48 protein-coding genes, 16 tRNA genes, 3 rRNA genes and 1 pseudogene (1 of these 68 only partly in view) are annotated in these 57671 nt (G+C 44.9%); 11 read left to right on the top strand and 57 right to left on the bottom strand.

Translation table 11 applies throughout. The annotated features are described in order from the left end of the window. Positions 1-375 precede the first annotated feature (375 nt). Together AC0VXY_RS06745 and AC0VXY_RS06740 are read right to left on the bottom strand one after the other, a co-directional pair. Positions 376-1917, bottom strand: coding sequence for a GNAT family N-acetyltransferase (locus AC0VXY_RS06745; RefSeq protein WP_475527361.1), 1542 nt, complete (start codon positions 1915-1917; stop codon positions 376-378). A gap of 347 nt (positions 1918-2264) precedes the next feature. Then, positions 2265-3938 (bottom strand): glycoside hydrolase family 13 protein, encoded by a 1674-nt coding sequence (locus AC0VXY_RS06740; RefSeq protein WP_475527360.1) that lies wholly within the window; start codon positions 3936-3938, stop codon positions 2265-2267. 167 nt (positions 3939-4105) lie between these two features. On the opposite strand from AC0VXY_RS06740, the gene AC0VXY_RS06735 reads away from it, so the two are divergent. Together AC0VXY_RS06735 and AC0VXY_RS06730 are read left to right on the top strand one after the other, a co-directional pair. Beyond that, a complete protein-coding gene (locus tag AC0VXY_RS06735; RefSeq protein ID WP_475527359.1) occupies positions 4106-4531 on the top strand; it encodes a disulfide oxidoreductase in 426 nt (141 codons plus the stop codon). A 1-nt stretch (position 4532) separates the two neighbouring features. Continuing rightward, positions 4533-5006: a thioredoxin family protein gene (locus AC0VXY_RS06730; RefSeq protein ID WP_435992195.1), complete on the top strand. Its 474-nt coding sequence runs from the start codon at positions 4533-4535 to the stop codon at positions 5004-5006. Between the two features lie 180 nt (positions 5007-5186). Here the strand turns inward: AC0VXY_RS06730 and AC0VXY_RS06725 are convergent, their stop codons facing one another. Beyond that, a complete protein-coding gene (locus AC0VXY_RS06725) occupies positions 5187-5588 on the bottom strand; it encodes a DUF5365 family protein (RefSeq protein WP_475527358.1) in 402 nt (133 codons plus the stop codon). A gap of 171 nt (positions 5589-5759) precedes the next feature. On the opposite strand from AC0VXY_RS06725, the gene AC0VXY_RS06720 reads away from it, so the two are divergent. Next, complete coding sequence (locus tag AC0VXY_RS06720) at positions 5760-6644, top strand: RluA family pseudouridine synthase (protein ID WP_475527357.1); 885 nt, start codon at positions 5760-5762, stop codon at positions 6642-6644. An 81-nt stretch (positions 6645-6725) separates the two neighbouring features. Here the strand turns inward: AC0VXY_RS06720 and wrbA are convergent, their stop codons facing one another. The 8 genes and pseudogenes from wrbA to AC0VXY_RS06680 form a co-directional block, all read right to left on the bottom strand. Further along, positions 6726-7340 carry an NAD(P)H:quinone oxidoreductase gene (gene wrbA / locus AC0VXY_RS06715; protein ID WP_435992201.1) on the bottom strand — a complete coding sequence of 205 codons (615 nt, stop codon included), beginning with the start codon at positions 7338-7340 and terminating at the stop codon, positions 6726-6728. Between the two features lie 73 nt (positions 7341-7413). Beyond that, entirely contained in the window at positions 7414-7824 is a 411-nt protein-coding gene (locus tag AC0VXY_RS06710; RefSeq protein ID WP_435992203.1) for a DoxX family protein, read from the bottom strand. A 270-nt stretch (positions 7825-8094) separates the two neighbouring features. Next, the gene (locus AC0VXY_RS06705) at positions 8095-8925 is read right to left on the bottom strand and encodes an aldo/keto reductase (protein ID WP_475527356.1); all 831 of its coding nucleotides are present in this window, start codon (positions 8923-8925) and stop codon (positions 8095-8097) included. A gap of 133 nt (positions 8926-9058) precedes the next feature. Further along, positions 9059-11326: an RNA polymerase recycling motor HelD gene (gene helD / locus AC0VXY_RS06700; protein ID WP_475527355.1), complete on the bottom strand. Its 2268-nt coding sequence runs from the start codon at positions 11324-11326 to the stop codon at positions 9059-9061. Positions 11327-11647: 321 nt separating this feature from the next. Further along, a complete protein-coding gene (locus AC0VXY_RS06695; protein WP_475527354.1) occupies positions 11648-12829 on the bottom strand; it encodes an ATP-binding protein in 1182 nt (393 codons plus the stop codon). A 221-nt stretch (positions 12830-13050) separates the two neighbouring features. Further along, the gene (locus AC0VXY_RS06690; protein ID WP_435992211.1) at positions 13051-13983 is read right to left on the bottom strand and encodes an ATP-grasp domain-containing protein; all 933 of its coding nucleotides are present in this window, start codon (positions 13981-13983) and stop codon (positions 13051-13053) included. Positions 13984-14079: 96 nt separating this feature from the next. After that, positions 14080-14358 (bottom strand): annotated as a pseudogene (locus tag AC0VXY_RS06685) (MscL family protein); the annotation flags it as partial. Between the two features lie 200 nt (positions 14359-14558). Continuing rightward, positions 14559-15518, bottom strand: a complete 960-nt coding sequence (locus tag AC0VXY_RS06680) for a LacI family DNA-binding transcriptional regulator (protein ID WP_475527353.1) — start codon at positions 15516-15518, stop codon at positions 14559-14561. Between the two features lie 146 nt (positions 15519-15664). Here AC0VXY_RS06680 and AC0VXY_RS06675 point away from each other — a divergent pair, with 146 nt between their 5' ends. Both AC0VXY_RS06675 and AC0VXY_RS06670 read left to right on the top strand, forming a co-directional pair. Further along, positions 15665-15805: a hypothetical protein gene (locus AC0VXY_RS06675; RefSeq protein WP_435992215.1), complete on the top strand. Its 141-nt coding sequence runs from the start codon at positions 15665-15667 to the stop codon at positions 15803-15805. A gap of 811 nt (positions 15806-16616) precedes the next feature. After that, on the top strand, positions 16617-17234 hold the full coding sequence (locus AC0VXY_RS06670; protein WP_435994592.1) for a nitroreductase family protein: 618 nt from the start codon (positions 16617-16619) through the stop codon (positions 17232-17234). A gap of 47 nt (positions 17235-17281) precedes the next feature. Here the strand turns inward: AC0VXY_RS06670 and cydC are convergent, their stop codons facing one another. From cydC to AC0VXY_RS06655, 3 genes are all read right to left on the bottom strand, one after another. Then, complete coding sequence (gene cydC, locus AC0VXY_RS06665) at positions 17282-19000, bottom strand: thiol reductant ABC exporter subunit CydC (RefSeq protein ID WP_475527352.1); 1719 nt, start codon at positions 18998-19000, stop codon at positions 17282-17284. After that, a complete protein-coding gene (gene cydD / locus AC0VXY_RS06660) occupies positions 19001-20731 on the bottom strand; it encodes a thiol reductant ABC exporter subunit CydD (protein ID WP_475527351.1) in 1731 nt (576 codons plus the stop codon). Between the two features lie 163 nt (positions 20732-20894). Next, positions 20895-22538 carry a M20/M25/M40 family metallo-hydrolase gene (locus tag AC0VXY_RS06655; protein ID WP_475527350.1) on the bottom strand — a complete coding sequence of 548 codons (1644 nt, stop codon included), beginning with the start codon at positions 22536-22538 and terminating at the stop codon, positions 20895-20897. A gap of 241 nt (positions 22539-22779) precedes the next feature. Here AC0VXY_RS06655 and AC0VXY_RS06650 point away from each other — a divergent pair, with 241 nt between their 5' ends. After that, positions 22780-24081 carry an NCS2 family permease gene (locus AC0VXY_RS06650; protein ID WP_435992223.1) on the top strand — a complete coding sequence of 434 codons (1302 nt, stop codon included), beginning with the start codon at positions 22780-22782 and terminating at the stop codon, positions 24079-24081. 58 nt (positions 24082-24139) lie between these two features. Here AC0VXY_RS06650 and AC0VXY_RS06645 read toward each other — a convergent pair whose 3' ends face one another. Further along, positions 24140-24685 carry a histidine phosphatase family protein gene (locus tag AC0VXY_RS06645; protein WP_475527830.1) on the bottom strand — a complete coding sequence of 182 codons (546 nt, stop codon included), beginning with the start codon at positions 24683-24685 and terminating at the stop codon, positions 24140-24142. 95 nt (positions 24686-24780) lie between these two features. Then, the gene (locus AC0VXY_RS06640) at positions 24781-25317 is read right to left on the bottom strand and encodes a GNAT family N-acetyltransferase (protein ID WP_475527349.1); all 537 of its coding nucleotides are present in this window, start codon (positions 25315-25317) and stop codon (positions 24781-24783) included. Between the two features lie 335 nt (positions 25318-25652). On the opposite strand from AC0VXY_RS06640, the gene AC0VXY_RS06635 reads away from it, so the two are divergent. From AC0VXY_RS06635 to AC0VXY_RS06625, 3 genes are all read left to right on the top strand, one after another. Next, on the top strand, positions 25653-26603 hold the full coding sequence (locus AC0VXY_RS06635) for an L-lactate dehydrogenase (RefSeq protein ID WP_475527348.1): 951 nt from the start codon (positions 25653-25655) through the stop codon (positions 26601-26603). 88 nt (positions 26604-26691) lie between these two features. Next, the gene (locus AC0VXY_RS06630) at positions 26692-27198 is read left to right on the top strand and encodes a hypothetical protein (RefSeq protein WP_435992229.1); all 507 of its coding nucleotides are present in this window, start codon (positions 26692-26694) and stop codon (positions 27196-27198) included. Between the two features lie 8 nt (positions 27199-27206). Further along, positions 27207-27860, top strand: a complete 654-nt coding sequence (locus AC0VXY_RS06625; protein ID WP_435992231.1) for an SIMPL domain-containing protein — start codon at positions 27207-27209, stop codon at positions 27858-27860. A gap of 127 nt (positions 27861-27987) precedes the next feature. Here AC0VXY_RS06625 and proC read toward each other — a convergent pair whose 3' ends face one another. The 4 genes from proC to AC0VXY_RS06605 all read right to left on the bottom strand — a co-directional run bounded on the left by proC (position 27988) and on the right by AC0VXY_RS06605 (position 31310). Beyond that, on the bottom strand, positions 27988-28794 hold the full coding sequence (gene proC / locus AC0VXY_RS06620; protein WP_475527347.1) for a pyrroline-5-carboxylate reductase: 807 nt from the start codon (positions 28792-28794) through the stop codon (positions 27988-27990). A gap of 126 nt (positions 28795-28920) precedes the next feature. Then, positions 28921-29124 carry a hypothetical protein gene (locus AC0VXY_RS06615; protein WP_435992235.1) on the bottom strand — a complete coding sequence of 68 codons (204 nt, stop codon included), beginning with the start codon at positions 29122-29124 and terminating at the stop codon, positions 28921-28923. Beyond that, entirely contained in the window at positions 29121-30143 is a 1023-nt protein-coding gene (locus tag AC0VXY_RS06610; RefSeq protein ID WP_475527346.1) for a phosphotransferase enzyme family protein, read from the bottom strand. Before AC0VXY_RS06610 ends, AC0VXY_RS06615 begins: the two co-directional genes overlap by 4 nt. A gap of 180 nt (positions 30144-30323) precedes the next feature. After that, positions 30324-31310, bottom strand: a complete 987-nt coding sequence (locus tag AC0VXY_RS06605) for a Gfo/Idh/MocA family protein (RefSeq protein ID WP_475527345.1) — start codon at positions 31308-31310, stop codon at positions 30324-30326. Between the two features lie 56 nt (positions 31311-31366). Here AC0VXY_RS06605 and rpiA point away from each other — a divergent pair, with 56 nt between their 5' ends. After that, a complete protein-coding gene (gene rpiA / locus AC0VXY_RS06600) occupies positions 31367-32080 on the top strand; it encodes a ribose-5-phosphate isomerase RpiA (RefSeq protein WP_475527344.1) in 714 nt (237 codons plus the stop codon). Positions 32081-32104: 24 nt separating this feature from the next. On the opposite strand, the gene AC0VXY_RS06595 is transcribed toward rpiA, so the two are convergent. From AC0VXY_RS06595 to queG, 9 genes are all read right to left on the bottom strand, one after another. Next, entirely contained in the window at positions 32105-32596 is a 492-nt protein-coding gene (locus AC0VXY_RS06595; RefSeq protein WP_435992243.1) for an STAS domain-containing protein, read from the bottom strand. A gap of 141 nt (positions 32597-32737) precedes the next feature. After that, entirely contained in the window at positions 32738-33898 is a 1161-nt protein-coding gene (gene yhbH, locus AC0VXY_RS06590) for a sporulation protein YhbH (RefSeq protein WP_435994596.1), read from the bottom strand. A gap of 263 nt (positions 33899-34161) precedes the next feature. Continuing rightward, the gene (locus AC0VXY_RS06585) at positions 34162-34335 is read right to left on the bottom strand and encodes a multidrug ABC transporter ATPase (RefSeq protein ID WP_435992245.1); all 174 of its coding nucleotides are present in this window, start codon (positions 34333-34335) and stop codon (positions 34162-34164) included. 76 nt (positions 34336-34411) lie between these two features. After that, entirely contained in the window at positions 34412-34594 is a 183-nt protein-coding gene (locus AC0VXY_RS06580; RefSeq protein WP_435992247.1) for a hypothetical protein, read from the bottom strand. A 102-nt stretch (positions 34595-34696) separates the two neighbouring features. Beyond that, entirely contained in the window at positions 34697-36592 is a 1896-nt protein-coding gene (locus AC0VXY_RS06575; RefSeq protein WP_435992249.1) for a PrkA family serine protein kinase, read from the bottom strand. Positions 36593-37017: 425 nt separating this feature from the next. Further along, on the bottom strand, positions 37018-37767 hold the full coding sequence (gene nfsA / locus AC0VXY_RS06570; protein WP_475527343.1) for an oxygen-insensitive NADPH nitroreductase: 750 nt from the start codon (positions 37765-37767) through the stop codon (positions 37018-37020). An 86-nt stretch (positions 37768-37853) separates the two neighbouring features. Next, positions 37854-38327 carry a tRNA (uridine(34)/cytosine(34)/5-carboxymethylaminomethyluridine(34)-2'-O)-methyltransferase TrmL gene (trmL, locus tag AC0VXY_RS06565; protein ID WP_098441230.1) on the bottom strand — a complete coding sequence of 158 codons (474 nt, stop codon included), beginning with the start codon at positions 38325-38327 and terminating at the stop codon, positions 37854-37856. A 66-nt stretch (positions 38328-38393) separates the two neighbouring features. Next, a complete protein-coding gene (locus tag AC0VXY_RS06560) occupies positions 38394-39266 on the bottom strand; it encodes an amidase domain-containing protein (RefSeq protein WP_475527829.1) in 873 nt (290 codons plus the stop codon). 85 nt (positions 39267-39351) lie between these two features. Then, on the bottom strand, positions 39352-40491 hold the full coding sequence (gene queG, locus AC0VXY_RS06555) for a tRNA epoxyqueuosine(34) reductase QueG (protein WP_475527342.1): 1140 nt from the start codon (positions 40489-40491) through the stop codon (positions 39352-39354). A gap of 100 nt (positions 40492-40591) precedes the next feature. On the opposite strand from queG, the gene AC0VXY_RS06550 reads away from it, so the two are divergent. Beyond that, entirely contained in the window at positions 40592-41263 is a 672-nt protein-coding gene (locus AC0VXY_RS06550) for a B3/B4 domain-containing protein (RefSeq protein ID WP_475527341.1), read from the top strand. 254 nt (positions 41264-41517) lie between these two features. On the opposite strand, the gene AC0VXY_RS06545 is transcribed toward AC0VXY_RS06550, so the two are convergent. The 28 genes from AC0VXY_RS06545 to AC0VXY_RS06410 all read right to left on the bottom strand — a co-directional run. Further along, on the bottom strand, positions 41518-42486 hold the full coding sequence (locus tag AC0VXY_RS06545) for a sugar phosphate isomerase/epimerase family protein (protein WP_475527340.1): 969 nt from the start codon (positions 42484-42486) through the stop codon (positions 41518-41520). Between the two features lie 12 nt (positions 42487-42498). Beyond that, positions 42499-43539: a Gfo/Idh/MocA family protein gene (locus AC0VXY_RS06540; protein ID WP_435992261.1), complete on the bottom strand. Its 1041-nt coding sequence runs from the start codon at positions 43537-43539 to the stop codon at positions 42499-42501. Between the two features lie 15 nt (positions 43540-43554). Continuing rightward, complete coding sequence (locus tag AC0VXY_RS06535; protein ID WP_475527339.1) at positions 43555-44580, bottom strand: Gfo/Idh/MocA family protein; 1026 nt, start codon at positions 44578-44580, stop codon at positions 43555-43557. Between the two features lie 19 nt (positions 44581-44599). Continuing rightward, positions 44600-45325: a ThuA domain-containing protein gene (locus tag AC0VXY_RS06530; RefSeq protein ID WP_475527338.1), complete on the bottom strand. Its 726-nt coding sequence runs from the start codon at positions 45323-45325 to the stop codon at positions 44600-44602. A 15-nt stretch (positions 45326-45340) separates the two neighbouring features. Beyond that, a complete protein-coding gene (locus AC0VXY_RS06525; RefSeq protein ID WP_435992267.1) occupies positions 45341-46909 on the bottom strand; it encodes a response regulator transcription factor in 1569 nt (522 codons plus the stop codon). Between the two features lie 16 nt (positions 46910-46925). Next, positions 46926-48701, bottom strand: a complete 1776-nt coding sequence (locus AC0VXY_RS06520) for a cache domain-containing sensor histidine kinase (protein WP_475527337.1) — start codon at positions 48699-48701, stop codon at positions 46926-46928. 142 nt (positions 48702-48843) lie between these two features. Beyond that, positions 48844-50121 (bottom strand): ABC transporter substrate-binding protein, encoded by a 1278-nt coding sequence (locus tag AC0VXY_RS06515; RefSeq protein ID WP_475527336.1) that lies wholly within the window; start codon positions 50119-50121, stop codon positions 48844-48846. An 82-nt stretch (positions 50122-50203) separates the two neighbouring features. Then, the gene (locus AC0VXY_RS06510; RefSeq protein ID WP_435992273.1) at positions 50204-51031 is read right to left on the bottom strand and encodes a carbohydrate ABC transporter permease; all 828 of its coding nucleotides are present in this window, start codon (positions 51029-51031) and stop codon (positions 50204-50206) included. Further along, positions 51031-51927, bottom strand: coding sequence for a carbohydrate ABC transporter permease (locus AC0VXY_RS06505; RefSeq protein WP_435994599.1), 897 nt, complete (start codon positions 51925-51927; stop codon positions 51031-51033). The genes AC0VXY_RS06510 and AC0VXY_RS06505 overlap by 1 nt, the downstream gene beginning before the upstream one ends. Before the next feature lie 476 nt (positions 51928-52403). Beyond that, a tRNA-Gly gene (locus tag AC0VXY_RS06500) sits at positions 52404-52477 on the bottom strand. Positions 52478-52481: 4 nt separating this feature from the next. Further along, positions 52482-52565, bottom strand: a tRNA-Leu gene (locus AC0VXY_RS06495). 8 nt (positions 52566-52573) lie between these two features. Further along, positions 52574-52647 (bottom strand) — tRNA-Cys (locus tag AC0VXY_RS06490). 7 nt (positions 52648-52654) lie between these two features. Then, positions 52655-52729 (bottom strand) — tRNA-Gly (locus AC0VXY_RS06485). A 4-nt stretch (positions 52730-52733) separates the two neighbouring features. Next, positions 52734-52805: transfer RNA gene (locus AC0VXY_RS06480), tRNA-Gln, on the bottom strand. A gap of 39 nt (positions 52806-52844) precedes the next feature. Then, positions 52845-52920, bottom strand: a tRNA-His gene (locus tag AC0VXY_RS06475). 11 nt (positions 52921-52931) lie between these two features. Further along, a tRNA-Trp gene (locus tag AC0VXY_RS06470) sits at positions 52932-53005 on the bottom strand. An 8-nt stretch (positions 53006-53013) separates the two neighbouring features. Next, positions 53014-53097 (bottom strand) — tRNA-Tyr (locus tag AC0VXY_RS06465). A 13-nt stretch (positions 53098-53110) separates the two neighbouring features. Continuing rightward, positions 53111-53186: transfer RNA gene (locus AC0VXY_RS06460), tRNA-Thr, on the bottom strand. A gap of 14 nt (positions 53187-53200) precedes the next feature. Then, positions 53201-53276 (bottom strand) — tRNA-Phe (locus tag AC0VXY_RS06455). A 159-nt stretch (positions 53277-53435) separates the two neighbouring features. After that, positions 53436-53512: transfer RNA gene (locus AC0VXY_RS06450), tRNA-Asp, on the bottom strand. A gap of 10 nt (positions 53513-53522) precedes the next feature. Further along, positions 53523-53596, bottom strand: a tRNA-Met gene (locus AC0VXY_RS06445). A gap of 75 nt (positions 53597-53671) precedes the next feature. After that, positions 53672-53747: transfer RNA gene (locus AC0VXY_RS06440), tRNA-Val, on the bottom strand. Positions 53748-53785: 38 nt separating this feature from the next. After that, positions 53786-53860 (bottom strand) — tRNA-Glu (locus tag AC0VXY_RS06435). 15 nt (positions 53861-53875) lie between these two features. Continuing rightward, positions 53876-53967 (bottom strand) — tRNA-Ser (locus AC0VXY_RS06430). Between the two features lie 6 nt (positions 53968-53973). Further along, a tRNA-Asn gene (locus AC0VXY_RS06425) sits at positions 53974-54048 on the bottom strand. A 7-nt stretch (positions 54049-54055) separates the two neighbouring features. Next, a 5S ribosomal RNA gene (rrf, locus tag AC0VXY_RS06420) occupies positions 54056-54172 on the bottom strand. A 298-nt stretch (positions 54173-54470) separates the two neighbouring features. Then, positions 54471-57407: ribosomal RNA gene (locus AC0VXY_RS06415) — 23S ribosomal RNA — on the bottom strand. Between the two features lie 236 nt (positions 57408-57643). Beyond that, a 16S ribosomal RNA gene (locus AC0VXY_RS06410) occupies positions 57644-57671 on the bottom strand; it runs 1524 nt beyond the window's last position. Together the 16S, 23S and 5S rRNA genes with 16 tRNA genes alongside form the textbook arrangement of a ribosomal RNA operon.

Genomic DNA, 57671 nt, shown 5'->3' with positions numbered 1-57671 from the left:
TCGTCGCTGTCGCTGAGGCCACTGAAAAAGTCCAGCATTTTAGAGATGAAAAATGATGTTTAAAAAACGAGGCTCCAGATTCGCTTCTAAGCGACGATAGACTGGTAGGGAGACATATTTGACCCCCTAAAAAACAGCATTTTTATAAAGTGACTACTTTTTCAGTGGCTTCGCTGTCGCTCCTGCGGGGTCTCACCTATTCCGCTTTTCCCGTAGGAGTCTTCGTCTTGCACTCCAATCAACAGCTGGAACCTGCTAAATAAAATAATCATATTGTCACAAAAACTATGAAAAATCCGAACGAATTCGAATTTCATTAACGAAATTCAAGAACCGTTCGGATTTTCTATGCTAACAATATTCATTCGTTTTGGATTACTTCTTATAGTTCACTCCATAGACATCATGGCGTCGGTCTTTGAGCTGGCGGACGGTGCCTGATTGGCGCTGGCGGCGGAGGACTTCTAGGTCGACGTCTCCGATCATGACCATTTCGATGTTCGGGTTGGTTTCTCCGACGATTCCGTCGCGTGCGAATTCGAAGTCGGACGGAGCAAAGATGCCGGACTGGGCATATTGGATGTCCATATTTTCCGTTTGTGGAAGATTACCGACCGTACCGGAAATGACTGTATAGATCTGATTCTCGACAGCACGGGCCTGGGCACAGTATCTGACGCGAAGGTAGCCTTGACGATCCTCTGTACAGAATGGGGTGAAGATGATCTTCGCCCCTTTGTCTGTAGCGATACGGGCAAGCTCGGGGAATTCAATATCATAGCATATTTGAATCGCGATCTTCCCGCAATCCGTATCGAAGACCCTAACAGAATCCCCGGGGCTGATTCCCCACCATTTTCGTTCATTCGGTGTGATATGAACTTTGTATTGCTTTTCGATCGTCCCATCACGGCGGAAAAGATAGGCAATATTGTAGATCTCATCGTTTTCTTCCTTGACGAAATGTGATCCCCCGATGATGTTGACGTTGTACCTGACAGCAAGGTCCGTGAATAATTCAATGTAGTCCTCTGTGAAATCGGTCAACCTTCTCACTGCAAGGCTCGGTGACTGAATGTTAAGGAATGACATGAGCTGGGTGGTGAAAATCTCAGGGAACACCACGAAATCTGATTTCGCATCGGAAGCCACATCGGTGAAATACTCCACCTGGTTCGCAAACTCTTCAAAGGAGTTGATTTTCCGCATCATATATTGAACGACACAGATCCGGACTGGATAGCTCGTTTTGAAGTGACGTTTGCTGGATGGATGATAGTCGACATTGTTCCATTCCATCAGTGTTGCATATTTATGGGACCGCTTATCATCTGGCAGGTAGTTCGGATTGATCCTCATCAGGGTGAATCCGTTCAGAAGCTGGAACGAAAGCACGGGATCGTAAATCTTATGACGTCCCACTGAATCCACATACTCCCTTGGAGACATTTCATCAGAATGTTTATGATAATTCGGGATTCGTCCCCCGATGATGATACTCTTTAAATTCCACTGTCTCGCAAGGTCCTTTCTTGCTTCATACAAACGGTGACCTACCTTCATGCGACGGTAATCCGGATGCACCATCACTTCGATCCCGTACAGGTTATAGCCATCGGGATTGTGATTCGTTATGTAACCATTATCCGTTACATCATCCCATGTATGGCGGTCGTCATATTCATCAAAGTTAATGATCAGACTCGAGCATGATGCGATGATTTCCCCATCTAATTCTGCTACGAGCTGACCTTCCGGAAACACTTCCAAGTGACTTTCCAGATGCTCCACTTTCCATGGGTCCATCCCTGGAAAGCAGACAGACTGCATATTGATAATATCCTTAATGTCCTTATGTTCCATTGGACGAATGATCATTTTCTTTTCGAACTGTGATAAGTCCAGTTTTTCTGCCATCTATGATCTACTCCTTCATGAAATACCTGAATTATATACCCTTATAGTGCACTGTTGAAACGAAGTTCATGACAGTCCATTCTTTTATTTTAGCAAAGGGGTGAGGATTTTTTGAAGAAATATGAATTTTCCTTTATATGTTTTTGAAAAGCCAGTAGTGGTGGATTTCCGCTCCAGGTGCTCGCTTTCCGCGGGGCGTGAGTTGAGCCTCCTCGGGCTGAAGCCCTGCGGGGTCTCAACTTTCCCGCTTTTCCCGCAGGAGTCGAGCACCTTCCGCTTCAATCAACTTGGTTATCATTTTTCCACAGATTTAAGAACACCCAATCATAAAGATGCTGCCCTTCATACTATCCTTTAAAATAATACACGGTCGCTTCCCAAGGGTTTAATGTAAATGCATCTTTTTCATGCTTATCTTCGTTTGTTATGAGGATTTCAGCTTGATTGATATCAAATGAAGCGACGTTTTCGATGACTTGCTCTTCTCCTGACACATTGCAAAGGACGAGGATCTTTTGATTCCCATGTGTTCTTGTATAGGCATATACGGATGGGTGATCTGCATAATGAAGCTCGAATAATCCGTATGGAATGATGTCATGCTTTTTGCGGATGGCTATTAATTTTTGGTAGTAGTAGAAAATGGATTCCGGATCGTTTAAGGCTTTTTCGGCATTGATTTCTTTGTAGTTCGGGTTACTTGCGATCCAAGGTTCTCCTTCTGTGAATCCACCGTGTTCCGTTCCGTCCCACTGCATAGGAGTCCTTGCGTTGTCTCTTCCTTTTACGTAAATGGATTTCATGATTTCTTCCGGATCCATACCCTGGGCTTTTTTTTCCCGGTACATGTTCAACGTTTCGATATCCTTGTATTCATCAATAGAAGAGAAACGGACATTCGTCATACCAAGCTCTTCCCCTTGATAAATATAAGGCGTCCCCTGCATCATATGGAGGAGGGTCGCAAGCATCTTCGCAGACTTCACTCGATACTCCCCGTCTTGCCCAAGTCTTGAGACGATTCTTGGCTGATCGTGGTTATTCCAATACAAACTGTTCCAACCCTTACCGTGTAGTTCGGTTTGCCATTTAGTAAGGATTGATTTCAGTTTCACTAGATCGAATGGAACGACATCCCATTTCCCTCCTGGACCCGAATCGACATCCATATGCTCAAACTGGAATACCATATTCACTTCATTGCGGTCTTCCCCTGTATAAAGTACGGCTTCCTCCGGTGTCACACCCGGCATCTCACCAACCGTCATCGCCTCATAGTGAGAGAGAACCTCTTGATTCATTTCCTGAAGAAATTCATGAATGCGGGGACCGTTCATAAAGTACTCATGACCGGAAGCATACGGTTTGCCTTCAGGGTTCGGCGCATCTGGCAATGTTGGCACTTTCGAGATAAAGTTGATGACGTCCATACGGAAACCGTCGATCCCTTTATCCAGCCAGAATGTCATCATGTCGTAGATTTCCCGGCGCAATTTCGGATTTTCCCAATTGAGATCCGGCTGCTTTTTCGAAAAGAGATGTAAGAAATATTCTTCTGTCGCCTCATCATATTCCCACGCAGAACCGCTAAAGACAGATTCCCAGTTATTCGGCTCTTTACCGTCTTTTCCTTCACGCCAAATATAATAATCACGATATGGGTTATCCTTTGATTTCCTGGATTCCACAAACCAGCCGTGCTCATCGGAAGAATGATTCACCACTAGATCCATCACAAGCTTCATACCACGGTTGTGCATTTCTCCAAGCATATCTTCCCAATCAGTCATCGTGCCGAATTCATCCATGATTTTTTTATAGTCGCTAATATCATATCCATTATCGTCATTCGGGGATTCGTAGACAGGAGATAACCATATCACATCAATGCCCAGTTTTTTTAAATAATCCAATTTAGAAATGATTCCTTTGATATCCCCGACTCCATCACCATTGCTATCCATGAAACTCCGAGGGTAAATTTGATAGACGACCGATTCTTTCCACCATTGTTTTGTCATATGTGTTCCTCCTGTAAGATCTGTCAGTATCAAGCGAACGCTTTTTTTGCAACCGTTTGCACAAATCGTTAAAAAAATATCACATTTCTTCATAAAGTTTTCTCATTTTACTTTTATAATAATATCATACTATAATTTGATAGAATATACGTAGAAAGGAATTCTATATGAATAAAAAAGCAGATTCTCTGTTATTCCTAGCTTGGGCTTCTTCTCTGATCGCCACGATGGGGAGTTTATATTTCTCTGAAATCATGAAATATGAGCCATGCGAATTATGCTGGTATCAGCGTATTTTGATGTACCCGATGGTGATTTTATTAGGAGTGGCTTATGTACGCAAAGATTTTAAAGCGACATTATATTCTACGATTTTTTCCGGCATCGGCCTTCTCATTTCCATTTATCACTACTCTATTCAGAAAGTTTCGATCTTAACTGAAAATGCCCCTGCCTGCGGACGTGTTCCTTGTACAGGTGAATACATCAACCTGTTCGGTTTTATCACGATTCCGTTCCTTGCACTCATGGGGTTCATCATCATCTTCATTTCAAGTGTTATCGTATTAAAAACCATAAAGGAGGAAAACTAGATTGAAGAAAATCATCATATTCCTGGTGGCGATCGTGGGACTATTCGCAGCTATCGCCATTGTCACTAGCGTCCAGAACAATCAAAAAGCCGAGGGGAATAAATTCAATAAGGCAAAACTGGATCCTGCGACCGTTGAACTGCTGGATGATCCGAACTATCAAAATGTCATCCTTCCCGAAGAGCTGGAAGAGAAATTAAAAAACAAAAAGAATGCGACCGTATACTTTTACAGCTCAACTTGTATTCATTGTAAAAGAACGACACCTACCCTCGCACCTCTTGCCGAAGATATGGGAGTCGACATGGTTCAGTACAATCTGCTTGAATTCGAACAGGGCTGGGATCAATACGGAATCGAAGCCACCCCTACACTCGTTCATTACGAGAATGGAAAAGAAGTGGCGAGAATCGTAGGAGAACATCCTAAAGAAGATTTCAAATCATTTTTTGAAGAGAACGTAAAATCAGAATAAAAAAAGAGGGGCTGACTTTTCCACGAGTCAGCCCCTTTCAAGTGAGGAGGAATTTCAAGATGAAGATACGTTGTATCTTCAGGATTAACTTATTACTTGCTATTTTCCCCTCACGTGAACCTTTCAAACATGTAAATGCGAATTTTCTAAAGTATCTAACTATTAAGAACGTGATACAGCTTATACAAGCAGCTGGTTATCCGCTCTCGAGTAAATGCTAAGATTATCTTTGCAGTCCGATTCAGCCGTAAATTGATCATACGATAAAGGGAAGAACATGCCAAAGCTTTGAAGGATCCCGGCATTGTGGTAGAACATATCTTCATATACGTCTTCTTTTAAGCCGCTTTCAACGATCGAAATCAGCGTTTGCAGGCTTGAGATGACCTGAAATGCTTCCTTAAGTGTCCCGAAATATTCAAAGTTTCTCGTCGTCGTATGTAATACTTGCATATCATCGAATTGTTCGATTTCATCATCTGTGAAATAATCAGGGAAAATAGTACAATACATGTACTGTATAAGCTCTTGGATTTTGTCTTCCTGTTCATGTGTTGATGCTAGTAAAACTTTCACCATCATAACCCACCTTCGTAATGGTTGTAATCTCTCTGTAATAGATATATTAAGGATAACATAGAAGTAGAACCAACAGCGTGGTAATTATACCCATGAATTGGGTTGAATAGGGGCTATGGTAGGATGAAATACCCATAAGAGTATAAGATTTTTGTCATTTAAAGGAGTTTTTTGATGAAAACAAGGAAAATAGGCGAACGATTCGACCTAGTCATTCCAGGTAATTGGAAAAATGTAACGATTGAAACAATTCTTAGAAACCACTGGCAGGCCCCTAAGAAACTGGTTCATTCCATGAGGATGGAAGGTGATGTCAAAGTGAACGGAGAGTCGACTTCATGGACTGCCCCCCTCTCACAAGGGGATATTCTACAGATCCGATTATTCAAGGAGGTCGAATATGATGTTCCCCCCACCTACGGGGAGCTGGACGTATTATTTGAAGATGAACATCTGATTGTCGTCAACAAACCGGCCGGTATCGATACTCATCCGAATACTCCTGATGAAACGGATACCCTCGCCAACCTTGTCGCGTTCCATCATCTGGCCCAAGGGGAAAGCTGTCGCATCTTGCATATCCATCGGTTGGATCGGGATACGTCCGGCGCGATCATCTTCGCCAAGCATCCGTTAAGTAAAGCGATCCTTGACCGGCTTCTTGCCGAAAGACAAATCAAGCGTACCTATCATGCCCTCGTTCACGGTCGATTAAAGCAGAAAAAAGGCACCATTTCAGAACCGATCGGGAGAGACCGTCATCACAATACGAGAAGAAGGGTTTCGCCTTCCGGTCAGGATGCAGTCACCCATTATAAAGTAATGGAAGTCAGGAATCCCTATACACTCATTGAAGTACAGCTTGATACCGGCCGTACACACCAAATTCGTGTACATATGAGTCACATCGGTCACCCTCTGGCTGGCGACACATTATACGGGGGAAAACCGGTATTCACCAGGCAGGCACTGCATGCAGCCCGGATTTCGTTCCCTCATCCGCTGACGGGGGAACGGATTGAATGTAAAGCTGAATGCCGTGATGATATTGGGTTGTAATGGAGTAAATTCAAGGGAAAATCTGTACACACAAAAAAGACCAGGTCACTCAAAACTACGAGTGACCTGGTCTTTTTATCATTATTTCAATCCATTTTTCACCGCTTCAGCGATTTGGATCGTACGGCGGGTTTGGTGCTTCACGGCAGGTTCAACGGATTCGACCATATTGCCTTCCTGATCGACCGTTACACTCGTACCGTATGGATTCCCTCCAGTTGCAAAGCTTGATTGGTCTGTGTATCCAGGTGCTGCGATGATGGCACCCCAGTGCATCATGGTTGTGTACAAAGCCAGAACCGTTTGCTCCTGTCCACCGTGTGAGTTGCTTGCAGATGATGTGGCACTCACAACTTTGTTGGCCAGTTTTCCATTGAACCAAAGGCCTCCAGTCGTATCAAGAAACGCTTTGACCTGAGAAGGTACATTTCCGAATCTGGTTGGGACATTGAATAGATAAGCGTCTGCCCATTCCAGATCATCAAGGGTTGCTACAGGGACCGTATCTTTTGTTTCTTTATAGTGCTTTTCCCATGCCGGGTTGGAAGCAATCGCTCCTTCTGGTGCAGTCTCTTCAAAACGAAGTAATTTCACTTCTGCCCCTGCTTCTTTCGCAGCTTCTTCAGCCCATTTCGCCATCTGATAGTTTGTTCCAGTTGAACTGTAATACATGATTGCCAATTTTACATTAGACATAAAACCTCTCCTTTAAATATGTTTTTTATATAGTAAATGGGTGAAACACAGATTCAGGTTGCATGTAAATCCATTAACCAAATAATAGTGCATCTATTGAAAAGCTCCCTGCTCCGACCAAGGCTACCCCAAGTGCCACAACAATGAGCATCACATTATATTCTGTACCATTTTGTGTCGCCCAATAACCGTTGGCACCGTGAACCTTCACGATTGCGACAATCATTGTGCCAATGATGAGTAGTGCTCCTAATGGCGTAAGGAAGCCTGCGGCAAACAATAATCCACCCGCTACTTCGGATATCCCTGCAAGTAACGCCATCGTTCTTCCCGGCTTGATTCCAATGGACTCAAAGAAGCCTCCAGTGCCCTGTACACCCTGACCTCCGAACCAGCCAAATAATTTCTGTGTTCCGTGAGCAGCGAATGTCAATCCCACTACTAAACGAATAACCAATAAACCGAACGCAGCTAAAGCTGTCATCTTTTTTCCTCCTTCATATTTTCCCTTCGAGAGTTACCTTCAAACATTTCAAATTCAATTATTCTTACGTCAATTATCTCGAATATGAGATATATAATTAAAAAAATAAGACAAGTTATCTCGAATATGATTATTTTGATTTCGAGATAATTGTATAATATTCTTCTCCACTCTGTCAATATCTATTTTCAACATTTATTGAAATGGGTTGGAGTAAGAAAAAGAGGTCCGTCCCTTTTCTTGAGGGACGGACCTCTTTCGAAATATCGATTAAAAATCGAAGTTGTCTGGATCTGGACCAAAACGTTCGTCCAAATTCAGTTGGTTGATTTGATTCATTTCTTCCAGTGAAAGCTCGAAGTTGAACAGATCTGCATTTTCTTTGATGCGGTTTTCATGAACTGACTTTGGAATGATGATGACATCATTCTGAAGGTGCCAGCGCAGAATCACCTGTGCAGCAGACTTTTCATGCTTATCTGCAATGTGGTTTAATGTAGGTTCATCCAATACACGCCCTTGAGCGATCGGTGACCACGCTTCGACTGCGATATTGTGTGAAGCACAGAATTCTCGTATTTTCTCCTGGTTCAGACGGGGATGTAACTCGATTTGATTTAATACAGGCTTTTCATTGCCATTTTTCATTAAATCTTCAAGATGATGCTGATGGAAGTTACTTACACCGATTGATTTGATCAATCCTTCGCCATGGAGTCTCTCCATTGCTTTCCATGTATCATTGTACTTTCCTTCTACCGGCCAGTGAATGAGATACATGTCCAGGTAATCCATCTCCAGCTTCTTCAGGCTCGTTTCAAATGCCTTTAAAGTCGTATCGTAGCCTTGATCACTATTCCACACTTTCGAAGTGATGAACAGGTCTTCTCTCGCTACTCCACCTTCTTTCACCCCTTGTCCTACGCTTTCTTCATTGTCGTAGATCGCGGCGGTATCGATGGAACGGTATCCGGACTGAATCGCTGCTCGAACAGCCTGGACCGTTTCAGACGGATCTTTCATTTGGTAAACTCCTAAACCGACATACGGAATTTCGATCCCGTTATGTAGCGTTTTCGTACTCTGTAAGTTTTTCAACATATTGCATCCCTCCTGATTCACTATTTTACAAACTTAATCTGCATTTTGCTAATTTTATGATTCCGGGATATTCCTTGATCAGAAAAAGGACCGTCCCTCGGTTTAAGGGGACGGTCCTTTTCTTCTACTTTGCCTACCGGCCGATAAATTGTTCTCTATTCTTTCCTATAAACGCAAGCTTATGAAGGGGTCGTGTCATGGCGACGTACTGGAGTTTGATGTCGAGTTCGTTATCCGGGTTGAAGGATTCTTCCACCGCAGCGATGATCACCACGTCAAACTCGAGTCCTTTCGAGAGATAGGAAGGAACGACCACAATCTGATCTTTCGGGATCGATTCCTGTTCTTCCAACAGCTTTACCTTCCCGGGCTGCCTATCTTGAAGGATTTCGCTTATTTTCACACAGTCCTTCATGCTTTTTCCGATGACGGCGAAGGTTTGGAATCCTTCTTTCCGTCCTGAATCCACTTTCTTCTCGATGAAGGAAGCGAGTTCATCCACTTCCACATACTCATCAAAGCTCGGAGAATCTCCGTGGCGCACCACCGGATTCACTTTCGGAAAATCATAGGGCAGGAGACTAAGCAGTTTATTCGCTTCCTCCATGATTTCAATCGTTGTACGGTAGCTTTTTTGAAGCTCGGTGTACGTCGCCCTCGGAAAGATGTCCCGGTAAACCGGTTCCCAGGACTGAAGGCCTCGGTATGAGTGGATCCCTTGAGCGAGATCCCCGACCAGTGTGAACATGTCGGTCTCAAGTGCCCGCTTCAATGAATAGAGCTGCATATAACTATAATCCTGTGCTTCATCTATGACGATGTTTTTTGCTTTATGAAACTTATCGATTCCGAACAAATGGGATTGCAAGTATAGGAGAATGGCCAAGTCTTCTACTTCATACTGCTTCTTCTTTGCATATTTCAACGTGTACTGACAGAGCTGTTCCGCCTGTCTCCCGCTGAGTTCCCCCTTCGAGTAGGAAGCAAGGCGAACGGGATCCGAGAACAACTCGATGAAATATTGATGCAGATTCTTCTTTTCAAACTGCTTCATATATCCATTGACACTTGTTCGTATCGCTTTCTTGATCTCGTCCACACGCTCTGTTTTCTTATCCAGTGCTTTCGAGACATATTCCTTTCGGTTCCCTGCCTTTGAACGTTCAAAGAGTGCGGTTTCGATCCGCTCATCAAAGAATTTTTCCACTTTTTCTACCATTTGCTTCTTGTTCGAGCGGACATAGCTTTGAAGGAGTGACTTCAGCTTTTCCATCCGGCGATAGATTGGCATATACGTATATTCCTCTTTGAAAAGATGAGTGAACCTTTTGGCGGTGTAGAGCTTGTATTTATCCACATAGAAGTCCTTTGATGTATAAAAGCGCTGTTCGACTTCTTCTATATAAAGCTCGAGAATTCTCCTGAATGCTTTAGACCCTTTGAATCCTGATATCCATGATGCGGTCTCCACCTTTTCATCATGGGTCTCGATCAGCTGAATGAGCTTGTTATCTTCTACAATCGTAAGCTTCTTTTCTAAGCAGGTCATGACATAATCCGTGAATGTCGTTTGCCTTACCCGCTCCACCCCAAGCTCCGGCAGCGCTTCTGAAATATAGTCTATGAACAAATTACTCGGGGCAAGGATCATCAGTTGTCTCGGATCAAAGTGCTGTTTGTAGTTATAAATAAAATAAGAAATCCGGTGAAGGGCAATGGTTGTTTTCCCACTTCCCGCCGCCCCCTGTACAATGATCGGCTTGTTCAGGTCGGCCCGGATGATCCGGTTCTGTTCCTCTTGGATGGTGGAGATGATTTCAGTCAGCCGGTTGCTGGAGCTTTTGGCTAATGAATCCTGAAGCAGTTCATCGGTGGTCGTTAAGTCAATATCGCGAATTTCTTCCAAGCATCCATCCTCGATCATGTATTGCCGCTTCAGGGACAAATCACCTTCGTATGTTTCACCTTCCACCTCGTATGAGACATCGCCGATCCTTCCTTCGTAGTACAGGTTGGCGATAGGGGATCTCCAGTCGACGATGATTTGCTCCTGATTTTCACGCTGATACAAGGAGGTCTTCCCGATATAATGCTTCTCAACCTTGCCGGAGCCCTCATGTTGAAAATCAATCCGGGCAAAGTACGGTTTCGTCTTTGCTTTGGTCAGGGACTCCAATTCTTCTTTGGACATCTCAAAAAAGCTTGAGTTCGTCAAGATATCGATGTAGGCGGCACTCGACTCTCCCCAATCAATATCTCCAAAAGCTTTTTCCATGTTTTCCTTATACTTTTCCTTACTCGTCTGGGATGTACTGATGACCACATCAATATAGCGCTTCGTAAACTCTAAGCGTTCTGATTCACTTGAAAAATCGGGATGAATAGTTGATTCCTTCGTCATACATTTCTCCTTCCAAATGTTTTAGCCGCAATGGAGAAAAAACGTCCTGCCACTTCCACCAAGGTAACGACTCTCAGTGGGGAAAACGTTTATAACGAAAAGCGGAGGCGGCTCGATCTGGCCCGACAAGCATAAGATGAGGCTGGCGAGAAGACACTTTTTGCCTTCTTGAGAGACTCCGCTTATGACCTCGAGGGCCTAGCCGCCGGAGCTAGACACTATAAAGACATATCGAAATCTGTAAAAATTATGTAGGCGTTTGGGAGCAGAAATATATATTATCAGATAATTCAGGAATAAACAAGTAAAAAAACCCTCCACCTAATCAGATGAAGGGTTCTTCAGTTTATCCAGAGGGAACACAATCCGGAAACTAGTGCCCTTACCCACTCGACTCTCCACGGTAATGACACCCCTCATGGCTTCGATGATCCGGTAAGAAACCATCAGTCCGAGGCCCGTTCCCTTTTCCTTCGTAGAGAAATAAGGTTCGCCGAGTCTCTCTTGTTGATCCGGTGTCATTCCGACTCCGGTGTCAGTGATGGAAATGCATACGGTCCCTTTTTGAATCTTCGAAAGGATTGTGAGCGTACCTCCATTGGGCATGGATTCGATGGCGTTTTTGATGATGTTGAGAAAGGCCTGTTGGAAACTGCGGGTGTTCCCAACGATGGAGGCATCCTCGATCTGTTTATGTACTAGCACCGATTGTTGATTGCTCAAGGGTTCAACCATGTCGGTGAGCTTATGAAGCTGCTCTGAAATGGAGATGTTCTCTACTTGATCCGGATCCGGTTTGGCAAATGTGAGATAATCGTTGATGATTTCTTCTGCCCGGTTCAGTTCGGATGAAGCGATCGTTAGATATTGTTCCCTTTTTCCTACAGGAAGATTTTCCTGATGGAGCAGCCTCAGGAAACCTTTGATCACCGTCAAAGGATTTTTCACCTCATGGGAAATGCCGGCGGCCAGCTGAGCGAGCACTTCCATCTTTTCTATTTTCACGAGTGCTTGTTTGACTTGAATCTGTTTCAGCAACGTCTCACATATGTACGTCAGGATCAGCATGCCCAAGGAAGGGAGAAAAATAAAATTTATCAGATAGCTTTCGTCGATCACAAACACAGTCATTGCCTTCGCAATAAGAGCTGCTGCGATGGAATGAATCGTAAAAAGCACCACTGAGAATATGATCTTCTTCCTGCTTGATAACCGGTTGAAATTGAACCATTTCACCCCGATGATCGTCAAGAGGTAGATCACGGCATAAATCACGAGTGCTACCATACTCCAACTGTAGATCATCGTCCTGGATACCAATAAGACAGCGAGCAATGCGAGACCTGTAAATGGACCGCCATACAGAATGCCGAGAACAAACGGGATCATCCTCAGATCGTGGACACAGTATGGGTTATTGTATATGGGGGAGAGCATGCACAGAATAATGGCGATGCTTAAAGAAACAAGGGTTGCTAACCTTGTATACCAACCGTGTATCATCTTTTTTTCAACAAGGAAAAAAATTAAAAAAATACTCAAAATGATATAAAAGAAATTATTAATGACTTCCTGATTAAAAATAATCATCCTTATCCTTTGACCTTTCACGGAAATTGTCTTCTTTATAAAAATTCTACCATACTAATCCCTATATCGTTACAATTATATATGTAGCCTTACATAAGAGAACTCTCCTGTACACCTACAGGAGAGTCATCACCTTACACCGTTTTCAATTGTTCACCAAGATATTTTGCCAGCTTAAGCATTCCGTATTGTCCGGACTTCGCCTCGGCATCTTTATTGTAATTCGTATTCGTGTTCACGTCATACGTGTAGATGTTGCCTTCTTTGTCCTGGATAAATTCAATCCCGGCAATATCGATTTGATTCGCATGCAAAAATGCTTCATATGATGTCAGGATGTCATGTGAAAAGTTCTCCCTGATCTGAAATTTAGGCTTGTCTTCCTGTTCCCCTACAGGACAGAATAGATCATCTACTTGACATACATCAGCAGGACATAACTCGAATCCTTCCGATGTATCCACCTTCACTGCATACATGAACTTACCACCTATGAATTCGCAGCGTGTAATCGATGCATCGGGTGCTTCAATGTACTCCTGTATGAGTGTCGTGCCGTCTAACGGTTCTTCAAAGTTGTCACTGTACACATAATTCTTCAATGCTTCCACAGATTGGAACAACTGAACTCCCAAACCTTTTCCTGCACGATTATGCTTCGTGATAAAGGATGGTTTATCAAGCTTTTCAGCAGCTTCGATTATCTGTTCTTTCCCAACTGCTGCAATGGTTTCCGGTGTCTTGATGCCTGCAGCATTCAAGGCCATATACTGATTCACTTTACTTACTTCCAAGCGAAGGGCACGGCTTCCATTCAGGACTTTCCGTTCGTTCCGCTCTAACCAGGATAGAACGCTTTCCGTCAATTCCGGTGCAAAACGATGGTTTCGCGTATGCGACGAGGCACTGATTCGATTATAGAAAATACCTTCCGGAGGCTTTGATGATAACTCGACGAGTCCACGATCAAGGAACCATTCCTCATAAGGCAATTGGAGCTCATCAAGCCTGGACGTTAAATGATTGGTCCATTCACTGTTTTCATGAATGATATGAATTTTTTTCATGGTCATTACCCCATTTGTTCGTAAGATTTTAAAATAAAGTCTTGCAACACAAAGTAATCCTACTATAAAAGTAGGATTTAGGCAATGATCATGGATTCACTTTGACTTACGATTCGTCCTCATTTGAATTTTCATGCCGCTTTTCGTCAGGAGGTCACGGACTTTGACAGGTGCCTCTAGCCGCACACTCCTAAAATCGTCCTTCAGGATGTCTCGGATTTCCTGCAGGACTTCAAAATTGTTCGTCCGATTCACCTTAGAAGCCTGATCACTGACAGTTAAGCGATTCACCAGTTTAATCATGAGAAAAATACTCGTGGCAATAAGAATAAGGTCAACCAATGAGCCAAGGAACTTCCCCAATCCAATCACCCCTGTCTTATCTGAGGATGCTTCACTAGTTTAAGATATGGTGAAAAGGAGTGAGTTATGAAGACTATAAAATTTCTTATAAAAGATATCTTCCTACGATTGCGATTAACACAATACATGCGACAACCCCCATCAGGATGACGAGTCTCTTTTCTTCCTTGTTCCCCTGCATTGTTTTCCCTCCCTCTTATGAGTTTCACAACTTAGACGCTTCCACGTTCAAACAATTTTGTATTCAATATGACCGGATCAGGATGTTTATTTTCCAGAAATAGTTTAAATGCTTCCTCCCCTACTTTTCTTATCGGTACTTCAAAAGATGTGATATCGAGGGCATCGGCAAGGGGATGGTTATCAAAACTGAGGATCGCCAGGTCATCTGGAATCCTAATTGATCTTTTTCCCGCCTCTGCGACCATCCCCGCAGATACTTGATCGCTCGTCACGATAAGGGCGGAGGGCTTTTCTTCCATGTGTTCCCATGCACTCAACACATCCCGCCCGTCTTGAAGATCGTAGCGGTCATTGAATATCCACTCGTCACGTACGGGATGGCCGGCAGCCTCTGCGCTGTCGAAGAATCCCCGGATCCGCTCTTCGCTATTCGTCCCAAATGTCCTGTGCAAACACAACCCGATTCGCGAGTGCCCTTTAGAATAAAGATAATCAAGCCCACTGCGAATCCCTTGATAATGATCAATGAACACCTTTTTATAAGTGGGGTCATACACGTTTTCACAAAAAACCACATTAGGATTGATAAATGAAGCAAGAGCATCCAGAGAATTGGAGCGTGACGTCAGGATCAATCCATCGACTTCCTTCATCTGAAGTCGATGAAAGGCATCCAGTTCAGCCCCCCTGTCATAATCCGTCTGAAAAAGCTGGAGGTGATAACCATGTTTTAACGCTTCCCCTGCTATGCCTTGAAGAATCTCACCGAAGTAAGGGAGATTCAAATAGGGTAGGATCACTCCGATACTATAGGTTTTCCCTTTTGATAAATGGACGGCATTCGCGTTCTTTATATAGTTTAACTGCTCCACAGCATCAAGGACCTTTCTGCGCTTCTCTTCTTTCACATAAGGATGATCATTCAATACCCTCGAAACGGTTGATACAGAAACTCCTGCAAGCTTCGCAATACTTCTAATATTTGTCATACCCATACCCCTCAAGTAACCATATTCCAATCAAAAAATATCTCTTCAAAAAACGCTTGCTCTGAAACGCGTTTCACACTTTAAAGTAAATCATGCAAGGATCCAATGGCTATTTCATTCCCAAATCATGATAAGGAGGCTATACTATGCTCGGCATTTTATCCTTACCCATTCTCTGTGCCATCATCATCGGCGGAAGTTACGCTGCATTAAAGCCCATCCATTTTCACACTCCCTACGATCATGATGATCCCTTTGAGAACATCTACAACTCTAAGCTCCTTTAGTTCATACGAGGCTTAGACATAACTAAATCCATTTCCTTTAAAGACAAAAATTAGTTAGGATCACTTGTTACACCGCTATATACTCTTAGTATGCTTTAGCAATTGTTATAAAAAGACCATTTCAACAAGGTTGTTATACATACATAGACTGCAGTTTTCGAATGTTCGCTCATTTTGGATGTGTCTGAGCAAAATGACTCATTCATGTAATGTTAGACAGTAATCGGTCACTGCAACTAATAAAATGAGAGTTGGTATATGTAATGGTGAAACAATCTCTACATTACATTATTATAGTGAAGACTTACACTTGAAAATTTGATTGGAGCGGAAGGTGCTCGACTCCGACGGGAACAGCGGGAAAGTCTGAAAAGCGGAGGTGGCTTGCTCAGCCCCGACAAGCATAAGATGAATGGGCTAAGAAGGCGTTCTTGTGCCTTCTTGGACTATTTAGCTTATGACCTCGAGGGGCTAGCCACCGTAGCTGGATCTTGAGACCCCACAGGGCAGCGCCCGAGGAGGCTCAACTCACGCCCCGCGGAAAGCGAGCACCTGGAGCGGAAATCAACCACTACTCGCTACAGCCAAAAGCAACAGTATTTACGTAAATAGCCGTATGATAATACTGAACCATTTTCTTTTATATTCAAAACATCCACCGCGGATCGTTCTTTCACACATCCTAAAACTTCATTCCTTGACGCAAACTATAACGTCGGTTATATTGTTCGTATTGCTTTGTGACTTACAAAAAGTAAGTAACTCACAAATATATACCACATTATAACATTTCTTCATACATCAAGGAGGCATACTCATGGATAATTTCTTTCAAATCGTCGACGAACGCCGCTCCACGAAAGTATACGACCCTCACGTGGAAATCCCCCGTGAGGAATTAGTCAGCCTGCTCGAAGCGGCTGGGAAAGCTCCATCTGCCTGGAATCTGCAGCAATGGAAATTCCTTGTATTTGACCATAAAGAAGTACAGGAACGCTTACTTCCGATCGCCTATCACCAGCAGCAGGTACATGATGCTTCTGCTGTAGTGGCTATACTTGGTGATCTCGAAGCCAATAAGAACATCGATCCCGTCTTTGATCCTGCGATTGAAAAAGGCGAAATGACGGCAGAAATCAAAGAGGTCCTTAAGAAACAAATCGAAGGCGCGTACAGTCGTGAGGAATACCCGCGGGACGCTGCATTCAGCAATGCGTCACTCGCTGCCATGCAATTCATGCTTGCCGCGAAAGCGAAGGGCTGGGACACTTGCCCGATCGGTGGATTCAATCCGGCTGCCCTTTTAAGCGAATTCAATGTATCTGAGCGTTATCTTCCCATCATGCTGATCACAATCGGAAAACCGCTTCAAAAAGCACGAAAGACTGATCGCCTGGATATCCGAAACTTAATTGATTGGGCAGAATAAGACGATGAAAAAGCCACTGCCAATAGGTGTGTGGCTTTTTCTGTCTGTTAAAAAAGTACGCTCTTTTCAATTTGTTTCATTTTATAGAAGTACCCTTTTTTGCTCATCAACTCCTCATAGCTTCCTGCTTCCACGACCTTCCCTTTGTCCATCACGACAATCTGATCCATTTCATCAAGTCCCGTTAAACGGTGACTGACGAGAATGAGTGTATCACCATCGGCTGCTGTATACAGATGGTCGAAAATCTCTTTTTCCATCAATGCATCCACGGAAGATGTCGGTTCGTCGAGCATCCATAACGGTGAGTCTTTCAAAAGGGCCCTTGCGATCGCTAACCGCTGCTTTTCTCCCCCGGATAGATTCTCTCCTTTCTCTAATACTTCATCCTCTAAAGAAATGTGATCCAGTTTCACACTATCCAATGCCGACTCCATTTCTTCTTCTGACAAATCATCACGCACCATCATCAGATTTTCCTTTATTGTGCCATAAAAGAAATGGTTTTCCTGAAGAACAACATTGGCATGCCGCCACAATGACTCTTTATCGATATCCTTAATGGAAGCATCATTTACGAAAATGGCCCCTTCATCCGCTGGGTAAAAATGTAATAACAATTGAAGTAATGTCGACTTCCCTGATCCCGATGGGCCTACGATCGCTGTTTTCGAACCTGCGGGCAGCTCGAGACTCACCCCATCCAATGTCTTCCTTTCCTCACCAACAAAGGAAAAACTCACATCCTTCATGCAAAAGGAAGGAACCTCCCCTTCAAGGACCAAGCCCAATGGAGGTCCGTCCCTCTCAATAGGTTCTTCAGGCATGATAGTAGAGAGTCTGGTTGCCGCCCGGCGTGAATCTTCATAGTGGGTCGGCAGGAGCGCCATTGGTGTGGCATTTTCGAATACAGTTAATGAGATCATGACAAGCATGGCAAGAAATATTCCGTCCAGTTGACCTGCTGCTACTGAATAAGCCCCCAAAGCCAAAACGATCCATGAAATAAGCAGGGAAACCAGGATGTTCGTTGAATGACTAAAGAGGGAATACCGGCTCTCCCTTTCCTGCTCACTTACATACCCTGTTGCTGCCTGAACAAGACTTGCCTCTTTATCCTCCAGTCTACGATAGATTTTCAGGTCCCTGAATCCATACAGGAATTCAGTCACCTCTGTCGATAACTCCCCTCGTCTTTCCCGCAGAGTCGCCTCTATCTTTCTCTGTTTAAAAGCGAAGTAGGCGGGGACGATATAGCCTGTCAGCAATAGTCCTCCGAGGATGACCAAGGCAATCGAAACAGAGTAAAACACCGTAAACAAAATCGTGCTTAAAAATACCATCACAAGTATGACTGGCGGATAAAAGACACGGAGAAAGAAATTCTGCAGGCTCTCAACATCCCCTACGATTCTTGAGAGGAGATCCCCGCTTCTGTAACTCCCGAAAATCCCCGGTGCGAGCGGCTCGATTTTTTCGTAGATGGAAACCCGCAAGTTCGCCAAAATCGTGAACGTGGCCCGATGGGAAAAATAACGTTCCCCATAGCGGCTAACCGCCTTCGTTAAACCAAACATTTTTAAAAGAGCAATCATGACGATCAGGGCGTAAAGCGGTACCTCCAAGGCCGCCTTGGAAATTAAATATCCACTTGAAGCAAATAGTCCCACAGAGGTTATTCCAGCCAGAAAGCCCAAAAGAATCGAATACACAATATCCTTCTTTTCCTTCATCATCAACTTCACGACAAATGCTAATTCTTTCATTTAACGTTTCACCCCTTGCTGTACATTCACCATTTCACAATAGTGAGGGGCCGATTGCATGAGTTTTTCATGAGTTCCCATCCCAGCCACTCTCCCCTTATCCAACAACAAAATGGTATCTGCTTTACGTATCGTGTGAAGGCGGTGCGCTACGGTAATGACAGTAGCACCCTTAGCCAACTCCTCCATCGAAGACTGCAGGATTTGCTCGGTACCAAGATCCAATCCGGTTGTCGGTTCATCAAACAAGACGAGGGACGGACCTTTGAGAAACGCCCTTGCAATGGCAATGCGCTGTTTCTCTCCGCCGGAAAGGCCTCTCCCCGCTTCCCCGACCGGTGTATCATAACCCTTCTGAAGGCCCGCGATCATTTCAGCAATCCCTGCTTTTTCTGCAGCGAATTCGATTTCTTCACGGGTGACCCCCTCTCTTCCCCCGATCTCAATATTCTCAGCTATCGTGCCTGAGAATAAGTACGGATTCTGTGAGATGTAACTCATTTGATCAAACCAGTCTCTTTCCACGTATTCGCCTCTTGATACTCCATTAATGAGGATATCTCCCTCTGATGGATCAAGCAGACCCCCTATCAGATGAAGCAGGGTTGTCTTCCCTGCCCCACTCTGACCGACAATGGCCACTTGGCCCCGTGATGGGAAGACGGCGGTGACCCCTTGCAGGGCATATCCTTTTTCACCATAAGAGAACTCGAGGTTACGCAGTTCAATGGTGGGAGATTTCCCATTTGCGGACATTTCCCTATTCCCCCATTTGACCGGCTGATCCTTATCCTGAAGCTCCTCCATGACCTTCTTAGCGGCACCCATGCTTCCACGCCCGGTATGAAACGCATTCCCCAGCTCTTTTAAAGACTGATAGAATTCCGGTGCCAGGACAAGAACGAAGAAAGCGGTAAAGAATGGGATACTCCCAAAGACTACCAACTTCAGCCCCACCTCCAGGGCGATCAGGCCGATACTTAGCATGGAAATGAATTCAAGCATCAACGAAGACAGAAATGCCGTCTTCAATACGTCCATGGTCGCTTCCCGGAAGTCCAGACTACTTGATTTGATCCCCTCTTTCTGTTGAGCTCCCCTCCCAAGTAACTTTAAAGTAGTCAATCCTTGAAGAGTATCGAGGAATCTTCCTGAAAAAGCGGTCAGCTTGTCCATCTGCTTCTCTGATTTCTTCTTGGTCATGACCCCGATGATGGCCATGAATAATGGGATGAATGGAGCCGTCACCACCATGATCAAACCTGTATACACATGCTCCGTGAAGATGGTGATCAACAGGATCAAAGGAACGATGGAGGTTTGAATCCTTTGAGGTATATACTGACTGTAATACCCGTCCAACCCATCGACCGCATCCATCATCGTACTGACCTTTTGTCCGGATTGACCCTGAATGGAGGCCTGAATCGGGTTTTTTGCCCATTTCTTTAACAGCCGTTCCCTCAAATCCTTCTTCACCGTTGCGGCCATCCTGATTCCTGTCTGTCCATTGAAATATGAAAGGAAAGCTCTCCCCGTAAGAACAACAAGCAAGGCCCCAAGCATCGGGAGGACTTCCTGGAACTCAAGCTTCTCTATAAAAATTGCATTGACAATGCTTACGAGCAAATAAGCCTGTCCAACAACGACTCCCCCCATCAACAGGGACGCCCCATAAAGGGTGAGTGTTGATGCTCTTTGCTCTTTAGCCAATTGATTAAGCTCTTTCATCGCAGTTCTCAACTCCAATGTTAAAAGTTAGTGAAATATTTCACAATCTAATAACTTCATTATAGTAAACTTGTTCCCTTTATGCATCTTTTGGGATTGACCGTTTTGTGACAATTTTATAATAAAAAAATAGAGAGAAAATAACCTCTCTACTTTTTCCATATCATATTTCCAGTAAGTCCTTCGTCACCCGCCTGATGATTTCCGGCAGTACGGAGAACGTATAGGGTTTATACACTCTTTCGGTCCACTGATGACCATCTTTCCCGTAGACTCCTATATTAATGGAGGGGATGTTCAGCTTTCTGATCAAGTCGATGGGCACCGGATACAGGTGATCGATGAGGGGCAGATTCTTCTTGAACACTTCAATATCTTCATCTTCTTCATGAAGAGAAAGAAAGCTGCCATCTGCGAGATAAGGGAAAAACCGTTTGATGACGAATTCTTCGCCTGTCTCATTGGATATATCTTCTAAGCAGGTTCCGAGCACCTCTCTCACCTTTTTGCCGTACTCATTTTCCTCATTCACAAAATTATGTGGTAGAAAAGGAGGAGCGAAGAACAGGATGACTCTTGGTGTCCGGTCGGGATCAAGATGCTGCAGGGCTTCCACCATCGTATAAGCAATCGTCCGCCTGTCCTCCCCTTCCATATCATGAAAGATTTTCTTCATGACAGGGTCCGGATCTAAGCCCCTTTCTTTCAGCCAGAATATATACTCCCTTAATGTAAGGACTTCAACTTCCCATGAAAATTCCCGTTCAGGGAATCCGTGATAATTCCGGTACTGTTCAAACTGCTTTTTGCTTCGCTCTTCCATTTCACTTACTACCTTCAAGGCGACCTTTTTCATATCGTACAGCACTTCCCGAGCCGTTCTTTCATATACAAAATAGTTGAAATAAAGAGAAGCGCTGAGAGGAGTCTGAACATTATACGTATGCTTATCATCTTTAAAATAGAGACATGAAGGCGGCAGGGTGAATTCACCCGGAATATCCTCCAAATAGGCAAGATTCTGATTGATTTCGAGATTGATCTTGGAAGCAATCACGGTCGGATCAATCGAAGTCAGGACATCCCCGACATGCGCTTCCCTTCCATATATATAGAAACTTGGCAGAAGCTTTCCAGCCGCTCCGGTATAGATGTATCGTTTACAATCACCGTCATAAATAGGCGAAATGAAATCCGTATTGATCGCTGCCAAATAGTCCATTCCTTCGTTTTTCAAGCGGTGGAGATCACTTAAAGCCGCAATCATCCCGGCATGCTCACTTTCTTCATCCCCATTGAAGAGGTAGAGTAAATTCCCACCCGGCTGTTTTTCACCTGTATGATATAAAAGATTCGCTAAATGGACGGCGATCCCGCTCTGCATATCCAAGGCGCCCCTCCCGAACAGCCAGTTCCCTGAAAGCGCATCTTCCTTTACCTTTTCTTCCCCTTCATAATCCATGAAGTACTTCTGCAGGAAGTCCGGATCATGGGCCATATCCTGGAGGGCTCCATAATCGTCGGTCCCCACCGTATCGTAATGGGCATGAAATACGACGGTTTTAGAGGCCGTCCCTTTCACAAGGGCAAAAACGTTCTTCCTTCCAATCGGATCGTTAGGGACTTCCTGGAGCCAGACTCTATCGGGATGATGCTTGAAATATGGGAACGAAGAGATCAGCTTATATATAAATAGAGCTTTCTCACTTTCTCCGATTGTACCGTTATAACTTTTCAGAGCGATTAAAGATCGTGTGATGAGTTCAATTTGTTCAGAAGTTGACTTATTTTTCAGTTGAGTATACATAGTACCGCCCCTTTCTTAAAGAAATATGAGCCTATGCGTGGTAAATCGTTCAATGCATGGGCATTATAGAAACTGATTCCTCTATAATTGATAACATCTTATCGAAAAAGGATGGGGTTTGGAAGGGGTTTCAAGATATTTTCTTAAAAATAATTCGGTACTTCCTATTGAAATTCGTTCTATTACCGAATATTATAGAAGTTGTGTGTTTTTAATGTTCGTTTTTATTGGAGGTTTTACGATGTTTAAATTAAAGGAACACGGCACGGATCCTAAAACGGAAATACTTGCCGGGATCACAACATTCCTGACAATGGTGTACATAGTGGTTGTGAATCCCATCATCTTATCCGATGCAGGAGTCCCGTTTGATCAGGTATTTTTAGCAACCATCATTTCGGCCGTTGCCGGTACGTTATGGATGGCATTGTTTGCAAATTACCCGATCGCCATTGCTCCTGGCATGGGATTGAATGCTTATTTTACTTACTCAGTGGTCGGTGCACATGATGACATTTCATATATTGTTGCATTCTCTGCCGTTTTCGTAGCAGGTATCGTCTTCATCCTGCTCTCATTGACACCTTTACGAAAAAAATTGATCGAAGCCATTCCTCAAAATCTGAAGCATGGAATTACAGCAGGAATCGGTTTATTCATTGCCTTTATCGGTTTGCGTCTGACAGGTTTGATCCAGGCACATCCGACAAATTTAGTACAGCTGGGGGATCTTCATTCCCATTCAGCACTTCTTGCATTGACCGGATTGGCTGTAACCCTGATTCTCATGGTCCTGAATGTCCATGGTGCCCTATTCATCGGTATGATTGTGACTGGATTGATTGCGTACTTTACAGGGGATTTATCCTTTAAAGAAGGATTTGTGGCCATTCCCCATCTTCCTGAAGGACTGATGGTGGCAAACCCGTTAACGGCTTTTGCTGACGTCTTCCAGTATGGATTATATGCTGTCGTCTTCTCATTTTTGCTTGTCACCATCTTTGACACAACGGGAACGATGATCGGAGTGGCACAGCAGGCAGGCCTGATGAAGGGAAACACTCTTCCGAGAGCCCGCCAGGCACTGCTGGCCGATTCCATCGCGACCACGATCGGTGCGATGTTCGGTACAAGCCCGACATCCGCATATATCGAGTCTTCGGCAGGTGTTTCGGCAGGGGGAAGAACGGGATTAACTACCTTGACCGTATCGATCCTGTTCATCGCTTCCGCCTTTTTCGGACCATTGGTCAGTTCCGTGTCAGGGATCTCAGCCATTACGGCTCCTGCCCTTATCATCGTGGGCAGCCTGATGATGGGCAGCATCTCTCAAATTAAATGGGATCAGTTGGATGAAGCCTTCCCAGCATTCCTCATCATCCTGAGCATGCCCTTAACATCCAGCATCGCAACGGGGATTGCACTGGGATTCATTTCTTATCCTTTACTTAAAGTAGTGAAAGGACAATGGAAACAAGTCCATCCTCTTGTTTATATCTTTGCTGTCCTGTTCTTCTATCAGCTGGCATTCCTGCCTCATTAATTTATAATAGAACTTTTAAGACCGTTCACAGTGAACGGTCTTTTTTTATGGGCTGCGATTATATTCTTGCTACACTCTCGAGATTTCTATCTTGGAATGTTAAACAGTATACATCCGGCATCTCAAGCTCTCTCCAGAATTCCACACCATATTTCCCATCAAAATAATTCATGATCAGGACCATAATATTTCCGTGGGTTCCAATCACCACGTTTTTACCATTATATTCTTTCAATATTTTAAATATCCCATGTACCCCCCTCTTTTGAGCGGTAAGGTTCGACTCTCCCCCTTCTAATGAAAGGGACGGATCTGCCCAAACCGATGAAATGGCTTCCTGTAAATTTTTCACGGGTACTGATGATAGAGTGCGTTCTCTCATCTCTTCTACTAATTCGATTTCCTGATTGATATGTCGGGCTATACCTTCTACTGTTTCCATGGCTCTTTTATAAGGACTGGAACAAACGACATCAATCTTTTCTTTTTTTAGTCGTCCGGTCACATTGAGTGCATCCCGTCTTCCTTTTTCAGACAATGGCCTCGTACGCTCTTCAGAGGTATAAATCGAGTGGGCATGCCTGACCAGATATAATTTAGTCACGTTCATACACGTTCACTCCTTTCTCTTTGCCACCATAAATAGGACCGCTCTGTTTGAACAGCCCCTGACTATTCGATATGTACTACAACATTAAGTTACTCGGGTATGAACTCCATCAACCAGGAATCATGGTATACCCCTTCATGAAGCTCATGCTCCCGCAATATTCTTGCTTTACTATATCCACATTTTTCATAACAACGGATCGCTCTCGTGTTCCATGTCATCGGGTCCATCACGAGGCGGTGGACTCCCTCCTTCTGAAGCAGGTACTCCACCACAGCACGGATAAGCTGTGTTCCGACTCCTTTATTCCAATACCCTCCCTCCCCGATGAATTGATCCGTACCGTAAATCACTTCATCCAGATTCGTATAGCCGTAGCGTATCATCGTCTCATGATCGAGCTGATAATATTGGAGATAACCAATTTCAATTCCTTCATACTCAACAAGACAACTCATGACACCCCTATCCGAGAAGAATTTCTCCTCCACCATCTCGGGGGTGAAAGGACGGTCCCTTCCTTCATAAAATTCCAGGACCACGGGATCCGATAACCACCTTGAGAGCGTATACTTATCCCCATCCACTAACGGACGGACATTCAACTCCCCACTCTTCACATTCATACACCAACACCTCCATAAACAAACCTCTTCCTATATACATTCATCAGAGCCAATAAAAAAACCTTCTTTTTAGAGGGACGGACCTTGATTCCTAGGACCAGGTCCTAGAAATCAAGGTCCGTCCCTCTCCGATAACTTCGACACATTTGTGAACAATTTCACAAATGTGTCTGATATGATACGTTTATCAATAGAATATCAGTGCAAAACATGTTATGATCTATTTGTGAATAACTTCACAATATTAGCAGTTTCAATCCAATCCTCCCCTCGAATCATCAGGGACGCATGTTACCAATCGCAAGGACAAATTATAAAAGAATAGGTGATGACGTATGACAATCAAATGCACAAACAAAATAGCTTTAATCGGTACAGGATTTGTCGGTTCCAGTTATGCCTTCGCTCTTCTCAATCAAGGAATCGCCCATGAGCTTGTGATGATCGACCTGAATAAGGAGAAAGCCGACGGAGATGCACGTGATTTAAATCACGGTCTTGCCTTTGCTTCCCCGATGAAGATTTCAGCAGGAGATTATCGTGATTGTAAAGACGCTGATTTGGTCGTCATCACAGCCGGAGCAAATCAAGCGCCTGGTGAAACCAGATTGGACCTCGTAGAGAAAAATGTGAAGATTTTCAAAAACATCGTAGACTCCGTCATGAAAAGTGGTTTCAACGGAATCTTCCTTGTCGCGACGAATCCTGTCGACATCTTAACCTATGCCACGTGGAAATTCTCCGGCCTGCCGAAAGAGAGAGTCATCGGCTCCGGGACAATACTCGATACAGCCAGACTCCGCTACTTGGTTGGTCAGCACTTCGATATTGATACTCGAAATATCCACGCCTATATCATGGGGGAACATGGTGACACGGAGTTCCCGGTTTGGAGCCATACGACGGTTGGTGCAAGTCAGTTGAATGAACTGATTGATATGGAGCAGGAGAACGTCCAGAAAGAACTGGATGACATTTTTGTCAATGTAAGGGACGCAGCCTATCACATCATCGAACGAAAAGGGGCAACGTATTACGGAATCGCCATGGGACTTGCCCGGATTACTAAAGCCATCTTCAATAATGAAAACAGCATCCTGACCGTTTCTGCCCTTCTCGAAGGAGAGTATCAGGAACAGGACATGTATATCGGCGTACCGGCCATCATCAATCGGGATGGGATCCGAAAGGTTGTCGAACTTCCGTTGAATGAAAAAGAAAAGGCCCAGTTCTCCCATTCTGCACAAACATTGAAAAACGTCATGAAAAAAGCGCTGGAAACTTGATTCACCACCTTTTCCAAGCAGATTAGACACGCACGCCCACTCCCCCTCCTCATAAGATAAAGAGAATTCTTTATGAGGAGGTTCTTCTATGTACGATCACAGACAACTATTCCCCGGCTTGCCCGGTGGCGGATCCGGCGGCGGATTTCCTGGTTTTCCTGGGGGAGGACAGGGTTCCGGTGGAGGCTTCCCAGGCATACCTGGATTTCCAGGCGGCGGTGGAGGTTCTGGTGGCGGCGGCTTCCCAGGTATTCCGGGTTTTCCCGGTGGAGGCCAAGGGGCACCAAGCTCACCACCCCCTTCAGGCGGGCAGGGCGGACAAAACCAACCACCACCCGGTCCACCACCGAACTTCCAACCACAAAAAACGGCATTTCAAGGAACGCAGGGTGGACCGAGCACCTTCGCAGTCGACCCGGGTGCCATCAGAAGATGCTTATTCCGATATACCTATATATGGTTAAGAAGAGATGCTTTCTGGTTCTATCCAGTGTTTGTCGGGCGCCGTTCCATTGCCGGATGGAGATGGATCGGATTCACATGGGTGTACTTCGGCATCGATTTGGATAAAATTGAATCCTTTACGTGCGTGTAGGTGGGGCCATGTACTCCTATCCGTACTATCGAACCAATCAATCGAATGGCATTATAACCGTGAGCGGGGAACATACATTATATGTGGATCCGGATCAGGCTCTTGTATCGATTGGAATCGTTACGAATGATAAAGAGCTTGAAGCTGCCCAAAACGAGAACCAGCAACTTTCCAGGTCGGTCGTTCAATCCCTATTAAATAACGGGGTGCGCCGCCAGGATATCCAGACGTCCACCTACCAAGTACTTCCACAGTACCAATTTGAGGATGGAAAACAAACGTTCACCGGTTATGAAGTTCGACAAGTATTCAAGGTCACTGTTAGGTCGATTGAAAAAGTCGGGAAAATCATTGATGATGCCATAAAGAGCGGGGCCAATCGTGTGGAAAACATTCAATTCATTCAGTCTAACCCCATCGAGTCCTACCAGCAGGCTCTCGCCCTAGCCTATCAAGAGGCGTATCAAAAGGCACTCACATTATCAGGCCAATCAAATCAACAGCTTAATCCGCAGCCCAAATCCATTACGGAACAATCCCGGCCCACAGCCGTTCCCTTCATGAACACCGCCTATTTAAAAGCAGCCGACGAAAGTACGGCCGTTCAGCCCGGACAGATAGCCGTCACAGCCATCATCACAGTAGAATTCAGGACCCATTAAAAAAACTGCCAAAGTAGATTCCTACTGAGGCAGTTTTTTAAAACCGAGGGACGGACCTATAGGTGAATGAAGGCATATTGCATCAACTACCAAATAGGCGGGTAAGAAAGAATTGCGTAATTTCGGCCTATTCACCGAGCGACTTCGATTTCCGGCCGCAGGCTTCCATAGCCGATAATACAGCCCCCTTGAACTGGTGTTTCTCTAAGGTCGCCACTGCTTCAATCGTTGCTCCCCCGGGTGAACAGACGCCATCTTTCAGCTCTCCGGGATGGGTGCCCGTTTCAAGGACCATTTTCGCAGCCCCAAGCACAGCCTGTGATGCCAGCTGATAGGCAAGACTCCTCGGGATTCCCTGGAGGACGGCTCCATCGGCGAGTGCTTCAATGAACATAAACACGTAGGCAGGAGAGGATCCGCTCACAGCCGGTATCGCATCCATCAAGCTTTCTTCGATCTTTTCCGCCTTTCCGAAGCTTTCAAGGATTGCCTGTACATGTTCTAAGTCGGTTTCTGTTATTTCTTCATTCACACAATATGCGGTCATTCCTTCGCCCACAAGACTCGGAGTATTCGGCATCGTCCGTACGATTTTGGCAGTAGGGGAAATCTGCTCTTCCATCCATTCGATCGTGATGCCAGCGGCAATCGTAATGATGATGCTGTCTTTTTTCAAGGAATCTTTGATCGATGCGATCAGCTCCTTGTATTGATCCGGTTTCACCGCAAGGAACACAATATCTGAAATGGCTGCTACATCCAGATTGTCATCCGTCGCCTTCACTCCAAATTTCTCTCTGACCATATCCAGGGTTTCTGGAGTCCTAGCACTCGCACGAACAGAGTGTCTGTCCACCAGCCCGGACTTCAAAATCCCTCCCATGATGGCCTGCGCCATATTTCCGCATCCTATAAATCCAATGGTTTTATCCATTTCTTTCACCTCTCGATTTTATGTAAACAGTCTTTAGCATCATACCAAACTTTCACTCCTATTAAAATGTTTCACCTCTTCACTTTAAAAAGGCTCAGGGAGACCACTCCTCCCTGAGCCTTTCCATCATTCCACCAGCTTCCCGCAATGGGGGCACAGGGATTTAGAATAATCCTTTGGAATCTTTTTATGACAATGACTGCACGTTTTCACATACACCGGCTTCTCGAACAAGTCTTCCGACATGCCGTATCCACTCTTGAAGGTCACCCTCATCACCCTGACCAATAACCCGATGATGCCCCCGGTAATCAGTAAAGCCCAAATCATCTTCTACGGACTTCACGAAGGATCTTCTCATAATCTAGTTGAACGATTGGTTCATCCTCATGTAATCTCTCCCTGATTTGGGACAACAATGCACCCTCACCTTCCGATAGATTCTCAAGATCCCATTTTTTATGGAAGACAGCGTATAGAGTCAGATCCCTGAGAAGCAGGAAATGCGGGATGCGCTTGACCCATTCGTCATCGATGTCACACTCCGTCAAATATCCATGAAGAAACGCGATGAGGAATCTTTCCCCGAACCCACTCCGGGTTTCGAGTGTCTCATTCCGGAACTTCCACCATACCGAATAATAGAGGGGGATGGCCACGTCACTTACAAAAAAGAATTGTGTACTGTCATCAAAGTCGAAAACATGGAGATCCCCATCGTGATAAAAGAAGTTGCCTGGATGAATGTCCGAATGGATGAGTCCAAACGAATCACGTGTCTCCTTAAATCCTCTGATCGTTTCCTTATTTTGATTTCCTTTACTAATAATGTCCCTGTCTTCATGACTCGTCAAATATTTACCGTAATCCAGCACATCATCTTGATCCCAGCGGTCACGCCCGGCTTCATCCTGCACATATCCCTTCGTTACCCGGTGCATATGACCGGTGAGTTTCCCCCATTTATAAAAAAGCTCATCATTAAATAAGGGGTCATTCACCTTCACAGGCCCTCCAGAAGCTTTGTCAAAAAGACAGACAAAAAAATACGTTTCACCTGACTCTATGACTTCCACAAGATTCCCTTGGTCAGAGTCATTCACGAGTGAAACATTCACTCCATGTGTATGTAAATAATTGATCCATTTCAACTCCGCTTCCACTTCCCCTCTGGAACGGTGTGAACTGTGGGTAAGACGCAGAATATAAGGGGTTCCTTCTCTATGAACCTCGTATACATAGTTTTCAAAGTCACCAAGTTTTTTTGCCCCTGCCGTGTCACAGCTGAAACGCGATGCCGCTTCCTTTAACAGATCCTCTGTAAATAGTTCTTCAATCCACTTTTCCATTCTTCCTTCACCTACTCTATAACTTTATTTGGTTCTTTCCGTAAGAAGTGCCACAATAAATTCCATTTTCCCCTCTCCCTTCCCCATACTTATACGACTCAGGAAGGGGAGAACCCTTTTTCCATCGACAAAAAAAGCCGTTGAGTCCCACTCAACAGCCATTGGTGTTCATTCATGCGCTTATCTATCCGCAGGAAATACCAATCCGATCTGTTTCCTCGCCTTATCCATCACCCTGGCGCTCAGGAGGGAATGATCATACGAATTGATCAGAGATTCGAACTTTCCCCCTGATGTAATGATAGAAACAAATTCCTGGATTTCATAATACATCGGCGGATGATCCTCTTGTTGAGTATAGGTACGGGTTTCTCCGTTTCGATAATAAAACGTTATGGTACTGAAATCTCCAATTTTATCGATGGTGACCGTTCCTTCCTCGCCTTGGATTTCAGTCGGGATATGAGTGTCCGAGATTTTGGAGAAGGCTGCTGCTATATCCATTTGTTCATACTTCATGATGACACTGCCTGATCCGTCGACACCTGATTCAAGCATGAACGCATCGGCCTTTATGTTATTTGGTTCCCCAAACAGGACAATCATGGGATAAATGCAATATACGCCCAAGTCCATCAGGGCACCATTGGAAAAAGCGGGATTGAATGCATTCAGGACCGTCCCATCTTTATACGCGTCGTATCGGGAAGAATACTTACAACAGCTGACATTGACTTTCCGAATGGTCCCGATGGTGTGCAGCTTCTCTCTAAGCAACTGAAAATTGGGCAGGAAAGTGGTCCTGACCGCTTCCATGAGTAGTACATTGTTCTCCTTGGCAGCAGCAATCATCTCTTGAGCTTCCCTCTCATTGGAAGCTAACGGTTTCTCACATAATACGTGGATGCCTTTATTTAAAAAAGTGATGGCCTGACTGCAGTGTAAGGAATTGGGACTGGCTATGTATACGGCGTCGATATGATTCTTACTTGCCATCTCATCTATATCCGTGAACCAGTCCCTGATCCCATGGGTTTCAGCGAATGCCTTTGCCCTCACTTCGGCCCTAGAGTAAACCGCTTTTAATTGAAAGTCATCCACGCCTTCTGACGCTTGTATAAAACGGTCAGTGATCCAGTTGGTTCCGATGATTCCGAATCTAATCATATGATCTCTCCTTCTTTCATTCATGTATATTCTAGTATAGAATGCTAAGTAAAACGATGACTACGTTAGAAAGGGGCAATGCAGTGGACAGCCTGGAAAAGAAATTGGCCGGTGAAAAAGCAGCAGAATATATACAAGACGGAATGACGATCGGATTAGGTACCGGCTCAACCGTTTATTGGACGATTCATAAATTGGGGGAACTTGTCTCTCAAGGTTTACAAATCAAGGCAATCCCCTCTTCAGTGGAAACAGAGCGCTTGGCAAAAAAGGCCGGTATTCCATTAACCACCTTCTCTGAAGTGAACATGTTGGACCTTTCGATTGATGGAGCCGATGAAGTGGATGCCATGTTCAACTTGATAAAAGGGGGAGGCGGGGCATTGGTAAGGGAGAAGTTCATTGATACGTTCACCCGCAAGTTCATCATTGTCGTGGACGAGTCCAAATTGGTCTCAAAGCTTGGCTCCTTTCCCCTCCCTGTTGAGGTCATCCCCTTCGGATGGGAAGTGACATGCCAATCACTAGCTGAATTAGGTTGTACCCCGGTTCTAAGAAAAAGAAATGATGGACGATTTATATCCGATAACGGAAACTATATCGTGGATTGTCATTTCAGAGGCATTGATGACCCTGCCTCCCTTCACTCCCAATTAAAACAATTATTAGGTGTCGTGGAAACAGGTCTTTTTATTGACTTGACCGACCTGATGATTGTCGGCAAACGAGATGGCGTGGAGGTTGTCTCACCTCATAAGAATCTCACATGACGTCACTCAGCACAAAAGCCAACCTTATTGGTTGGCTTTTTGGAATTCCATGTCTTTTTCTCTCATCAAATACTGAAGTGCTGTGCGGAATGTCAGGAAAGTTTTGATCCCTTCAAGCTCCCTCACTCCTGAATTGATCATGATTTGTGTAAGAGAAGGAGTAAATCCGACAAAAAGAGTTTCGATTCCCATTAACCCGATGGCCTTCGTCAAGTTATGGATATAGGTGCCAAAGATATCAATTTCCCCGATTTCTTTTTCTGATATCGCTGAGAAATCTATAATGATGGTGTTAATATCCCCTCCATAAGAGACATCCAATATCTTTGTCATGATTTTTTCAAAGCGTTCCGGACTTAGCCTGCCTGTAATGGGAATCAGGATGGTTTCAGGAACGATGGATGGAATAATAGGTGCTGAAATTTCCATGATGAGCTGCTCTGATTGAACCAGCTGTTCTTTCAATTCTTTGATTTCCTGCTTTAATTGATTAATTTCTTGACTTTCGCTTGTCATGACAACCCTCACCACTTATAGAATGTTTTTTAAAGTACCTTTCTCTATTCTAGCACTTTGCATACAGAATAACCTAATAATTTCATATGTTAGGAGATAAATAGATGACAGTGAAAAACCAGCCTCGTCGGCTGGTTTTTCTCACGCGAATGCTTTTTCCTGCTCCTTGTGGAAGAAACTCTTCATGGCATGGAATACATCGGCTTTTTGTTTAAGGATGTAGTAGCGGAAATCGTCGTTCTTTATATTTTTATAGGCTGACATTAATGTAGAGTGACGATTATACTGATTCACTTCCCCATATCCAAACATGCTGGAGACTTTCATTAATTCTTCGACAAGCTTGACACAACGCACATTATCACTCGTCAGGTTATCCCCATCGGAGAAATGGAAAGGATAAATATTGTAACGGCTTGGAGAATACTTTCCATCGATGAGCTCAAGGGCTTTTCGATAGGCGGATGAACAGATCGTGCCCCCGCTTTCCCCTTTCGAGAAGAAGTGCTCTTCTGACACCACCTTGGCTTCGGTATGATGAGCGATGAATTCGATTTCCACGGTTTCATATTTCGTGCGCAAGAATCGGGTCATCCAGAAAAAGAAGCTTCTTGCCATATACTTCTCCCAAACTCCCATACTTCCGCTCGTATCCATCATCGCGAGGACAACGGCTTTGGATTCCGGCTTCAATACTTCGTTCCACGTCCTGAACTTCAGATCTTCTGTAAAGATCGGATGGAAGCTTGGTGCTCCTTTCATGGCATTTCGTTTGAAGGCAGACATCATTGTCTTCTTTTTATCTATATTTCCCATTAGGCCAGTTTTACGGATATCATTGAATTCAATATGCTCGACGGTTTGGACATCCTGCTCTTTCTTCTTCAGGTTCGGAAGCTCCAATTGGCTGAATAAGGCTTCTTCAATTTCAAGCATTGACACTTCTGCTTCATAATAATCTTCACCGGCTTTGTCTCCGGCCCCTTGACCTTTTCCTGGACCCTGCTGCTGTTGTGAGCCGTCCCTTGCAATGACGTCCCCTACCTTGCTCTCACCGTCTCCCTGCCCGACGTGTTTATTCTTATCATAGTTGTAACGGATTTTATATTCATCTAACGAACGAATCGGGATTTTGACGACGTCACGGCCATTGGACATGACAATGTTTTCTTCTGTGATCAAGTCTGGTAAATTATTGCGGATAGCATCCTGTACTTTCTCTTGATGTCTCTGCTGATCATCGTGACCTTTGCGGTGGAGGGCCCAATCTTCCTTGGAAATGACAAACTGATGATTATCCATTTGACTCAAATTATTCCCCTCCTTAATTTTTTTCACATTTTTTTATTTTTCTGCATACACTATGTTGACTGTCTAAACTGCACGTATCCCATGAAGTGAAACGGGGATTACTCTATCCTATGCAGAAGTATTAATAAATTTACAAATAATTTCGACAATTAACCGTTCTTTACTATTTGGACGAGCCTATTTTTCTGACAGGTTGTAATGCCTGTCCCGAATTGATCGGATTCCAAAAAAAATAATCAGGCACGATCACCTGATTAAGCTTCCTCTTCATATTGAGCCGGGTCTGAAACTCGATTGTGCAACTTTAATTCGCCACTGGAACGTAATTTCTCCATTTGCTTTCCCAGTTTAATGACTTCCTCCATATTGGAAGCCATGCTTCCGTTAAGAGGTTCCGCTTCTTCCCGAGGTTTAGGTGTAAAAGACATCCTATCAACCCACCTTCATTCGATAATGGGTCCGGCTCTCTATTTATAGATTATTATATTCAGAGTTTTCTGTCAACTAATCCTTGTCTTTCTCCTTATATTGAACAGGATCGGGCTGCTTTTTATCCTCTTTCAATTCTTCATTCGTTCTGAGCTTATCCATCTGTTTCCCTAACTGCTCCATTTCTTCCATATCATGTGCCATTGAACCGTTTTCCGGTTCATGATTTTTATCTAATTCGTGTTTGCTTTTACTCATATCTCTTCACCTCTTGGATACTACTTTTCCCTTTAGATGAGAGATTTAAACACCCCGGAAAAAAACCGGGAGATGTCGAAGCACCTCCCGATTGCACTTATATTAACGGTTTAACAGGCTGCCCACATAGCGCAGTAATTCATTGGCGGATGTCGAGTTGTAGCCATGTTCATCGATGAGGCGGGCAACCACTTCGTTGACTTTTTTCAGCTGCTGTTCATCTGGCGTTTTGGATGATGTCGTGATCTTTACAACATCCTTCAAGTCAGCGAATAGCTTCTTCTGAATGGCTTCTCTCAGGCGATCATGTGAATTGTAGTCGAATCGCTTCCCTTTACGGGCATAGGCAGAGATACGGATCAGGATTTCTTCACGGAATGCCTTCTTCGCATTTTCAGAGATTCCGATCTGCTCCTCGATGGAACGCATCAGCTTTTCATCCGGATTGATTTCTTCACCCGTTAACGGATCATGAAGCTTTGCTTTGTTGCAGTAGGCTTCAACATTATCAAGATAGTTATCCATAAGCGTTTTGGCAGACTCTTCATACGAGTACACAAAGGCTTTCTGGACTTCTTTCTTCGCAATATCATCATACTCTTTCCGGGCAAGGGAGATAAAGTTTAAATATTTTTCCCGAAGTTCATTGGTGATCGATGGATGTTGGTCCAGCCCTTCCTTCAAAGCCCGGAGAACATCTAATGCGTTAATGGTCGGTACTTCTTTTCGAATGATGGTAGACGAGATACGGTTGATCACATAACGCGGATCGATACCGCTCATACCTTCATCCTGGTATTCCTTCTTCATTTCATCCACATCTGCAGAATTGAAGCCTTCTACATTTTCTCCATCATACAGGCGCATCTTTTTGATTAAATCGATGTCACCACGCTTCGGTTCCTTCAGCCGGGTCAGGATCGTGAACATCGCTGCGACCCTTAATGTATGAGGAGCCACGTGGACGTTCGAAACATCACTTTCGTTGATCATTTTTTCATATATCTTCTCTTCCTGGGTGACCTTCAAGTTATACGGAACCGGCATGACGATGATACGTGAATGCAGGGCCTCATTCTTTTTATTCGAAATGAAGGATCGATACTCGGTTTCATTTGTGTGAGCCACAATCAATTCGTCAGCAGATATCAGGGCAAACCGGCCAGCTTTGAAGTTCCCTTCCTGGGTAAGAGATAATAAGTGCCATAAGAACTTTTCATCACATTTGAGCATTTCCTGGAATTCCATCAACCCACGGTTCGCTTTATTTAATTCCCCATCAAACCGGTATGCACGAGGATCGGATTCTGAACCAAATTCAGCAATCGTTGAGAAATCGATGCTTCCTGTTAAATCAGCGATATCCTGTGACTTTGGATCTGAGGGACTGAATGTACCAATTCCAACACGTTTATCTTCAGAGAAGAAGACTCTTTCCACTTGGACGTCTTCAATGCGGCCCTGGTATTCTTTCTCCAAACGCATTGTATTCAACGGAGAGAGATTTCCTTCAATGCGGATGCCATACTCTTCATAGAACTCTTCACGTAAATGCTGAGGGATCAAATGCAGCGGGTCTTCATGCATCGGACAGCCTTTAATGGAGAACACTCCTCCTCTTTCAGACCGTGAATACTGCTCGAGTCCCCGTTTCAGCATGGAAACGAGTGTCGATTTCCCTCCACTTACAGGACCCATCAATAATAAAATCCTCTTTCTCACGTCTAATCGTTTCGCAGCAGGATGAAAGTATTCTTCAACGAGTCTTTCCAGCGCCTCTTCTAAGCCAAATAATTGATTGCTGAAGAATTTATACTTCCGTTTCCCCTCGACCTCCTCGACTCCGGCATCTTTAATCATATTAAAGACTCTTGAATGAGCAGACTGCCCGATCCAAGGCTTCTCTTTCAGCAGGTCTAAATACTGAGCAAACGTCCCTTCCCATTTCAGTTTCTCTTCTTCTTCTCGGTAATGTTCAATTCTTTTTAAAATATCCATAAGGACCTCCCCCTGTCGCTTAATGAGAGACGATTAATATAATCTATGCGCTTGTTCACCCGAACATGTTAAGAAGATATTTTAATTAAAGACAAACGGTCGGTATTCGCTTCATTCTTTGTAATAGGGCTTAAATATGAAACGCTTTCTCATCCGACCTTCAAACTTTCACAAAACAGCAAAAAAAATCCAACTTTCGTTCACATCAATTTAAAAATAGGCTATACTAAAGACAGACTGTGAAATATGTTAACTGGGAGGTTGCAAAACATGGGTACTGTCATGATCGTAGGTGTATCTTTAGTATTCTTAGTAGCGATTTTCACTGCTGGATATAACGATAAACCCGGCTCAAACTAATTAATAAAACCTGAAAAAGAACTGACCACATGGCCAGTTCTTTTTCATTTTTCCGGTTGAATTTCTTATCTTTTATTAAAACCTTTCTTCTCCACGAATTCCTTCATATACATCCGCTTCTTACCAGACAGCATCTTCGCCATTTGCGCGGTCCAGCGATCCGATCGTTTACCCGCGGTCCGTGCATGATAATAAGCAGAAATGGTTTCATCATAACAGTCGAGTCCTTCCTTTATGGACGTCTCATCCACATTGTATGAATCCTCATGATAAACCGATTCCATCGGCAGTCTCGGCTTAACATCCGAATGATGTTCGGGAATACCGACAGCAAGTCCAAATAAAGGGATGACCCTCTCCGGCAGCCCCAGCAGTTCACTCACGGATTCCAGATCATTACGGATCCCGCCGATATAGCAGATTCCAAGTTCCATTGATTCAGCAGCGATGGCTGCATTCTGTGCTGCCAGGGAAGCGTCAATGAGAGCCACCATGAATTTTTCCGTGCTTTCCAAAGAAGGAATTACGTCTGCTCCTTCCCAATCACCGATTTTTTCATGGCGGAATAAATCAGCACAGAATACGAAGAAATGACCGTTTACTTCAACATAAGGTTGATTCCCGGCAAGCTCAGCAAGCTTCTTCTTTTTCACGGGGTCCTTCACTCCAATGATCGAATACGCCTGTATATAACTTGATGTACTCGCAGCCTGTGCACTGGAGATAATCGTACGGATCTGCTCCTCGGTCAGTGATTCATTTTTAAATTTACGGATGGATCGATGTTTCAGGATGGTCTCGATGGTTTCATTCATTATGTAGTCTCTCCCTTCTCATTATCCTCCTAGTATAAGCTAAATAAAAAAAGGAATGAAAATCATTTGATTTTCATTCCTGCTTTTTATAAGAGACCCGGATAATTCCGCTGCCTTAAGGCTTCATAGATGAGTATCGCCGCTGTGTTGGAAAGGTTTAAAGAACGGACGTTTTCATTCATCGGGATGCGGAGGGCCCGGTCCAGATTATTCTGGATGATGTCATCAGGAAGTCCGGATGTTTCCCTGCCGAAAATGAAGAAGTATTCTTTATCTTCCACACTATAATCAAAGTTGGTGTGAGGGATTTTCCCGTACTTTGTTAAATAGAAAAATTCACCGCCTTCGTTTTTCTCGAAGAACTCTTCAATGGAATCATAGTAGACAATGTTCACAAATTGCCAATAATCAAGGCCGGCGCGCTTTAACATTTTATCGTCCGTCGAGAATCCGAGTGGCCGGATCAGGTGCAGGGTTGTGTCTGTCGCTGCACAAGTTCTTGCAATATTCCCTGTGTTAGCAGGGATTTCTGGTTGATATAATACAACATGTACTCCCATGTCAATGTCACCTCATTCATAAAACTCTAAGTGACATTATACCACTTCTCCCCCATAGAACAAGACTTAACGGTCATCTACAATCGTAAAAAAACGATATTTGATATTAGGTGTATAGGCAGTGGAATCTTCATATTTCCAATATCTCATCCGGCTATTGAAGGTATGGGCATTCACGAGGGGCTCTCCCCCGGCATCCTTCCCAGTAACGATGGTCGTATGATCAAAACGTCCGTCCCCTTCAAAGTCGTAGCAGATCACATCCCCAAGCTTTAATTCTTTCGGATCATCTACAAGCTTCCCGCGAAGACCGATCGTCGAATTAGGGATATACCACCTCAAGGAATTCGCCACCGTCCAGCTGTAACTCCAGTTCTGATTCCGCATCCACCAGCCCTTTCCCTTGGTGGGATACCCACGCATGGGAGCATCCCCTGCATGAAGGCATTGCGAAATATAGTTCGTGCAATCATTCTCGAACTTCTTGAATGCCGGGTTATAGCTGTTCCACCACCGCTCTGCATATTGAACGGCACTTAGTCGGTCATACCTGTACGTCACTCTTTCTTCTTCTTCAGTAGCGACGCTCTCGTCTTCTTCCACACCCTCTTCACGTTGAATCTGGATTTCTCCATCTTCATACATTTTATCATTGTAGAAGACCGCCCTTCGATTCTCTACTTCCTCTTCCAAATAGAGCAGGGCGCCCTGCTTGATGAGATATTTATAATGAACATCATATAAAATGGTTTGAGTCTCATTGCTTTCTTGTGTAATACGGAGGACCTTTCCGGTTGCATCCACCTTCACGATTTCTGCGTGGCGCTCCTGACAAGATGTTTTTTTCCTTCTCACTTTGTCACTCTCGTAATCTGATTGACTGCGAGAAGTATATTCTTCGATTACATGATGGACTTTTTCCATTAACAGCTTTCGAATCATCGTCTCCCCTCCTCACTAATTGATATGCTCCACTCAAACCATTCAAAACAAAAAAGGATAAACTCGAGGAGAATTGATGAGTTTATCCTTTGTGGCGTATTAGGTTAAGACCTTTTTGTATTTCATCTATGACTTCTTCATCCGTTTCAACCGCTTGCTGCATGAGGAGTGCTTTTTCCGCTGTTTCTCCGCCGATTTTCCCCAGGGCCCATGCGGAGGTTCCCCGCATGACGGGCCTCACATCTTTTTCCATCACATGGATAAGGTCATCTACGGCCGTAACATCTTTAAAGTGAGCAAGAGCAATGATGGCGTTTCGCTGTATGGGCTTCTTTCCTCTCCAGGAACCTGATACATGACCGTATTTCTCTTTGAACTCACGGTTACTGATGGTTAATAGCGGCGTTAAGAGCGGCTTTGCGATTTCCGGATCCGGCTCCATCTCTTCATGAAAATGGAAATCCATCCCTTTATTTTCCGGACAAACGGTTTGACAGGTATCACATCCGTACAGGCGATTTCCAAGCTTCACCCGGTACTCATCCGCAAGAAATCCCTTTGTTTGGGTTAAAAAGGCAATGCATTTCTGAGCATCCAGCTGCCCGCCTTCAATGAGGGCCCCTGTCGGGCATACGTCCACACATTTATTACATGTCCCGCACTGGTCTTCCATCGGTGTATCCGGTGCAAATGGCAGGTTTGTCACCATCTCCCCCAAATACACATAAGAACCGAATTCAGGTGTAATGATCGAACAGTTCTTTCCGCTCCAGCCAATCCCTGCACGCTCCGCGACGGCCCGGTCCACGAGTTCCCCCGTATCCACCATGGATTTGAAACGCGCCTGTGGGACTCTGGAGACAATATACTCTTCAAGTCTAGAAAGACGATCCCTGAGCACATGGTGATAATCCGTCCCCCATGATGCCCTGCAGAATATCCCCCGTCTCTCCCCCCTCTTGCTTTGGGGGGCATTTTTCATCTTGGAAGGATAGGCAAGGGCAATCGCGATGATCGATTTCGGTTGATCAAATATCAAGGAAGGATCGACCCGCTTCTCAATATCCTTCTCCTCAAACCCGGATTGATACCCGAGCATCTCCTGACGAAGGAGCCGGTTCTTCATCTCAGAGAACGTACCGGCGGTGGTGAATCCAATCTTATCTATTCCAATCTCCTTACTGTACCGAATGATATCCTGCTTTAATTGATCTATATCCATTGCCCCTGCCTCCTTTCTGAATTTTTTTAAAATAAGCATTCGTGAAATAGCAACGTGTATTATGATAAACTATTTTAAAACAAATGTGGAGGGAAAATAAGTGGAAATCACAATTGATTCATCCATAACCAGTAAAATCCCCGATTTCAAAGTCGGATTCATTCAATACCATCATATCGAAGTCGGCGCTTCTCCTCAAATGCTGAAAGGCAGACTTCAGCTGTTTCAGGAATCGATCTTCTTTGATCTTCATGATAAGAGCGTGACTGAACTGGAAGGGATAGCCACATGGAGGGAAATTTTCAAAAGTACAGGAAAAGATCCGAACCGTTACCGACATTCAGCCGAGGCCCTTTTCCGCCGTGTCAAAAAACAAAACTATCTGACTACCATTAATTCTGCCATCGATCTCAATAACTTCTTCTCCCTTCAATACGAAGTGCCGATCGGTATCTACGACTGTGCGGGGCTCAAGGGGAATCACCTCGAGTTAAAAGTCGGGGAAACAGGACAAACCTACACAGGTCTCAACGGCCGGGAAAACTCCCTGGAAAACCTCATCGTCGCCTGTGACGGGGACGGACCCTTCGGCAGTCCATTCGTCGATTCCGACCGCGCCCCTGTCGGCGAAGAAACCAAAAATGCCGTACAGATCATCTTCCTTAAGCCTTCCCTTTCTAATGAAGAAAGCGGGAAACTGACGAAGTCATTGATGGATATGTTCATCGGGATTCATGGTGGGGAAGGGTCGTTTGAAGTGGTTGGTGGATAGTGGATTCTCCAACCTAATTTTGACTGTGGCCGGGGTCAATCCGAATCCGGCCGAAATTCACCATAATCCGGCCGTTTTTGCCGTTAATCCAGCCGAAATTACGTTGCATCCGGCCATTTTTGTGAAAATCCGGCCATTTTAACAAATAATCCAGCCAATTAACAATAAATGCAAACCCGAAACACCTACTCGAGACAATCACACTTACGCCTCAAAAAAAAGAGAGCCCAATGGACCCTCTCCCTTCAAAAAACCTACACCCACCACATATCCGACGGCTGTTCTTCAATCAAAATCGATTTCAGATTCTTCACGGCACGGCCGAATCCTTCTTCAATCGACATGATCGGATCTTCATGCTCGATGCTGACGACATAATCATACCCGAATGTGCGCAGGGCACTCATCATATCCGACCATTCCTGCAAGCTGTGTCCACAGCCTACTGAACGGAAGGACCACGCCCTTGTCTGGATGCTGCCGTATGGCTGCATATCTGTCAGACCGTACATATTGACGTTGTCCTGGTCGATGTATGTGTCCTTCGCGTGGAAATGATGGATCGCATTTTCTTTTCCAAGGATCTTGATGGCTGCAACCGGATCGATCCCCTGCCACCAAAGATGACTTGGGTCCAGGTTGGCTCCGATCGCATCGCATGTTTCTTCACGAAGCTTCAATAAGGTATACGGAGTATGTACAAGGAAACCTCCGTGCAGTTCGAGACCGATCTTCACGTTATGATCCGCTGCCAGCTTCCCGATGTCTTTCCAATACGGAATCAACTTTTCTTCCCACTGCCATTTCAAGATATCCCCGTATTCATTTGGCCAGGGGGAGACAGGCCAGTTCGGGTGCTTGGCTCCTTCATGGTCACCTGCTGTTCCGGAGAAGCAGTTCACGACAGGTACGTTCATCAACCCGGCAAGCTTGATCGTTTTCTGAAGCGCTACATGGGATTCTTCCGCAAAGGCAGCATCAGGTGAGATCGGATTTCCATGACAACTGAAGGCACTGATCTCAAGCCCTCTAGACGTCACTTTCTCTAAATACTCGTTTCTCTTTTCTTCGCTTTCTAAAAGGGCGTCCAGGTCACAATGGGCATTTCCGGGATATCCTCCCGTACCGATTTCCACCGCGTGAAGACCGGCTTCTTTTACATAATCAAGCATTTCATCAAGATTTTTTTGTGAAAATAATACGGTAAATACGCCTAGTTTCATTTATACTTCCTCCTATTTCAATGTGATGCTCTGTCCGGTTTCACTGCTTCTATAAATGGCATCTATGATTTGGGACACCTGCTTGGCTTCCTTTGGTTTCACAACCAATTCCTCTAAACCGAGACAGCTGTTGATAAAGTTCCGGGCTTGTGGAAAACTCGGATCATCTTCACCGGGAACCCAATCCGCGTCACTATTCAGGAGCATGCCATGTTTCATCTGGTTCATCTGGAACGGGAATAGATCGATTCCTCCCGTTTCCCCTGAGATGCTCATGCTTTCTTCATCACTCTTCACGTTTGCGGACCAGGACGTTTCAAAAAGCATGGATGCACCGTTATCGAATCTGATATAAGCGGTCACGTGGTCATCGACTTCGAAGCTCTCTTTATCAAAATCTCCCCATTGATTCACTTGATCAGGCATTCTACTAAGTTTGTTATAGGTCGTCCCCGTCACTTCAACAGGTGCCGGATTTCCGAGAAGCCACAGGGATAGATCGAGGAAGTGACATCCGTAATCGATCAGGCTGCCGCCGCCTTGAAGCTCCTTATTGGTAAACACTCCCCAGCCCGGTACTTTGCGTCGACGGATCGCTCTTGCCCTCGCGACCATCGGTTCTCCGATTTCATCTTCCATGATCACCCGCTTCGCCGCACGTGAGTCCTTCATGAAACGATAATGATAGGCGATTGCCAGAACCTTCCCTGATTCTTCAGCGGCAGCGATCATTCTTTCACATTCCTCAGGAGTCATGGCCATCGGTTTCTCGCAAAACACGTGAAGACCCGCTTCGAGGGCGGCAATCGTGATTTCCGCATGAAATTTATTCGGAGTACAGACCGTTACGGCATCCACATGCCCGAACATATCCCGATAATCACTGAATACGTGTGGGATGTTAAAGGTTTCTGCCACGGTTTGAGCCGTGACTGGATTGATATCACTGATTGCTTCAATAGATACTGAATCTGATAGTTTAATAAAAGTAGGGATGTGACGCGTCTGGGCGATACCTCCGACGCCGATCACTCCCATCCGAAGTTTGGTCATCGCTCGCATTCCCCTTTATAGCTTTACAATTCGTTTTGTTTCACTTGATTCAAGAGCAGCCAAGACAACCTCAAGTGATTTCTTTCCTTCTTCACCCGGTACGGGAGGCTCTGCATCGTGGAGGATGCTGTGTACAAATTGATCGATCACGCGGGAATTCGATTGTCCTCCCTCGTCATTCGTTTGAATGCCCCCAAGCTCATACTTCACTACTTCCCCGCTCGAGTATTGCACGATAAGGGAGTTGACCGGATCATCTTCTAAACGGAGAATCGCTTTCTCCCCATATATGATTGTCGAGTTGTCTTCTTTTGACACATAAGACCAGCTTGCTGCAAGGGTACCGATTGTACCGCTTTCCGTTTTCAATACGCATACTGCTGTATCATCCACATCAGCATTTTCCTTTGCGCTTGTTTCCACAAAGGCACCGACTTCGGAAAATTCTTCCCCTAGAATGTAACGAAGAAGATCCGTTTTATGAACACCAAGGTCACCCATGGCACCGATGAACGCTTCATCCTTTTTAAAGAACCAACTGTTCTTCCCGTCAGCACTCCAACCTTCTGGACCGCCGTGGCCGAATGCAGAACGGAAGCTGTAGATTTTGCCCACCTCCCCGTTTTCAATGAGCTGCTTCGCCTTTTGATGCGAAGGGACAAAACGCTGGTTGTGAGCGATCATCAGCTTTTTACCGTTTTTAGCAGCGGCCTCGATCATGCTTTCTGCTTCTTCACTTGAAGTCGCCATCGGCTTTTCACATAGTACATGCTTTCCTGCGTTCAGGGCATCGATGGAAATCGGTGCATGCAGGTAGTTCGGTGTACATACGCTCACTGCTTCCACATCAGCGTTTGCCAGCAGTTCTTTATAATTGGTATAAGCTTTAGCTCCGACAGCATCAGCGATTTTCCATGCCCGTTCCTCGACGATGTCACACACTGCGACTACTTCAACGTTTGGATTATTTGCATATTCCGGAAGGTGACGGTGCCGAGCGATACTTCCACATCCGATAACCCCGATTTTTAATGTATTCATGATTTTTCCTCCTCTATTATCAATTTGATCCTTTGATTTCTTCGAGCGGTTTTGCATTACCATATACAGGTCTTGCATGATCCACAGGTGCTGCCCATTTCACTGCATTGACGATGACCTTTTGGACATTATCATTGTAATAAGTTGGATAGGTTTCATGTCCCGGACGGAAGTAAAATACTTTTCCGTTCCCACGCTGATACGTACACCCGCTTCTGAACACTTCTCCACCCTCGAACCAACTGACCATCACAAGCTGATCAGGAGCCGGTATGTCAAAATGCTCTCCATACATTTCTTCTTTTTCAAGCTCGAAATATTCCCCTAAACCGGCTGTGATCGGATGGCTCGGGTCGACAATCCAGATTCGTTCCTTCTCATCCGCTTCACGCCACTTAAGGTCACAGGATGTCCCCATCAAGGTTTTGAAAATTTTAGAAAAATGACCTGAATGAAGGACGATCAAGCCCATTCCGTCAAGAACCCGCTGTTTCACACGTTCTACCACATCATCCTTCACTTCTTCATGGGCGATATGTCCCCACCAGACCAATACATCCGTCGCTTCCAGTACATCTTCCGTCAATCCGTGATCACCTTCATCCAATGTAGCTGTTTTCACATTGTAGGACGCTTCTCCGAGGAAAGAGGCAATGGCACCATGAATTCCTTCAGGATACACTTCTCTCACTTTAGGATTCTTTTGTTCATGACGATTTTCATTCCATACTGTAACGTTTATCATTGTAAAACCTCCAAATTAAGTTTGTGTATGCCGGTATTCATTTGGTGTGAGGCCGGCATGTTTCTTGAATACTTTACTGAAATATTTTTCATTTCCATACCCTACACCATAGGCCACTTCGTAAATCTTCAAGTAAGGATTCTCAAGGAGCTTCTTTGCCTTTTCCATCCGGATATTCGTGACATAATCTGTGATGGTCGCACCATAATCCTGCTTAAACTTACGGGAAATGTATTCCCTGCTTAAGTAGAACCTGTCGGCAATGTTCTGAAGATTGATATCCTCCTGATAATGCTGCTGCAGATATTCCTCAATATACTGCATATTGTTTTTTTCCTTTTGATATTTAGCCTGAGTCAGCGTCTGAATGAGTTCGATAAACTCTTTCGTCTTTTCCTCTTTAAATTTCCTGAACGAAAACGAGCCATCTTCCCTCCAGTAATCCGTGCCCCGGTAAAATGCTTCCTGACGCCTGATCTCGTATTCTTTCAACCAATTATTCCGCAGAATCTCAAACTGATCCTCCCACACCTGAATCTGCTCGAGTGAAAGAATATGACTGTTTTCTAATTTGGAAAAGATCCCTTCCAGCTGGGACTGGACTTGTTCCCTGCTTCCGGAACGAATCGCCCACTTCAATTCATTGGAGTGATCCAGTAAATGGAGATGGGCCCCTGCCTTCACATCCTGATGGGTGACGAACTTTTTCTGGGCAAGCAGGGGGTGCCTGGAATACACTTCAAGAGCGGATTCATAAGCTTCCTTCACCTTTCTCGACTTACTACCAAGAGCCATGACCGGGGAAACCCTGCCATATTGATAGATCAATGAGTGGATTTCCTCCAGTAAGTACGATACATGCTTATGATTCCAGAAGAGAATAACAAGTTCTTCTTCTTTGTTGCTATTCCGGAAACAAACCCCATCGTTCTGCTTCCGTAAAAGCTCATTGCAAATATTGATGATGGTAAAAAAGGCAAGATCCCTGTCTCCCTGAAAAGACTTCATCACGATCGGCTTGATCGGCAGGAGTGCAACAGTCTTATGCAGCTTTTCGATGGACACACCGAACTCTTTTTCAACTTTTTCTGCCATCTCTTTTGTAATGCCTTCTTTCGAACAAAGAGATGAGAAGAACCGATCCCAGTAAAGGGGTTTCACTTCATTCATGACCCGGTTTTCCTCTACTTGAGATTTTCTGGAGCGTGCCTGCTCATTCCACTCCTTCACCGCTTTATCCAGCGTGTCATTCAGCACATCCGGTTCAATCGGTTTCAGAATGTAATCGAAACTCTTATAATGGATTGCGTTTCTCATATATTCAAAGTCATCATATCCGCTTACGACGATGGTCTTGCTTGTCAGATCAGAGGCATGAAGCCACTTTAACAGGGTGATGCCGTCCCTCTTCGGCATCCGCATATCCGTGAAGATGATCTCGGGCCTGTGCTTTATGATCAATTCGATGGCTTCGTCTCCATCTTCCGCCTCGAGGATGGTGTGGATGCCATGCTTATCCCATTCAGCCAACAAAAGTAACCCTTCACGCACATGCTTTTCGTCGTCAATGATGATTGCCTTCATTTGCCTCACCCTCCATTCATAATGGCAGCCTCATGGTGACCATAAAGCCTCCCTCTTCATGATTCTCAAGTAGCAGAGTGGCCTTGTGGTCATAGTAAAGCTTCAATCTTACATAAACATTCTTCAGCCCGATATTGGTTTCTTCACCGGTTTTATTCCATGCATCTGCTTTGAAGTGCTCTTCTATTTCCCTGAGCCTGTCTTCTGTCACCCCTGCTCCATTGTCCCGGACGACCATCACCAGTTCTGCCCCATCCTGAAAGCAGACAAGATCAATCCTCCCCACTCCATCACGGATGTCGAACCCGTGCTTAAAGTAGTTTTCTATAAGGGGCTGCAGGATCATTTTCGGAACGAGAACCTCCTTCACCCCTTCGTCCATATCGACACTGTACTCCAGGTTTTCGCCAAACCGCTCCTTTTGTAAAAGGAGATATGCGTTCGTATAGTTGATTTCCTTGCTTAAAGGAACCACATCCTCTTCCATATTCATCCCATACCTCATAATTTTAGATAAATGGGTGATCAGGGAGTATATTTGCGGAACCTTGTTCTTAAGCGCAATCGTTCCGATGGACTGCAGGGCATTGTAGAGAAAATGGGGATTGATCTGCGACTGCAGAACCTTTAATTGATTCGTTTTGTTTTCAAGCTCCAGCTTATATTCCCTGTTGATTAAATGATTGATCCGCTCGATCATCTGCTGAAACCGATTTCCAAGGATCCCGATTTCATCAAAGCCGAATGATTCCGCCTGCACCTTCATATTCCCTTTTTCCACCTCCTGGATATTTGAGAGCAGTATCCGGATTGGTGAGGTGATTTTAAAGGAAACAAACAGAGTCGCCAGCACAACGAGGGTCAATCCAATAACCCCGAACAAGATATTGATCTTCGCCACACTAAAGGCACTTTCATACAGGTTGCCATAAGATACCCTCTTCACAAGGAACCATCCGCCCGCAGAAGCTGGAAGCTGATCGTACATCATCACTCCGTTGAACCTATCTTCCTTCCACTCAAGGGTCCCTGAAACATCCTTTGACTCCATGATTCTTCTGATCCATTTCTGATTGTTTCCATCATCTGATACGTCGCGATCCGAGCTGTAAATCATTTCCCCTTCTGAAGATAATAAATAAAATTCCTCTGATTCTGGATTATAGAGATTCCTGCTCAAATCGATGATTTTATCAGGTGAAATATCCAGGGATATATACGCCAGCACCTCATCACCAGGTACATTGCGGAATACCCGGTGGATCGTGATGATTTCCTTCGAACGGTTAATATTCTCTTCTTCCTGGCTAAAGGTGGGTTCAATGTACATATTGTACGGGCTTCGCTCTGCTTTTCTGAAGTATTCCCACTGTGAATCTTTTATTCTATTGGAAAACACAACGGTGGAACGCTTTGTTGCCGAAATAACACGGTCACCGTCGGCAAAGGAAATGCGTACTCCGTTGATCGTGTCCCCTGTGTAGAGAATCGTTTGCACAATATTCTTCACGATGCCGATCGTCAGGTAATTATTCTCCTTACCCGGTGACCTCATGAAATTAATGAAATCGGGATTATTATAGAGGGATAGCGATAACCCGTTGAGCTCATTGATATAGCTCTCCAAGTTCACCTTCCCCTGATAAAGGAGATTACTGCTCTCCTTCACCACCTGCTCCTCTATCGAATCCTTCGTATACAAATATGTAATAATGATCGAACTGCCAAACGGCACAATCGTCGTAATCATCAACAGCGCAATCAACTTATTCCGAATGCTTGTCTTTAACATGAGGGACGGACCTCCCAGGTCTCACTTATACACTAGTATAAAGTGTTATTCCCCGCTCTTGGAAGTGTTTTTTCGAAATATTCCTACTAAACTTATAAAATAGAAAGCATGCCTTAAGTAGACATGCTTTCCATTATTGTGTTTACTTCAAGTTATCCCATGTTTGCTGGAATCTCTCAAGTACCGTATCATAATCAATTTTTCCTGCTGCATATTCCTGGATGGTCGCAGCAAATTCTTTGTTCGCTCCATCCGGCCATTTGAACCAAGTCCAAGGGATCGTCTTCTCATCCTTAGAGTAGTCAAGGATGGATTGACCTAAGTCACCAAGACCATTCGGCTCGATATTGTCGAAAGCAGGGATGAACGCAAATTCTTCTGTGATATAACGCTTACCTGTTTCAGAAGAAACCATCCACTCCAAGAATGTTTTTGCTTCTTCAAGATGTTTAGAGTTCTTATTCAATACCCAGTTATTCGGCACACCGACAGGAAGGCGATCTGCATTATCGTCATTGCTGATTGGAATCGGAAGGAAGCCCATATTGATATCAGGGTTGATCTCCGTGATCATGTTCTCAGTCCAGTTCCCTTGCTGAAGCATCGCCGTTTCACCAGAAGCAAACAACGTTACCTGTGTATTATAATCCGTCGTTAAAGGATTATCATTGGCATATTTAAGCTCAGTGTCCAATACTTCTTTGAACTGTTTGAACTTCTCGTTTCCAACAATTTTCTCAGAACCGTCATAAAGTCCCGCGATGAACTTATTCGGATCTTCCTGTTGTGCAAATGGAATGTTCAGTAAATGCTGCCCGATTACCCACCACTCACCGTAACCCGCTGAGAAAGGAGTGATTTTCTTCGCTTCGAGCTTCTTCGCAGCGTCTTTCAACTCATCAATCGTTTTAGGAGGCTCAGTGATGCCTGCTTTTTCAAATAAATCTTTGTTGTAAACAAAACCATACCCTTCCAAGTTAACTGGCATACCATAAAGCTTACCGTCCTCATCCGTCATCGGAACTTTCCCGATCGGAAGGACATGCTCTACCCATGGTTCACCAGAAAGATCCGCAAGCTTCTCTTTCCAAAGCTCTAACTCTTTGAATCCGCCATTGTTGAAAATATCCGGCTCTTCACCTGAAGCAAATTTCGCTTTAAGGGCAGCTCCGTAATCGGCACCTCCACCAACGGTTTCAAGCTTGACCTTAATGTTCGGATGCTCCGCTTCGAATTCTTTGATCATTTCTTGCAGCTGATCGGCAATTTCAACCTTGAACTGGAAGAAATTCAGCGTTACGACATCCTCACCTGAACCCGAATCTCCGCCTGAGCTGCTAGTTTTGTCTTTAGAAGAACAACCTGCAATGATTCCAAATACTAAAACCAAAGACATACACAGTAATAAAATACGTTTCATAAATGGATTGACCTCCCTGATATAAAATATTTTATATAAATTTCTGTATCAATGATAGACCATCTCGACAGAAACTTTATATCTACTTGATCGAACCTGAAGCAATCCCTTTTATGATATGCTTCTGTAAAAATAGGAAGAAGATGATGATCGGTGTGATTCCAAGCACCAATGCTGCAAGTCCCATATCCCATTGCTTCGTATACTGTGCAAAGAACGAACTGGCTGCAAGTGGGATTGTCCGCAGTTCCGCATCCTGTAAAACAAGGAGTGGAAGCAGGTAATCATTCCAGATCCATAATGTGTTCAAAATGATCACAGTAACCGTAATCGGCTTCAGTAATGGGAAGACGATTCTCCAAAATACGCCAAACTGACTGCAGCCGTCTATCATCGCTGATTCCTCGATTTCAATCGGGACGGTTTTCACAAATCCGTGAAATAAGAATAGGGAAAGTGGCACTCCGAACCCAAAGTACATGATAATGAGACCAGGAATGCTATTTGTCAGTCCCAACGTCCCCCCAACTTTCATCAAAGGGATCATCACCGTCTGGAACGGGATCACCATGGCGGATACAAAGATGACGAATAGGATTTTACTGAACTTCCCAGGTGTACGAACCATCTTCCATGCTGCCATGGAACTGATGATCACTAAACCGAGGTTACTGAAAACCGTGATGACCAGTGAATTCCAGAAAGCCCGGGGGAAATTGATGATTTCCCACACTTTTGCATAGTTGGAAAACACAAATTCTTCCGGCCATGCCGCCGCATCAATCAGAATTGCAGCGAACGGTTTCACCGAGTTGATCAATACGAAGTAAAAAGGGACAAGGAAAATGAGCCCGATCACAATCCCGATAATCTCTAATACAAATGTTCTCTTCGTATAACGATTGCCCATTATGCCTCAACCTCCTTCTTCTTCGTCACCATCACCTGGACTGTCGTAAACACAGCCACTACCACAAAGAACAGAATCGATTTCGCCGTTCCAAGTCCATAACGGTTATTCTGGAAAGCTTCCTGATAAATATTGATCGCAACGGATTGTGTAGAATTGAACGGCCCACCGCCTGTCAGCGAGATATTTAAATCGAATATTTTAAAGGCCATCGAAATCGTCAGGAAGAAACAAATCGTGAATGCCGGTAAAATCAATGGAATGATGATCTTCGTCAGGAGCGTCCAGCTCGATGCACCATCTATCTTCGCTGCTTCAAGAAGAGAATTGTCGACCCCTTGCAATGCCGCTACATAAATAACCATCATATACCCCGAGATCTGCCATGCAAATACGATAACAATACCCCAGAAAGCCGTCTTCTCATCACCAAGCCATGGCATTTTAAAAAATCCGATATCCGTCATATTCCCGAGTGAGGCGAATCCTTTCACAAAGATGAACTGCCAGATGAACCCGAGTAACAATCCCCCGATGACGTTCGGAATGAAAAATACGGTCCTCAGGATATTACGCGTCTTCAACGCCGCATTCAGTAAAAGAGCAAATCCGAATCCTATCAAGTTACTGATGATCACTGCCGCAAACATAAACTTCGTCGTGAACATGAAAGAATTGAAAAACGTTTTGTCATCCGTGAAAATCTTCTTATAATTATCAAATCCTACCCACTCAACAACCGAACTGACACCATTCCATGAGGTAAAGGAATAATACACCCCCATTAAGAATGGAAGAATCTGAATCACTAAGAAAAATAAAAGTGCCGGTCCTACAAAGGCAGCGTACGTCAGCAAGCTCTTATACTTGAACCTTTTCTTCGTCACTGCCTTCATTTGTACATCTGGGCTTACTGGTCCAGTCTGAATCTTTGGTTCCACCCGTATCACCACCCTAACTGTGTAATCGCTTTCTTATATTATAATGGTAGCGCTTTCTCAAAAAGGGGAACTCAATTGACGAAGAAGGTGCAATATTTTGACTAGATGGGGTTTGTTTTGATGGGTGGTGGGTAAATGAAAAGGTTGGATTCCTTTGTGGTTCTGTTTGGGGAATGAGTGGGCGGTGAATCGGCTTTTTGAAAATAAAATGCTGGAATTGAAAATAAAAGTGGTGTTTTTGAAAATAAAATCGTGGAATTGAAAATAAGTGGTCCAGTTTTGAAAATAAATTGGCTTTGATCGAGAATAAATATAGTGAAGTCGATCAGATAAACGTCCATAACGGTAAAAATGATGCTGGTTAAACGTTTTTTCATAATTAAACATTAAAAAAAACTTCCTCATGAAGAGAAAGCCTGTCGTATGTAAGTTGGAGCGGGTGAAGGGAATCGAACCCTCATCATCAGCTTGGAAGGCTGAGGTTTTACCACTAAACTACACCCGCGATGTGGTACCGGTGGCCGGGATCGAACCGGCACTCCAGAGGAACACGATTTTGAGTCGTGCGCGTCTGCCAATTCCGCCACACCGGCATTACATTTGGAGGCGGCAACCGGATTTGAACCGGTGATCAGGGTTTTGCAGACCCATGCCTTACCACTTGGCTATGCCGCCTTAATATTGGAGCGGAAGACGGGATTCGAACCCGCGACCCCCACCTTGGCAAGGTGGTGTTCTACCACTGAACTACTTCCGCACTACTGGGCTAGCTGGATTCGAACCAACGCATGTCGCAGTCAAAGTGCGATGCCTTACCGCTTGGCTATAGCCCACTGATAGTATATGTCACGGAAATAAAAATGTGACTTTTATGGGGCGACTGATGGGAATCGAACCCACGAATGCCTGAACCACAATCAGGTGCGTTAACCACTTCGCCACAATCGCCATGAAATAATTGGCAGGGGTAGTAGGAATCGAACCCACACCAAAGGTTTTGGAGACCTTCGTTCTACCTTTAAACTATACCCCTAGAATAAATGGTGGAGGGGGGCAGATTCGAACTGCCGAACCCGAAGGAGCGGATTTACAGTCCGCCGCGTTTAGCCACTTCGCTACCCCTCCAGCTATAAAACAATGGTGCCGGCAAGAGGACTTGAACCCCCAACCTACTGATTACAAGTCAGTTGCTCTACCAGTTGAGCTACACCGGCATCAAGTAAATAAATGGTGGCTCAGGACGGAATCGAACCGCCGACACATGGATTTTCAGTCCATTGCTCTACCAACTGAGCTACTGAGCCATATAGTTTTCGGCTTCCGCTAAGCTTCGAATCTCTTCGTCAGCTCACTCAGTCACATCCTCACGTATGTAAAATACGCTCCGGTGTTCCTTCGATCGCTTCCTCGACCTTCTCGCTTATCGAAACCCTTTTCCATTTCATGACTATCTAATATAAAAATGGCGGTCCGGACGGGACTCGAACCCGCGACCTCCTGCGTGACAGGCAGGCATTCTAACCAACTGAACTACCGGACCAAAAATGGTATTGCGGGGACAGGATTTGAACCTGTGACCTTCGGGTTATGAGCCCGACGAGCTACCGAACTGCTCCACCCCGCGACGATAAGAAATGGTAAGTTACAAATACTAATTAAGGAAGATTATTTTACTCTGCTTACGCTTCGTAAGAAATCATGGTGGAGGATGACGGGATCGAACCGCCGACCCTCTGCTTGTAAGGCAGATGCTCTCCCAGCTGAGCTAATCCTCCATATTACATGGTAAGTTCTTTTGCTTCCGCAAAAAAATTGGTGACCCATACGGGATTCGAACCCGTGTTACCGCCGTGAAAGGGCGGTGTCTTAACCGCTTGACCAATGGGCCTTACTGAAAACAAAATGGCGGAGAGCAAGGGATTTGAACCCTTGAGACAGCGTTAACCGTCTACACGATTTCCAATCGTGCTCCTTCGGCCACTCGGACAGCTCTCCATATATTGGCTCCGCAGGCAAGATTCGAACTTGCGACCGATCGGTTAACAGCCGATAGCTCTACCACTGAGCTACTGCGGAACGATATGCCTGGCGACGTCCTACTCTCACAGGGGGAGATCCCCCAACTACCATCGGCGCTGAAGAGCTTAACTTCCGTGTTCGGCATGGGAACGGGTGTGACCTCTTCGCCATAGTCACCAGACTATGTATTGTCCCTTTTTTAAGGACAAGTACTATTATATCGTGTTGATAATTTTTTTCAAGGATTTTTTTATATTTTCATATAAATTTTATTCCTTCAAAACTAGATAAAGAATTGATGTCAAGAAAGCCGAATATCGACCCATTGTTGTATCTACTATTGCAATAGATAACATTCCAGCTCCGGCGGCTAGAGACTCGAGGTCATTTCAGTTCAATCAGCTGAGGGTAAAAAACACCCTCTTCTGATTGCCCAGAAATGCTTGTCGTCTCTGTTCAAGCCGCCTCCGCTTTATAGTTTGGTTAAGTCCTCGATCGATTAGTATCAGTCAACTCCACATGTCGCCATGCTTCCATCTCTGACCTATCTACCTAGTCATCTTCTAGGGATCTTACTCACTTACGTGATGGGAAATCTCATCTCGAGGGGGGCTTCATGCTTAGATGCTTTCAGCACTTATCCCTTCCGCACATAGCTACCCAGCGATGCCTTTGGCAAGACAACTGGTACACCAGCGGTGCGTCCATCCCGGTCCTCTCGTACTAAGGACAGCTCCTCTCAAATTTCCTGCGCCCACGACGGATAGGGACCGAACTGTCTCACGACGTTCTGAACCCAGCTCGCGTACCGCTTTAATGGGCGAACAGCCCAACCCTTGGGACCGACTACAGCCCCAGGATGCGATGAGCCGACATCGAGGTGCCAAACCTCCCCGTCGATGTGGACTCTTGGGGGAGATAAGCCTGTTATCCCCGGGGTAGCTTTTATCCGTTGAGCGATGGCCCTTCCATGCGGAACCACCGGATCACTAAGCCCGACTTTCGTCCCTGCTCGACTTGTAGGTCTCGCAGTCAAGCTCCCTTGTGCCTTTACACTCTGCGAATGATTTCCAACCATTCTGAGGGAACCTTTGGGCGCCTCCGTTACTCTTTAGGAGGCGACCGCCCCAGTCAAACTGCCCACCTGACACTGTCTCCCACCCCGATAAGGGGCGCGGGTTAGAATTTCAATACAGCCAGGGTAGTATCCCACCGATGCCTCCACCGAAGCTTGTGCTCCGGTTTCCAAGGCTCCTACCTATCCTGTACAAGCTGTACCAAAATTCAATATCAGGCTACAGTAAAGCTCCACGGGGTCTTTCCGTCCTGTCGCGGGTAACCTGCATCTTCACAGGTACTATAATTTCACCGAGTCTCTCGTTGAGACAGTGCCCAGATCGTTACGCCTTTCGTGCGGGTCGGAACTTACCCGACAAGGAATTTCGCTACCTTAGGACCGTTATAGTTACGGCCGCCGTTTACTGGGGCTTCGATTCGCACCTTCGCTTGCGCTAAGCACTCCTCTTAACCTTCCAGCACCGGGCAGGCGTCAGCCCCTATACTTCGCCTTACGGCTTCGCAGAGACCTGTGTTTTTGCTAAACAGTCGCCTGGGCCTATTCACTGCGGCTCTCTCGGGCTTGCACCCTACCAGAGCACCCCTTCTCCCGAAGTTACGGGGTCATTTTGCCGAGTTCCTTAACGAGAGTTCTCTCGCTCACCTTAGGATTCTCTCCTCGCCTACCTGTGTCGGTTTGCGGTACGGGCACCTTTTTCCTCGCTAGAGGCTTTTCTTGGCAGTGTGGAATCAGGAACTTCGCTACTATAATTCGCTCGCTATCACAGCTCAGCCTTCTAAGATGACGGGATTTGCCTCATCATCAGCCTAACTGCTTAGACGCACATATCCAGCAGTGCGCTTACCCTATCCTCCTGCGTCCCCCCATTGCTCAAACGGAAAAGAGGTGGTACAGGAATATCAACCTGTTGTCCATCGTCTACGCCTATCGGCCTCGACTTAGGTCCCGACTAACCCTGAGCGGACGAGCCTTCCTCAGGAAACCTTAGGCATTCGGTGGATGGGATTCTCACCCATCTTTCGCTACTCATACCGGCATTCTCACTTCTAAGCACTCCACCAGTCCTTACGGTCTAGCTTCGCAGTCCTTAGAACGCTCTCCTACCACTGACACCTAGAGGTGTCAATCCACAGCTTCGGTGATACGTTTAGCCCCGGTACATTTTCGGCGCAGAGTCACTCGACCAGTGAGCTATTACGCACTCTTTAAATGGTGGCTGCTTCTAAGCCAACATCCTGGTTGTCTAAGCAACTCCACATCCTTTTCCACTTAACGTATACTTTGGGACCTTAGCTGGTGGTCTGGGCTGTTTCCCTTTCGACTACGGATCTTATCACTCGCAGTCTGACTCCCATGGATAAGTCTTTGGCATTCGGAGTTTGTCTGAATTCGGTAACCCGATGAGGGCCCCTAGTCCAAACAGTGCTCTACCTCCAAGACTCTTACACATGAGGCTAGCCCTAAAGCTATTTCGGAGAGAACCAGCTATCTCCAAGTTCGATTGGAATTTCTCCGCTACCCACACCTCATCCCCGCACTTTTCAACGTGCGTGGGTTCGGACCTCCATTCAGTGTTACCTGAACTTCATCCTGGACATGGGTAGATCACCTGGTTTCGGGTCTACGACCACATACTAAATTCGCCCTATTCAGACTCGCTTTCGCTGCGGCTCCGTCTTATCAACTTAACCTTGCATGGGATCGTAACTCGCCGGTTCATTCTACAAAAGGCACGCCATCACCCGTTAACGGGCTCTGACTACTTGTAGGCACACGGTTTCAGGTTCTATTTCACTCCCCTTCCGGGGTGCTTTTCACCTTTCCCTCACGGTACTGGTTCACTATCGGTCACTAGGGAGTATTTAGCCTTGGGAGATGGTCCTCCCAGCTTCCGACGGGATTTCACGTGTCCCGCCGTACTCAGGATCCACTCAAGAGGGAATGAAGTTTCAACTACAGGGTTGTTACCTTCTTTGACGAGCCTTTCCAGACTTCTTCGTCTACTTCATTCCTTTGTAACTCCGTATAGAGTGTCCTACAACCCCAAGAGGCAAGCCTCTTGGTTTGGGCTATATCCCGTTTCGCTCGCCGCTACTCAGGGAATCGCAATTGCTTTCTCTTCCTCCAGGTACTTAGATGTTTCAGTTCCCTGGGTCTGCCTTCCATACTCTATGTATTCAAGTAAGGATATTGTTCCATTACGAACAATGGGTTCCCCCATTCGGAAATCTCTGGATCAAAGCTCACTTACAGCTCCCCAAAGCATATCGGTGTTAGTCCCGTCCTTCGTCGGCTCCTAGTGCCAAGGCATCCACCGTGCGCCCTTCATAACTTAACCTAAATTTCGCTTTATCAGCTTTGCTGCTAAATCAAAATTTGATCACTTACTAATTAAGGTTTAAACCCTAAAATGGCGATATTCGGTAATTTCTTGACTATCAATTTATCTTTATCTAGTTTTCAAAGAACAAATCCTTTTTTATCTCGTAAGAGACAAAAAGTTTTGATGGTAATTAAACCATCAAAACTGAACAAAACTTCGACGTGTCAAACGTTTTTGTAAATCTTCCTTAGAAAGGAGGTGATCCAGCCGCACCTTCCG

The sequence above is a fragment of the Rossellomorea sp. QJM3NY_18 genome (genome assembly GCF_056173145.1).
Note: the sequence above shows the minus strand (reverse complement) of the source record. Positions and strands in the feature narration are given on the sequence as shown.

Coding starts and splice junctions, on each gene's coding strand:
- AC0VXY_RS06640 (WP_475527349.1), bottom strand. CDS start 25,317: ATGAATGTGAAGAGTGGGGAGTTGAATGTCCGTCCGTTAGTGGATGGG.
- AC0VXY_RS06545 (WP_475527340.1), bottom strand. CDS start 42,486: ATGAAACTAGGCGTATTTACCGTATTATTTTCACAAAAAAATCTTGAT.
- AC0VXY_RS06530 (WP_475527338.1), bottom strand. CDS start 45,325: ATGATAAACGTTACAGTATGGAATGAAAATCGTCATGAACAAAAGAAT.
- AC0VXY_RS06615 (WP_435992235.1), bottom strand. CDS start 29,124: ATGATTTGGGCTTTACTGATTACCGGGGGCATCATCGGGTTATTGGTC.
- AC0VXY_RS06635 (WP_475527348.1), top strand. CDS start 25,653: ATGACAATCAAATGCACAAACAAAATAGCTTTAATCGGTACAGGATTT.
- cydC (WP_475527352.1), bottom strand. CDS start 19,000: ATGAAAGAATTAGCATTTGTCGTGAAGTTGATGATGAAGGAAAAGAAG.
- AC0VXY_RS06625 (WP_435992231.1), top strand. CDS start 27,207: ATGTACTCCTATCCGTACTATCGAACCAATCAATCGAATGGCATTATA.
- AC0VXY_RS06575 (WP_435992249.1), bottom strand. CDS start 36,592: ATGGATATTTTAAAAAGAATTGAACATTACCGAGAAGAAGAAGAGAAA.
- proC (WP_475527347.1), bottom strand. CDS start 28,794: ATGGATAAAACCATTGGATTTATAGGATGCGGAAATATGGCGCAGGCC.
- AC0VXY_RS06595 (WP_435992243.1), bottom strand. CDS start 32,596: ATGACAAGCGAAAGTCAAGAAATTAATCAATTAAAGCAGGAAATCAAA.
- AC0VXY_RS06540 (WP_435992261.1), bottom strand. CDS start 43,539: ATGACCAAACTTCGGATGGGAGTGATCGGCGTCGGAGGTATCGCCCAG.
- AC0VXY_RS06630 (WP_435992229.1), top strand. CDS start 26,692: ATGTACGATCACAGACAACTATTCCCCGGCTTGCCCGGTGGCGGATCC.
- queG (WP_475527342.1), bottom strand. CDS start 40,491: ATGGATATAGATCAATTAAAGCAGGATATCATTCGGTACAGTAAGGAG.
- AC0VXY_RS06675 (WP_435992215.1), top strand. CDS start 15,665: ATGCTCGGCATTTTATCCTTACCCATTCTCTGTGCCATCATCATCGGC.
- yhbH (WP_435994596.1), bottom strand. CDS start 33,898: ATGGATAATCATCAGTTTGTCATTTCCAAGGAAGATTGGGCCCTCCAC.
- AC0VXY_RS06655 (WP_475527350.1), bottom strand. CDS start 22,538: ATGTATACTCAACTGAAAAATAAGTCAACTTCTGAACAAATTGAACTC.
- AC0VXY_RS06605 (WP_475527345.1), bottom strand. CDS start 31,310: ATGATTAGATTCGGAATCATCGGAACCAACTGGATCACTGACCGTTTT.
- AC0VXY_RS06510 (WP_435992273.1), bottom strand. CDS start 51,031: ATGGGCAATCGTTATACGAAGAGAACATTTGTATTAGAGATTATCGGG.
- nfsA (WP_475527343.1), bottom strand. CDS start 37,767: ATGAATGAAACCATCGAGACCATCCTGAAACATCGATCCATCCGTAAA.
- AC0VXY_RS06650 (WP_435992223.1), top strand. CDS start 22,780: ATGTTTAAATTAAAGGAACACGGCACGGATCCTAAAACGGAAATACTT.
- AC0VXY_RS06710 (WP_435992203.1), bottom strand. CDS start 7,824: ATGACAGCTTTAGCTGCGTTCGGTTTATTGGTTATTCGTTTAGTAGTG.
- AC0VXY_RS06525 (WP_435992267.1), bottom strand. CDS start 46,909: ATGAAGGCAATCATCATTGACGACGAAAAGCATGTGCGTGAAGGGTTA.
- wrbA (WP_435992201.1), bottom strand. CDS start 7,340: ATGTCTAATGTAAAATTGGCAATCATGTATTACAGTTCAACTGGAACA.
- rpiA (WP_475527344.1), top strand. CDS start 31,367: ATGACTACGTTAGAAAGGGGCAATGCAGTGGACAGCCTGGAAAAGAAA.
- AC0VXY_RS06695 (WP_475527354.1), bottom strand. CDS start 12,829: ATGATACACGGTTGGTATACAAGGTTAGCAACCCTTGTTTCTTTAAGC.
- AC0VXY_RS06610 (WP_475527346.1), bottom strand. CDS start 30,143: ATGGAAAAGTGGATTGAAGAACTATTTACAGAGGATCTGTTAAAGGAA.
- AC0VXY_RS06740 (WP_475527360.1), bottom strand. CDS start 3,938: ATGACAAAACAATGGTGGAAAGAATCGGTCGTCTATCAAATTTACCCT.
- AC0VXY_RS06735 (WP_475527359.1), top strand. CDS start 4,106: ATGAATAAAAAAGCAGATTCTCTGTTATTCCTAGCTTGGGCTTCTTCT.
- AC0VXY_RS06515 (WP_475527336.1), bottom strand. CDS start 50,121: ATGAAACGTATTTTATTACTGTGTATGTCTTTGGTTTTAGTATTTGGA.
- helD (WP_475527355.1), bottom strand. CDS start 11,326: ATGACGAAGGAATCAACTATTCATCCCGATTTTTCAAGTGAATCAGAA.
- AC0VXY_RS06505 (WP_435994599.1), bottom strand. CDS start 51,927: ATGAAGGCAGTGACGAAGAAAAGGTTCAAGTATAAGAGCTTGCTGACG.
- AC0VXY_RS06580 (WP_435992247.1), bottom strand. CDS start 34,594: ATGAGTAAAAGCAAACACGAATTAGATAAAAATCATGAACCGGAAAAC.
- AC0VXY_RS06720 (WP_475527357.1), top strand. CDS start 5,760: ATGAAAACAAGGAAAATAGGCGAACGATTCGACCTAGTCATTCCAGGT.
- AC0VXY_RS06725 (WP_475527358.1), bottom strand. CDS start 5,588: ATGATGGTGAAAGTTTTACTAGCATCAACACATGAACAGGAAGACAAA.
- AC0VXY_RS06520 (WP_475527337.1), bottom strand. CDS start 48,701: ATGTTAAAGACAAGCATTCGGAATAAGTTGATTGCGCTGTTGATGATT.
- AC0VXY_RS06690 (WP_435992211.1), bottom strand. CDS start 13,983: ATGAAAAAAATTCATATCATTCATGAAAACAGTGAATGGACCAATCAT.
- trmL (WP_098441230.1), bottom strand. CDS start 38,327: ATGGGAGTACATGTTGTATTATATCAACCAGAAATCCCTGCTAACACA.
- AC0VXY_RS06680 (WP_475527353.1), bottom strand. CDS start 15,518: ATGACAAATATTAGAAGTATTGCGAAGCTTGCAGGAGTTTCTGTATCA.
- cydD (WP_475527351.1), bottom strand. CDS start 20,731: ATGAAAGAGCTTAATCAATTGGCTAAAGAGCAAAGAGCATCAACACTC.
- AC0VXY_RS06535 (WP_475527339.1), bottom strand. CDS start 44,580: ATGAATACATTAAAAATCGGGGTTATCGGATGTGGAAGTATCGCTCGG.
- AC0VXY_RS06745 (WP_475527361.1), bottom strand. CDS start 1,917: ATGGCAGAAAAACTGGACTTATCACAGTTCGAAAAGAAAATGATCATT.
- AC0VXY_RS06585 (WP_435992245.1), bottom strand. CDS start 34,335: ATGTCTTTTACACCTAAACCTCGGGAAGAAGCGGAACCTCTTAACGGA.
- AC0VXY_RS06705 (WP_475527356.1), bottom strand. CDS start 8,925: ATGTTGAAAAACTTACAGAGTACGAAAACGCTACATAACGGGATCGAA.